The sequence below is a fragment of the Streptomyces lycii genome, from assembly GCF_009735685.1.
Taxonomy (GTDB): Bacteria; Actinomycetota; Actinomycetes; order Streptomycetales; family Streptomycetaceae; genus Streptomyces; species Streptomyces lycii.
On record NZ_WHPN01000271.1, the window covers coordinates 53,538 to 98,231 of the forward strand.

The 44,694-nt window shown below is 70.7% G+C and carries 43 protein-coding genes and 8 pseudogenes; 23 read left to right on the forward strand and 28 right to left on the reverse strand.

Annotation, left to right across the window (positions count from 1 at the left end; genetic code table 11):
- Nucleotides 1-190 precede the first annotated feature (190 nt).
- Complete coding sequence (locus GCU69_RS13675) at nt 191-1,039, reverse strand: alpha/beta fold hydrolase (protein WP_098753188.1); 849 nt, start codon at nt 1,037-1,039, stop codon at nt 191-193.
- A 66-nt stretch (nt 1,040-1,105) separates the two neighbouring features.
- Between GCU69_RS13675 and GCU69_RS13680 the strand changes: the two genes are divergently transcribed.
- Complete coding sequence (locus GCU69_RS13680) at nt 1,106-1,726, forward strand: CGNR zinc finger domain-containing protein (RefSeq protein ID WP_098753189.1); 621 nt, start codon at nt 1,106-1,108, stop codon at nt 1,724-1,726.
- Between the two features lie 604 nt (nt 1,727-2,330).
- Here the strand turns inward: GCU69_RS13680 and GCU69_RS13685 are convergent.
- Nucleotides 2,331-2,939, reverse strand: coding sequence for a TetR/AcrR family transcriptional regulator (locus tag GCU69_RS13685; RefSeq protein WP_098753190.1), 609 nt, complete (start codon nt 2,937-2,939; stop codon nt 2,331-2,333).
- A gap of 91 nt (nt 2,940-3,030) precedes the next feature.
- Here GCU69_RS13685 and GCU69_RS13690 point away from each other — a divergent pair, with 91 nt between their 5' ends.
- The gene (locus tag GCU69_RS13690) at nt 3,031-3,777 is read left to right on the forward strand and encodes an SDR family NAD(P)-dependent oxidoreductase (RefSeq protein ID WP_098753191.1); all 747 of its coding nucleotides are present in this window, start codon (nt 3,031-3,033) and stop codon (nt 3,775-3,777) included.
- Between the two features lie 570 nt (nt 3,778-4,347).
- On the forward strand, nt 4,348-5,265 hold the full coding sequence (locus tag GCU69_RS13695; RefSeq protein ID WP_156206207.1) for a PhzF family phenazine biosynthesis protein: 918 nt from the start codon (nt 4,348-4,350) through the stop codon (nt 5,263-5,265).
- A 376-nt stretch (nt 5,266-5,641) separates the two neighbouring features.
- Here GCU69_RS13695 and GCU69_RS13700 read toward each other — a convergent pair whose 3' ends face one another.
- Together GCU69_RS13700 and GCU69_RS13705 are read right to left on the reverse strand one after the other, a co-directional pair.
- Nucleotides 5,642-6,373 (reverse strand): dienelactone hydrolase family protein, encoded by a 732-nt coding sequence (locus tag GCU69_RS13700; RefSeq protein ID WP_156206208.1) that lies wholly within the window; start codon nt 6,371-6,373, stop codon nt 5,642-5,644.
- Nucleotides 6,374-6,705: 332 nt separating this feature from the next.
- On the reverse strand, nt 6,706-7,578 hold the full coding sequence (locus GCU69_RS13705) for a helix-turn-helix domain-containing protein (RefSeq protein WP_098753208.1): 873 nt from the start codon (nt 7,576-7,578) through the stop codon (nt 6,706-6,708).
- A 274-nt stretch (nt 7,579-7,852) separates the two neighbouring features.
- On the opposite strand from GCU69_RS13705, the gene GCU69_RS13710 reads away from it, so the two are divergent.
- A complete protein-coding gene (locus GCU69_RS13710) occupies nt 7,853-8,629 on the forward strand; it encodes an SDR family NAD(P)-dependent oxidoreductase (protein ID WP_156206209.1) in 777 nt (258 codons plus the stop codon).
- Nucleotides 8,630-8,702: 73 nt separating this feature from the next.
- Here GCU69_RS13710 and GCU69_RS13715 read toward each other — a convergent pair whose 3' ends face one another.
- Complete coding sequence (locus GCU69_RS13715) at nt 8,703-11,528, reverse strand: helix-turn-helix transcriptional regulator (RefSeq protein WP_156206210.1); 2,826 nt, start codon at nt 11,526-11,528, stop codon at nt 8,703-8,705.
- Between the two features lie 176 nt (nt 11,529-11,704).
- Here GCU69_RS13715 and GCU69_RS13720 point away from each other — a divergent pair, with 176 nt between their 5' ends.
- Entirely contained in the window at nt 11,705-12,619 is a 915-nt protein-coding gene (locus GCU69_RS13720) for an MBL fold metallo-hydrolase (protein ID WP_156206211.1), read from the forward strand.
- 21 nt (nt 12,620-12,640) lie between these two features.
- Nucleotides 12,641-14,131, forward strand: a complete 1,491-nt coding sequence (locus GCU69_RS13725) for a carboxylesterase/lipase family protein (protein WP_156206212.1) — start codon at nt 12,641-12,643, stop codon at nt 14,129-14,131.
- A 75-nt stretch (nt 14,132-14,206) separates the two neighbouring features.
- Here the strand turns inward: GCU69_RS13725 and GCU69_RS13730 are convergent, their stop codons facing one another.
- A complete protein-coding gene (locus GCU69_RS13730; RefSeq protein ID WP_156206213.1) occupies nt 14,207-14,527 on the reverse strand; it encodes a hypothetical protein in 321 nt (106 codons plus the stop codon).
- 104 nt (nt 14,528-14,631) lie between these two features.
- Nucleotides 14,632-15,804, reverse strand: coding sequence for an epoxide hydrolase family protein (locus GCU69_RS13735; RefSeq protein WP_156206214.1), 1,173 nt, complete (start codon nt 15,802-15,804; stop codon nt 14,632-14,634).
- Between the two features lie 103 nt (nt 15,805-15,907).
- Here GCU69_RS13735 and GCU69_RS13740 point away from each other — a divergent pair, with 103 nt between their 5' ends.
- A complete protein-coding gene (locus tag GCU69_RS13740) occupies nt 15,908-16,474 on the forward strand; it encodes a CGNR zinc finger domain-containing protein (RefSeq protein WP_156206215.1) in 567 nt (188 codons plus the stop codon).
- A 327-nt stretch (nt 16,475-16,801) separates the two neighbouring features.
- Here GCU69_RS13740 and GCU69_RS13745 read toward each other — a convergent pair whose 3' ends face one another.
- From GCU69_RS13745 to GCU69_RS13755, 3 genes and pseudogenes are all read right to left on the reverse strand, one after another.
- Nucleotides 16,802-17,446, reverse strand: a complete 645-nt coding sequence (locus GCU69_RS13745) for a dihydrofolate reductase family protein (protein ID WP_156206216.1) — start codon at nt 17,444-17,446, stop codon at nt 16,802-16,804.
- Nucleotides 17,447-17,806: 360 nt separating this feature from the next.
- Nucleotides 17,807-17,935: pseudogene (locus tag GCU69_RS33660) on the reverse strand (dihydrofolate reductase family protein); the annotation flags it as partial.
- Nucleotides 17,936-18,376: 441 nt separating this feature from the next.
- On the reverse strand, nt 18,377-19,171 hold the full coding sequence (locus GCU69_RS13755; protein WP_156206217.1) for an MBL fold metallo-hydrolase: 795 nt from the start codon (nt 19,169-19,171) through the stop codon (nt 18,377-18,379).
- A 90-nt stretch (nt 19,172-19,261) separates the two neighbouring features.
- Here GCU69_RS13755 and GCU69_RS13760 point away from each other — a divergent pair, with 90 nt between their 5' ends.
- Entirely contained in the window at nt 19,262-19,858 is a 597-nt protein-coding gene (locus GCU69_RS13760) for an ABATE domain-containing protein (RefSeq protein ID WP_156206218.1), read from the forward strand.
- 532 nt (nt 19,859-20,390) lie between these two features.
- Here the strand turns inward: GCU69_RS13760 and GCU69_RS13765 are convergent.
- Together GCU69_RS13765 and GCU69_RS13770 are read right to left on the reverse strand one after the other, a co-directional pair.
- A complete protein-coding gene (locus GCU69_RS13765) occupies nt 20,391-21,413 on the reverse strand; it encodes a hemolysin family protein (protein ID WP_156206219.1) in 1,023 nt (340 codons plus the stop codon).
- Nucleotides 21,410-22,735 carry a hemolysin family protein gene (locus GCU69_RS13770; RefSeq protein ID WP_156206220.1) on the reverse strand — a complete coding sequence of 442 codons (1,326 nt, stop codon included), beginning with the start codon at nt 22,733-22,735 and terminating at the stop codon, nt 21,410-21,412. The genes GCU69_RS13765 and GCU69_RS13770 overlap by 4 nt, the downstream gene beginning before the upstream one ends.
- 451 nt (nt 22,736-23,186) lie before the next feature.
- Here GCU69_RS13770 and GCU69_RS13775 point away from each other — a divergent pair, with 451 nt between their 5' ends.
- The gene (locus GCU69_RS13775) at nt 23,187-24,170 is read left to right on the forward strand and encodes a sporulation protein (protein WP_156206221.1); all 984 of its coding nucleotides are present in this window, start codon (nt 23,187-23,189) and stop codon (nt 24,168-24,170) included.
- A 113-nt stretch (nt 24,171-24,283) separates the two neighbouring features.
- A complete protein-coding gene (locus GCU69_RS13780) occupies nt 24,284-24,739 on the forward strand; it encodes a tellurite resistance TerB family protein (RefSeq protein WP_156206222.1) in 456 nt (151 codons plus the stop codon).
- Between the two features lie 112 nt (nt 24,740-24,851).
- Here the strand turns inward: GCU69_RS13780 and GCU69_RS13785 are convergent, their stop codons facing one another.
- Complete coding sequence (locus tag GCU69_RS13785; RefSeq protein WP_156206223.1) at nt 24,852-25,790, reverse strand: M56 family metallopeptidase; 939 nt, start codon at nt 25,788-25,790, stop codon at nt 24,852-24,854.
- A gap of 4 nt (nt 25,791-25,794) precedes the next feature.
- The gene (locus GCU69_RS13790; protein WP_098754980.1) at nt 25,795-26,169 is read right to left on the reverse strand and encodes a BlaI/MecI/CopY family transcriptional regulator; all 375 of its coding nucleotides are present in this window, start codon (nt 26,167-26,169) and stop codon (nt 25,795-25,797) included.
- Nucleotides 26,170-26,373: 204 nt separating this feature from the next.
- Between GCU69_RS13790 and tatA the strand changes: the two genes are divergently transcribed.
- Together tatA and GCU69_RS13800 are read left to right on the forward strand one after the other, a co-directional pair.
- Nucleotides 26,374-26,634, forward strand: a complete 261-nt coding sequence (tatA, locus tag GCU69_RS13795; RefSeq protein WP_156206224.1) for a twin-arginine translocase TatA/TatE family subunit — start codon at nt 26,374-26,376, stop codon at nt 26,632-26,634.
- Between the two features lie 89 nt (nt 26,635-26,723).
- A pseudogene (locus GCU69_RS13800) lies at nt 26,724-27,014 on the forward strand (GTP-binding protein); the annotation flags it as partial.
- 329 nt (nt 27,015-27,343) lie between these two features.
- On the opposite strand, the gene GCU69_RS13805 reads toward GCU69_RS13800, so the two are convergent.
- Both GCU69_RS13805 and GCU69_RS13810 read right to left on the reverse strand, forming a co-directional pair.
- Nucleotides 27,344-28,072 (reverse strand): phosphotransferase family protein, encoded by a 729-nt coding sequence (locus GCU69_RS13805; protein ID WP_156206226.1) that lies wholly within the window; start codon nt 28,070-28,072, stop codon nt 27,344-27,346.
- Nucleotides 28,073-28,345: 273 nt separating this feature from the next.
- Entirely contained in the window at nt 28,346-28,783 is a 438-nt protein-coding gene (locus GCU69_RS13810) for a VOC family protein (protein ID WP_098754978.1), read from the reverse strand.
- A 759-nt stretch (nt 28,784-29,542) separates the two neighbouring features.
- On the opposite strand from GCU69_RS13810, the gene GCU69_RS13815 reads away from it, so the two are divergent.
- Complete coding sequence (locus GCU69_RS13815) at nt 29,543-29,887, forward strand: hypothetical protein (protein ID WP_143671254.1); 345 nt, start codon at nt 29,543-29,545, stop codon at nt 29,885-29,887.
- A 229-nt stretch (nt 29,888-30,116) separates the two neighbouring features.
- On the opposite strand, the pseudogene GCU69_RS13820 reads toward GCU69_RS13815, so the two are convergent.
- The 5 genes and pseudogenes from GCU69_RS13820 to GCU69_RS13830 all read right to left on the reverse strand — a co-directional run.
- Nucleotides 30,117-30,512: pseudogene (locus GCU69_RS13820) on the reverse strand (transposase); the annotation flags it as partial.
- Between the two features lie 191 nt (nt 30,513-30,703).
- Nucleotides 30,704-31,288, reverse strand: a complete 585-nt coding sequence (locus GCU69_RS13825) for a DinB family protein (protein WP_156206227.1) — start codon at nt 31,286-31,288, stop codon at nt 30,704-30,706.
- Between the two features lie 151 nt (nt 31,289-31,439).
- Nucleotides 31,440-31,589, reverse strand: a pseudogene (locus GCU69_RS34730) (IS5/IS1182 family transposase); the annotation flags it as partial.
- 33 nt (nt 31,590-31,622) lie between these two features.
- Nucleotides 31,623-31,728: pseudogene (locus GCU69_RS34940) on the reverse strand (IS5/IS1182 family transposase); the annotation flags it as partial.
- 172 nt (nt 31,729-31,900) lie between these two features.
- Complete coding sequence (locus GCU69_RS13830; protein WP_235978455.1) at nt 31,901-32,374, reverse strand: type II toxin-antitoxin system PemK/MazF family toxin; 474 nt, start codon at nt 32,372-32,374, stop codon at nt 31,901-31,903.
- Nucleotides 32,375-32,388: 14 nt separating this feature from the next.
- Between GCU69_RS13830 and GCU69_RS34945 the strand changes: the two are divergent.
- Nucleotides 32,389-32,698: pseudogene (locus GCU69_RS34945) on the forward strand (hypothetical protein); the annotation flags it as partial.
- A gap of 730 nt (nt 32,699-33,428) precedes the next feature.
- Here the strand turns inward: GCU69_RS34945 and GCU69_RS13840 are convergent.
- Nucleotides 33,429-33,767 carry a hypothetical protein gene (locus tag GCU69_RS13840; RefSeq protein ID WP_143671253.1) on the reverse strand — a complete coding sequence of 113 codons (339 nt, stop codon included), beginning with the start codon at nt 33,765-33,767 and terminating at the stop codon, nt 33,429-33,431.
- Nucleotides 33,768-34,170: 403 nt separating this feature from the next.
- Here GCU69_RS13840 and GCU69_RS13845 point away from each other — a divergent pair, with 403 nt between their 5' ends.
- On the forward strand, nt 34,171-34,548 hold the full coding sequence (locus tag GCU69_RS13845; RefSeq protein ID WP_156206228.1) for a DUF6185 family protein: 378 nt from the start codon (nt 34,171-34,173) through the stop codon (nt 34,546-34,548).
- A 102-nt stretch (nt 34,549-34,650) separates the two neighbouring features.
- Here GCU69_RS13845 and GCU69_RS13850 read toward each other — a convergent pair whose 3' ends face one another.
- From GCU69_RS13850 to GCU69_RS33675, 3 genes are all read right to left on the reverse strand, one after another.
- Nucleotides 34,651-35,025, reverse strand: a complete 375-nt coding sequence (locus GCU69_RS13850) for a hypothetical protein (RefSeq protein ID WP_098754963.1) — start codon at nt 35,023-35,025, stop codon at nt 34,651-34,653.
- Between the two features lie 136 nt (nt 35,026-35,161).
- Nucleotides 35,162-36,106, reverse strand: coding sequence for an NAD-dependent epimerase/dehydratase family protein (locus GCU69_RS13855; protein WP_156206229.1), 945 nt, complete (start codon nt 36,104-36,106; stop codon nt 35,162-35,164).
- 777 nt (nt 36,107-36,883) lie between these two features.
- Nucleotides 36,884-37,141, reverse strand: a complete 258-nt coding sequence (locus GCU69_RS33675) for a helix-turn-helix domain-containing protein (protein ID WP_235978456.1) — start codon at nt 37,139-37,141, stop codon at nt 36,884-36,886.
- 604 nt (nt 37,142-37,745) lie between these two features.
- Between GCU69_RS33675 and GCU69_RS13865 the strand changes: the two genes are divergently transcribed.
- Nucleotides 37,746-38,225, forward strand: a complete 480-nt coding sequence (locus tag GCU69_RS13865; RefSeq protein ID WP_156206239.1) for a phospholipase — start codon at nt 37,746-37,748, stop codon at nt 38,223-38,225.
- 76 nt (nt 38,226-38,301) lie between these two features.
- Here the strand turns inward: GCU69_RS13865 and GCU69_RS13870 are convergent.
- A pseudogene (locus GCU69_RS13870) lies at nt 38,302-39,476 on the reverse strand (IS1380 family transposase); the annotation flags it as partial.
- Nucleotides 39,477-39,845: 369 nt separating this feature from the next.
- Nucleotides 39,846-40,967, reverse strand: a complete 1,122-nt coding sequence (locus GCU69_RS13875; protein WP_156206230.1) for a hypothetical protein — start codon at nt 40,965-40,967, stop codon at nt 39,846-39,848.
- 480 nt (nt 40,968-41,447) lie between these two features.
- Between GCU69_RS13875 and GCU69_RS13880 the strand changes: the two genes are divergently transcribed.
- From GCU69_RS13880 to GCU69_RS13890, 3 genes are all read left to right on the forward strand, one after another.
- On the forward strand, nt 41,448-41,615 hold the full coding sequence (locus GCU69_RS13880; RefSeq protein ID WP_156206231.1) for a hypothetical protein: 168 nt from the start codon (nt 41,448-41,450) through the stop codon (nt 41,613-41,615).
- Between the two features lie 371 nt (nt 41,616-41,986).
- On the forward strand, nt 41,987-42,193 hold the full coding sequence (locus GCU69_RS13885) for a hypothetical protein (protein ID WP_156206232.1): 207 nt from the start codon (nt 41,987-41,989) through the stop codon (nt 42,191-42,193).
- 5 nt (nt 42,194-42,198) lie between these two features.
- Nucleotides 42,199-42,489 (forward strand): hypothetical protein, encoded by a 291-nt coding sequence (locus GCU69_RS13890; protein ID WP_156206233.1) that lies wholly within the window; start codon nt 42,199-42,201, stop codon nt 42,487-42,489.
- Nucleotides 42,490-42,546: 57 nt separating this feature from the next.
- Here GCU69_RS13890 and GCU69_RS33680 read toward each other — a convergent pair whose 3' ends face one another.
- Nucleotides 42,547-42,843, reverse strand: a complete 297-nt coding sequence (locus tag GCU69_RS33680) for a hypothetical protein (RefSeq protein ID WP_235978457.1) — start codon at nt 42,841-42,843, stop codon at nt 42,547-42,549.
- Here GCU69_RS33680 and GCU69_RS33685 point away from each other — a divergent pair.
- The 4 genes and pseudogenes from GCU69_RS33685 to GCU69_RS33220 all read left to right on the forward strand — a co-directional run.
- A complete protein-coding gene (locus GCU69_RS33685) occupies nt 42,836-42,991 on the forward strand; it encodes a hypothetical protein (protein WP_235978458.1) in 156 nt (51 codons plus the stop codon). The two genes, GCU69_RS33680 and GCU69_RS33685, sit on opposite strands and share 8 nt — an antisense overlap.
- A 226-nt stretch (nt 42,992-43,217) precedes the next feature.
- Nucleotides 43,218-43,289: pseudogene (locus GCU69_RS33690) on the forward strand (hypothetical protein); the annotation flags it as partial.
- Between the two features lie 356 nt (nt 43,290-43,645).
- Entirely contained in the window at nt 43,646-44,434 is a 789-nt protein-coding gene (locus GCU69_RS33695; RefSeq protein ID WP_235978461.1) for a hypothetical protein, read from the forward strand.
- Nucleotides 44,435-44,443: 9 nt separating this feature from the next.
- On the forward strand, nt 44,444-44,694 hold a 251-nt coding region (locus GCU69_RS33220; protein ID WP_218037921.1), incomplete at its 3' end, for an NUDIX domain-containing protein.

A 44,694-nucleotide genomic window follows, 5' to 3' on the forward strand; every position in this document is an offset into this window, starting at 1 on the left:
GCGCGGCGGATGGGCGGACGGCCCCGGGAGGAGACGAAGCCTGACGCCCTCCGGCCGCGCGTGCCGGGCCCCTGTGGCGTCACGCCGGGGCGGGTGCCGGGTGGCCGATGCCCGTCTTCCGCCTGCACGCCCGGCCATTTCACCGTCCCGGAGCCCTGCACATGGCCGGTGCTCCAGGCGCTGTCCGGCGTTACGGGCGGTGCCGGCCGAAGAACTCGGCGAGGGCGTGGGCGGTGTGCTGAGGCTGGTCCTCGGCGATGAAGTGGCCGGCTTCGGGGATGGTGGCCCGCTGGGCGCCGGGGATGGCCGCGGCGAGCCGGTCGCCGGTGCCGGGGTGGAGCCACTGGTCTTCCGCGCCCCACAGCACCAGGGTGGGTGCGGTGACGCGGTCCAGGCGGGCGACGGCGTCCCGGGTGTCCTCGAAGGTGACGGCGCAGACCTGGTCCAGCCAGCGCTGCCGGCCGTCGGCTCCGGCCCAGGGGGCGAGGTAGGCGGCGGTGTCCGCGTCGGACATCGGCAGGTGCGTCGCGGTGCGCAGGCGTGCGGTGATGATGTCGTCGAAGACGTGCGGCGGCATGGTCCGGTACGCCTCGGCGTAGCGCTGCTGGTGTTCGGTGAACGGTGTGTTCCACGGGCCGAGCACGGCGGCGTCCAGCAGGGCGATGTTGCTCGCCGGCAGCTGCTCGGTCAGGTGGGCACGCATCACGATCCCCCCGCCGATGTCGTGCCCGGCCAGGCTGGGGGCTTCCAGGCCCCAGTGTTCGGTCAGCTCGACGAGCGTGCGTGCCTGCAAGGCGATGGAGGGCGCCGCGCCCGGCGCGATGCGCGAATCGCCGAACCCGAGCAGGTCCCAGGTGTAGACGGTGTGGTGACGGGCGAGCGCGGGCACCACGTTCCGCCAGAGGTAGGAGGAAGCGGGGGTTCCGTGGACCAGGACGACGGGTGGGCCTTCGCCGAAGACGCCCGTGGCGACCTCGCCGGCGGCGACCCGGGTGCGCCGGCGCAGCTTCCACGGTGTGTGCCCGTTGTGCGTCCTCATCTCCGAGCCTCCATGCTGTAATGGGTATAATGACTCTTATCCGGTTACGCTAGCATGAGGTAAGGCGTGAAGTTTCCTTTTTCCGATTACGCGACGGGTGCGGGTGTGGCGACCGATCTGGTCAACACCTCCGCCCGGGTCCGCAGGAGTACGGGCGAGGTGCTCGTGGACGCGAACGCACTCGGCCGCTTCCTGGCCGACCGCGGTCTCCTCCCGGATGCTCCGGCGCAGGACCTCCGGCCGACCGCGCAGGACCTGGAGGAGGTGCTCGCGCTGCGCCGGGAAGTGCGCGCTCTTCTGGAGGCCACCGGCGAAGAACAGGTCGCCGACGGCGCCAACGCACTGGTCGGGCGGGCAGGCGTGGGGCCCGTACTGCACAGGGACGCGGACGGCCGCTGGCAGTGGTACGTCGAGACCTCCCCGCGGGCCTCGCTCGCCGAAGAGCTGGCCGCCCTCATCGGCACCGGGCTGCTCGGCGTCCTGCACACACTCCAGCACGACCGCATCCGGCACTGCTCCTCGCCGGTGTGCGACGGCATGTTCGTGGACACCAGCAAGGCGGGGCGCCGCCGCTACTGCATGCCCGGCCTGTGCGGCAACCGCCTCAACGTCGCCAACCACCGCGCCCGCCGGCTCGCGGACGAGGCCCGCTCCCCGGACTCCGCCGGGAAGAACCCCCGGGCTTGAGGGGCCTGGTGGTCCCGAGGCCGCTCGACGGCAGCAACGAAGGTCCCGGCGGCGAGTGCGGCCGGCCGGCCATGGGGCCGGAACCGTCCGCGTACTCCTTCGGCCGGCCGGAGCGGCCCGGGACCTTCCCGTACGGGCGCCCGGCCCGGGAGGTGATGGCCGGTTACCGGACGAACGCCGGGTCCGGCTCCGACGGCCCGCACGACCTTTGGGTCCGCCCGGGTCCGGCGCAGCACGGAGTCCGCGGAGCGGCCCAGCCTCCGGCCCGTCGACTCGCAGACGGTCGACTCCCGGGCTGTGCTCCTGTGCCACCGGCCTGCCTCGGCGCCGGTTGCGCGTCCGGGATCCGAGTGGCTTCGGGGCCCGGTCCTGCCGGGTCGTCACCGGCATGCGCGACCGCCGGCCCGGCGGCGATGAGCCATCGCCGGACGCGCCCAATCCCCGCTGGTCCGGGCCGGGGCGGACGGCTGCGGGTGTTGCTCGGTCGCGGCCGAACTCCGGGCCCACGGGAGCGTGGTCATGCGCTGGAGAAGTTCACCGGGATCCGCCGGTGCCGTCGGGCGGATCCGTGACCAGTCCCGTGAAGGGGCCCGCCCGGGGGCGGTCAGACGGGCGGCCAGTTTCGCAGCGCCGCGTCGGCCACCTGCTGGAGTTCGCAGCGGGTGGCGCCGCCGGCGGCCTGGACGGCGATGCCGTTCGACACGGTCATGATGTATCGGGCGAGCAGTTCCGGGTCCGCGCCGGGGGGCAGGTCGCCCTCGTCGACGGCCCGCTGGAACCGGTGGCGGAGGCGGGCACGGCCGTCGTCGCGCCAGGCGGTCAGGGCATCCTGGGCCGCCCGGCCGGAGTCGCCCGCGGCCAGCGAGCCCTGCACGCCCAGGCATCCGGCGGGGCAGCCGGGGCGGGTGGTCGTGCTGACCGAGCCGGCGAGGAACGCCGTGGCCACCTCGCGGGCGGTCGGCTTCTCCAGCGCGCGGTCCGCATAGGCGGCGGGGCCTTCGGTGTAGCGCTCCAGGGCCTTGCGGAACAGCTCCTCCTTGTTGCCGAAGGCCGCGTACATGCTCTTGCGGGTGATGCCCATGGCCCGGGTCAGGTCGGTCAGGCTGGCGCCTTCATAGCCCTGCTCCCAGAAGACCCTCATCGCCCGCTCCAGGGCCTCGTCGGCGTCAAAGCCTCTCGGCCGGCCGACCGGCGCTTTCCGGGTGATCTCCACGGTCCCATCCTACCTCTCGATACCGATCGGTGCAGAAGTGCTACGGTTCCATTACGCACCGATCGGTATCTAAGTTTCGGGAGTTCAAGCTATGGGACAGCTGGAAGGCAAGACCGCCGTCGTGACCGGCGGCAGCACCGGGATCGGCCTGGCCACCGCAGCACGGCTGGCATCCGAGGGCGCCCATGTGTTCATCACCGGCCGGCGCAGGGACGCGCTCGACGGGGCCGTCGAGTCGATCGGTACCGCGGTCACCGCGGTGCCGGGCGACATATCGGAGCCCGCCGACCTGGACCGGCTCTACGCAGCGGTCCGTGACCGCGGCCGAGGCCTGGACGTGCTCTTCGCCAACGCGGGCACGGCCACGCTCGCACCGTTGGCGCAGGCCACGGAGGAACAGTACGACCGGATGTTCGGCATCAACGTCCGGGGCACCCTGCTCACCGTGCGGAAGGCGCTGCCGCTGCTCAACGACGGGGCCTCGGTGATCCTGAACGACTCCATCCGCGCCGACGACGGCCGGGAGACCTTCGGCCTGTACGCGGCGTCGAAGGCCGCGGTCCGGTCCCTCGCGCGGACCTGGGCCAACGAACTGAAGGGCAGGGGCATCCGGGTCAACTCGGTGGCGCCGGGCGCGATCGACACCCCCGGAGCCGACATCGCCATCGGCGAGGAGAACGCGGCCGCCGTCAAGGCGGAACTCGCTGCGGGAGTCCCGGTCGGCCGCAGGGGACGCCCGGAGGAGGTCGCCGCCGCCGTGGCCTTCCTCGCCTCCGCGGACAGCAGCTTCCTGCTCGGCACCACCCTGCACGTCAACGGCGGCGAGAACCAGTTCTGACCCGCCGGGCAAAGCCCCGGCCGGCCGCCCGCGCGCAGACCGCCCGGTCCCGGCCGGCTCTGCGCGCACCACCCGCCTCCGGCGGAACTGAGAACGGGGGAGGGCTCTTCGACCTCCCCGGGTCGCAGCCCTTCCCCGTCAGGGGGCCATCCGCTCACCCGTCGACTCGGGTCCCTGCGCGCTCACTCCCGCCGGCCGTCGCGGCGCTCAGGCGGCCGCGCACGCCGGCTTCGGCCACACGGCCGGCGACGCCGTGATCGCTGACTTGCCCGGCCGTGATCGCTCGCCGTCACCGAGTTGGTCACGAACGCGCACCGAGTCGCTCTGGAGTGACCGTGCGCAGGAGGCATGGCGCCGGGGTCGCCGCCGTGGCCGGTGCGTAGACGGCGAACGCTGTCCGCGGCCCGGCAAGCCAGCGATCAGTGCCGCGGCGCGGGCGATGCCGGTCTGCTGCTTGAACGGCTCGCCCGTCATGATCGCAGCGTATGACATCGATATCTCCGTCCACGACGAAGTATCCGGCTTCGATCATCGACTTCGGAGAAGTTCCGCGAGAGAGGACCACTGACCATGTCGGATTCGGGCAGGACCACCGCGACCGCACCGTCCGGGCACGGGGCCACCGAGGTGCTGCACTACACCGCCTTCTCCACCAGCCCGGCCGGCGGCAACGGCGCCGGCGTGATCCTCGACGCCTCCGCCCTCGGCGACGACGAGATGGTGGCCATCGCCGCCGGACTCGGCTATTCGGAATCCGCCTTCGTCACCCCCGGGCCCGATGCGGACGACGAACGGTCTTTCACCCTGCGGTTCTTCAGCCCCAGGGCGGAGGTCGGCTTCTGCGGTCATGCCACCGTCGCCACCGCGGTGGCGCTGGGCGAGCACCGCGGCACGGGCGACTTCGGCTTCCACACCTCCGCGGGCCACGTTCCCGTCACCGTCCGGGAGGACGACGGCGTACTGAAGGCCACGCTCACCAGCGTCGAGCCCCGGGTGCACGATGCCGCACCCGCCGATGTGGCGGAAGCACTGGCGGCGCTCGGCTGGCAGGCGAGCGAACTCGATGACGCGCTGCCGCCGAGGATCGCCTTCGCGGGCGTGCGCCACCTGGTGCTCGCGGCCGCCACCCGCGAGCGACTGGCCGCCCTGGACTACGACTTCGACCGGCTGCTGCGGCTGATGGAGCGGCTCGACCTGACGACCGTCCAGCTCGTGTGGCGCCAGGCGCCGACCATCTTCCACGTCCGCGACCCGTTCCCGGTCGGCGGCGTGGTGGAGGACGCCGCGACGGGCGCGGCGGCAGCGGCGTTCGGCGCCTACGCCCGCGACTTGGCGCTCGTCCCGGAGGACGCAACGCTCACGCTCCACCAGGGCTACGACATGGGACGTCCGTCCTTGCTGGAAGTCGGCCTGCGCCCCGGTGACCGGCGAGTGCGCGTCACCGGAGCCGCGGTCGCCATCCGGCCGGGGGCGGCGTCCGGGACGTAGCGGAACACGGAGCCGGCACGCGGGCTGTGCCGGCTCCGGCGCACCCGAGGGATCAGGGCGCGTCCGCACAGTCATGGGGGGCGGCCAAGCACCGGGCGAGCCGGCCGCCGTACCGCTCGCCGAGGGACCACCCGGGCAGTTGGGGAACGGGCGCCGGGGGAGACCCGGGTGACATCCCGGACCAGCTGGCGTTCCGGCGGTGGAGGCGATTCCGTACGGTGCGCACGGGCACCGGCCCCACCACGCCGGTGCCCGGGACCGGGCACCGGCGGTGGCGACGTGGGGAGCGGGCCGAGGAGCGGATGATCCTCGCCCGGTGCCCTGGGTTCTGGCACCTCAGGAGCCGACGGCCTCGGCCCTGTCCCGGACTGGAGCCTCAGCCGGACAGGGTGCGGCCGAGGAGGGGCAGCAGACGGTCCCAGTGATGCTGCAGCGCGGCGGGGTTGAAGGCGTCGGTGTCGGACATGGTGAAGCCGTGAACGGTCCCGGGGTAGATCTCGGAGGTGTAGTCGGCACCCGCCGCGTCCAGCGCCTTGTTGAGCCGGCCGAGGGCCCCCGGCGTCAAGTCGCTCTCGGCGTGCCCGAAGTGGACCTCGGCGGTGAGTTCGGAGAGGCTGCCGGGCCCGTCGGCCCCCACCGGGGCGTGGAATGCGGCGAGTGCGGCCACCCGGCCGGGGTGGGCCGCGGCGGTGCGCGTCGCCATCAGGCCGCCGATGCAGTAGCCGGTCACCGCGACCGGTCCGGCGCCGGCCTCGGGCTGAGCGGTGAGGAACCCCAGATAGGCGTCGGCGTCGCTCAGGGCACGTTCTGTGGTGTGCGCCTCGATCATGGGCATCAGCCGGGCGAATATCGCGGGCCGGACCTCCTCCCCGATGTGCTCGGGAAGTTCGGTCACCGGGGCCGGGCCGTGCCGGTAGAAGAGGTTGGGGACGAGTACGCAGTACCCGTGCCCGGCGAGTTCGCGGGCCATGTCCCGCAGCACGGGGCGGATGCCGAAGCCGTCCGGGTACATCAGCACCCCCGGGTGCTGTCCGCCACCGTCGGGGAAGGCGGCGAACGCGTCGGCCCGTCCGTCGGCGGTGGGGATCCGCAGCATCTTGGTGGGCATGGGTTCTCCTGTCGTGATTGACGTGTTTGAGCCTGTGGTCAACACGACGGAGGCGGAGCCCGTGCACCAACGCGAGATCCCCGAACGGACAGCGGGCCGGCACCGGACAGACCGGCACCGGTCCGTACGGCGCTCAGAAGGGCACCGGGTCACCAATCCGTGTGTGGCGCGATGCCGTCCCGGTAGTCATGGCGGACAGCGTAGCCCACCGGGCAAAGCCGAGGCCGGCCCGTCAGGTCGTCGCGCTGGTCGCGAGAACGATCTCCGTGGCACGCCGTGATCCTGGTGCGGCCCGCGTTCCCGTCGGGCCGGGCGGGGGGTGGGCGGCGTTCTCAGTGCGGTGAGCCGTGAGCCCGGCGGCCGAGGGCCGGGTTGTCGCGGGGGCTCCGCAGTGCCGAGCCGAGGAGGGCCAGTTTGCCGGCGTCGTCGGTATCGGGGTCGGGGTGGTAGACGACGAGCATGATGCCGTCCGTGTCGGTGACGAGCAGCTTCTCTCTGTGCAGACGCAGCTCGCCGACCTCCGGGTGGTTGAACGAGACAACGGCCGTGCCGCCTCGCAGCCGCACGTCGTGGCGTGCCCACAACCGCCTGAACAGCGGGCTGACCAGGGAGAGTTCACCGACGAGTTCGATGCAGCGCGGATCGTCGGTGTCGGTGCCGACCGCGTCCCGGAAGCCGGCGACCAGCCCGGCGGCGACGTCTTCCGAGTGGGGCGAGAACAGGTCCTGTTCGCCGGTGTCCAGGAACACGTCCCGCAGTCGGTTGGCCCCCACGACCAGGCGCGGGGAGAGCGCGGTGGCCAGAGGGTTGGCGGCGAGGATGTCGAGGTAGCGGCCCTCGGCGAACGCCGGCAGCGGGAGCATGGACACGAGCCGGGCCGTACTGGGCGGGAGCGTCTCCTTGCGCGGGCGCCGCCGACGGCGGGGCTTGTCCGCGGCGAGGTCGAGCAGGTACGCCCTGGAGACGTCGTCGAGGCGCAGAACGCGGGCGAGGGATTCGAGGACCTGCACCGACGGCCTGCGGTCGCGGCCGCGTTCCAGACGCAGGTAGTAGTCGGCGCTGATGCCGGCCAGCATCGCGACCTCTTCACGGCGCAGGCCCGGTGCCCGCCGCACGCCCGTCACCGGGACGCCCGCCTCTTCGGGGGTGACGAGGTCGCGGCGGGCCCGGAGGAACGCTCCCAGCCTGTTCGGCTCATCGGTCATGGGCCACACGATAGATCGCGCGGAGTGCCCGGGAGGGGGCCCTGTCACTCCTCTGGACAGCAAGGGCCCTGGCCGGCCCGGGGCCGCGGGCCGGATGGTGGGCGACAGCGCCGGAGAGCGGCCGGGGCACCACCGGACCGTCGCGGCAGTGAGGCGTGAACCCGGAGCCGGGGGCATCTTTCCCCGGCTTCTCCGGCGGATCGGAACCGCCGGCACCCGACCGTGCACGCCGTGCGCCGCATGAACAAGTCACACTCACATGAGGAGTAGAACCATGTCTTCACTCGCCCTCGTCACCGGTGCCTCCTCAGGAATCGGCGCGGCGTTCGCCCGGCGTCTGGCCGCGGACGGATACGACCTGCTCCTCGTCGCGCGGCGGCGGGAACGGCTCGAAGCACTCGCGGCGTCGCTGCCGGGCACCGAGTCGCACGTCGTCACCGCCGACCTGGCCACCGATGAGGGCATCGACACCGTGGCCGCGGTGTGCGCGAGCCGGCCGCTGGCCATGCTCGTCAACAACGCCGGCGTCGCGCACTACATGCCGATGGACCAACTGCCTGCGGCCAGGGCGCGGGAGCTGCTGAGCGTCAAGGTCACCGCGCCGGTGATACTGACCCGCGCGGCCCTGCCCGGCATGCTCGCGCGCGGTGCCGGAACGGTCGTGAACGTCGCCGGGATGCTCGCCTTCTCGGGACCCTCGGCGCAGAAGGCCGGCCGCGCCGTCTACACGGGAACGCTGGCCCACGCCGTCGCCATGTCGCAGACCCTGCACACCGAACTGGCGGGAACCGGCGTGCGGGTGCACGTCGTCTGTCCCGGCATCGTGGCCACCGAGTTCCACACGGTGCAGGGCCTGGACCTGTCGGCCGTCCCCCGCATGGCCCCGGAGGACGTCGTCACCGCCGCCCTCGCGGGCATCGAGCTGGGCGAGACCGTCAGCGCTCCCGGCGTCGAGGACTACGGTCTCCTCCGGGCGGTGTTCGCAGCGGACCTCGACGCGTTCGGTGCCCAGAGCCCCCGCCTCGCCTCCCGCTACCGCAGGGCGACCTGACGGGTTGCCGCTTCTCGCCTTGCGGCGGGCCCGGTCGGATGCACGTCGGGCGGTACGCGGTCAGGCGACTGCTTCAACGGCCGGGATGCCCTACCCCTGGCGGGCCGCCCGCCGTGAGGGTGCCCTCGACGAGGTCGCGCAGCTGCGACCGGGCGGTGACGCCCAGCTTGGGGAAGCTGCGGTAGAGGTGCGAGCTGACCGTGCGGGGGGAGAGGAAGAGCTTCTCGCCGATCTCGCGGTTGGTCAGCCCCCGGGCGGCGAGCCCGATGATCTGCCGCTGCTGCGGGGAGAGTCCGGTGAGCGCGTCGGGGGCCGCGTCCGCGACGTCGAGACCGGCGGCCCGCGCCTCGGCCCGGGCACGTTCGGTCCACGGGCGTGCGCCCAGGCGCCGGAAGGTCTCCAGGGCCTCGGTGAGCGGCCCACGGGCCTCTGCGATGCGCCGACGGCGCCGCAGCCACTCGGCGAGGTCGAGGAGGGTCTGGGCACGTTCGAAGGGCCAGTGCTCGAGGACCGGGTCGGCCAGGGCCGCCCGGAAGTGCGGCTCGGCGTCCCCGGGGTCTGCCAGCAGGGCGCGGGCCCGGCTGATCAGCGCGCGCAGACGCGGTGAGGCGTTGTCCCCGAGCGTGCGCGCGGAACGCTCGACGACCGGGACGGCGTCCTCGCGGCGGCCGCAGCGCACGGCGGCGGCGGCCAGCTCCGCGAGGGCCGGGTAGGAGGCGTGGTAATGCACGGGCGCGCCGTCTGCCGTGAAGACCGTGCGGAGTTGGCCGTAGGCCGCCTCGTACGCGCCATCGGCCGTTGCCGCGGCGCCGAGCGCACGCCGGGCATGGACGGAGACCGAGCGGCTTTCCAGCGGATCGGTCAGGGCGAGCGCCTCATCGGCCCGGGCGCGGGCCGCGGTGGTGTCACCCTGGTAGGCCAGCACGGTGGCGTCCACCGTGGCCGCACAGGCCACGGCGTGGTCGAGGCCGGACATCCGGCCGACCGCCGTGGTGCGGGCGCAGGCCTCACGCGCCTGTTCCCACCGGCCTCGTTCCACAAGGGCCCAGGCGACCGCGCCGCCCAGCCCCTCCGGCAGCGATCCGCGCAGCTCCCAGTGGTCGAAGGCCTCGTCGAAGGCGCGGACGGCCCGCGGGGTCTCGTCCAGGAGCCATGCCATGATCCCGGCGGTGGTGAGCTGCTCCGGCCGGGCTTCCGCCTCGGTGAGCAACCGCGGAAGCACCGAAACGAGTTGAGCCCGGCCCTCGAAGGGGTCCGACACGGCCGTCACCCAGGTGCGCGGGCCCGCGGGGGCGGCGTCCTCGGGAATGCGCCGCAGGACGTCCCGGATGCGGCGGCGCTGGGAGTCCTCCCCGGAGTAGAAGCGGACGACGGCGGCGCAGGCCAGGAGGTCCAGCGCGGCGGCGGGCTGGGAGACCGCCAATTCCCCGGCGGCGCCGATCAGCCGGGAGAAGACGGTGGTGTGGCGCACGGTCAGGATCGCCAGCCGTCCGGCCCGTACCGTGGCGGAAGCCAGCAGCGACGCGTCGTCCGTGCGCGTGCGCGCCGCGGCGGTCAGTTCCTCGACCCACGCGAGGTCACCGGTGAACACGGCTGCTGAAGCGGCTTCGACCAGCAGCCGGGCGCTGTCCGCACGCCGCGGCGCGAGTTCCGCGGCACGCTGCAGGGCCATGGCCGCCGCCGCGTGGCCGCCGCGCCGGCGGGCCCGGGCGGCGGTCCGCTCCAGTTCCTCCGAAACGGCCGCGTCCGGGCCCGGGCAGGCGGCGGCCAGATGCCAGGCACGCCGGTCCGGTTCCTCCCGCAGCATTTCCGCGAGCGCGAGATGGGCCGCGCGCCGGGCGCCCGGGGACGCGGCGTGATACACGGCCGACCGGACCAGCGGGTGACGGAACCGGACGCCCCGGCCGGTCCGCTTGACCAGTACGGCCTGCTCGGCGGGCAGCCACACCGCGTCCTCGGCGCTCGGCAGCCCGGCCGGGGCAAGGACCGCGGTGTCGGCGCTGTCCATGGCGGCCAGGAGCAGCAGGGCCCGCGTCGTGGCGGCGGGGAAGCGGTTCAGGCGGGCGGCGAAGACCCGCTCCAGGTGATCGGTGAGCGGGAGTGGCCCTGCGGACGGCGCGCCCGCGGCCGGGTCGTGTTCGGTGGCTGCCCTCGCCAGTTCCACCAGTGCCAGCGGGTTCCCGCCGGCCTGGTCGAGGATCCGGGTCCTGGTGCGGCCGACGGGGCTGTCCGGCTGCAGGTCGAGGAGCCGGTTGGCCGCGGCGCTGTCGAGCGGTCCCAGGGTGAGCACCGGCACGTGACGGCCGAATCCCGGGAGGTGACCGCCGCCGCGGACCGCGATCAGCATCGTGACCGGTTCCCCTTCGAGCCGCCGGGCGACGAAGGACAGCGCGTCCAGGGAAGCCCGGTCGAACCACTGCGCGTCGTCCAGCACCACGAGCACGGGACGCCGGTCGCCCAGGGCTGACAGCAGGCTCAGGACGGCGACCCCGGTCAGCATGAGACCGGGAGCGCCCGGACGCCCGGGCGCGGACGGCCCCGCACCGAAGGCGTCCTGGATCGCGACGCGCTGCCTCTCCGGCAGCCGGCCCACCGCATCCGGCACCGGCCGCAGCAGCTGATGCAGCGCGGAGAACGCCAGGCCGGACTCCGACTCGCTGCCCTCGGCCCGCAGTACGCGAGCACCGCCGGCTTCGGCCCGGCGCACCGCACGGTCCAGCAGCGCGCTCTTCCCCGTGCCCGGGTCACCGGCCAGCATCACGACCGGGCCGGCCGATGCCGGGTCCACCGCACGGTACAGACGTGCCAGCTCCTCGTCCCGGCCGACGATCGGCTCCTCCGGACCCGGACCCGGACCAGAACCCATGACCGCACCACGGCCGCCTGCGTGCTCGTCCACGGATTCTCCAGGAACTGTGGCTCTCGAAGGGGAGCCGCCTTGCCTTGCTCCGTCCAGGCTACAAGCGGCCGAACCCGGCGGACGCGGCAGGCGCAGGTGCAGTCACGTTACGGATACCGGATGCCCCGGGGCCGCTCGTACGGTTTCAGGAAATCCCGAACTGCCAAGGACGGCTCATGGATCAGATCAAGCTCGGCGACGTCACCGTCACACGGGTGTGGGAATACTTCGGCCCCGTCGAGATGGCACCCGAAACCTTCTTTCCGGAAAGTCCGAAGGAAGTGTGGGACGAGGGCGCGTCATGGCTGACGCCGCATTTCCTGGATTCCGAGACCCATATCGTGAATACCGCGATCCAGACCTGGCTGCTGCGCAGCGAGGGCAAGACCATTCTTGTCGACACCGGCGTGGGCAACCACAAGGACCGCCCGTACGCGCCGGTCTGGAACCGCCTCGAAACAGACTTCCTCGCCAATCTCGCGCGCGCCGGCGTCGAGCCCGAGGACGTGGACATCGTGGTCAACACCCATCTCCACATCGATCACGTCGGCTGGAACACCTGCCTGGACGGCCGCCGCTGGGTGCCGACCTTCCCCAATGCCACCTATCTGATGCCGAAGGACGACTTCGACTTCTGGAACCCGGAGAACGGCCACAAGCCGCTGCTCGGCCGCGGCAACCAGAACGTCTTCGAGGACAGCGTGGCCCCGGTGCATCGGGCCGGCCGGACGCTGCTGTGGGAGAACAGCCACCGGATCGACGCCGGCCTGCGCCTGGACGCGGCTCCCGGGCACACGCCCGGCTCGTCCGTACTGACGCTCGCCTCCGGGACGGACCGCGCGGTGTTCGTCGGCGACATGCTGCACAGCCCGGTACAGATCCTCGAGCCCGACTCCAACAGCTGCTTCTGCGAGGACCCCGCGGGCGCCCGCGCCACCCGTCGCAAGGTGCTGGGCTGGGCGGCCGACAACAACGCACTCGTGATCCCGGCGCACCTGGGCGGCCACGGCGCCGCCGAAGTCGCCCGCGCGGGCAGCACGTTCGCCATCAAGGGCTGGGCGCCCTTCGCCCCGTACACCGAGCAGGGCTGAGCCCCGCGGAAAGGCACCACTGTGAACCACCACCCCGAACCCGTCGTCACCACGGCGCAGGGGGCCGTCCGCGGCCTGCGCCGGGGCGGCACCGAGGCGTTCCGCAACATCCCCTACGCCGCTCCGCCCCGCGGCGCCCGCAGATTCGCCCCGCCGCAGCCGCACGAGCCGTGGGACGGCATACGGGACGCCACGGCACCGGGGCCCACCGCGCCGCAGTCCGAGCGCAAGCTCGGCAGCATCGACATGTCCGCCTACTTCGGCACCGGCTGGGTCCGCGGCGAGGACTATCTCACCGTCAACGTCTTCGCGCCCGCAGCCGCGGGCGGCGACCGGCCCGTCATGGTGTTCGTCCACGGCGGCGGCTTCGTCGCCGGATCGACGCGGTCCGCGCTCCACGACGGGTCCGCCTTCGCCCGCGACGGGGTCGTCCTCGTCACGCTCAACTACCGTCTCGGCATCCCCGGGTTCCTCGACATCCCCGGGGCGCCCGCCAACCGCGGCCTCCTCGACGTCGTCGCCGCGCTGCGCTGGGTGCAGGAGAACATCGCGGCCTTCGGCGGTGACCCGCACAACGTCACCCTCTTCGGCCAGTCGGCCGGGGCGACCATCGTCGGCGGTGTCCTGGCCGCCCCCGAGGCCACGGGGCTCTTCCGCCGGGCGATCGTCCAAAGCGGCAGCGGCCTGGGCGCGTTCACCACCGGACAGGCCGCCCGCGTCACCGAGGCAGCCGCCGAGTACCTGGGTGCCGAGCCCCACGCCGACGCCTTCACGAAGATCTCCGACGAGCGCCTGGTCGAGGCCGCATCCCGGCTCGCGGGCATCGACCTGCACACCGGGACGCACCACGACCCGCTGATCGGACTCAGCCCCTTCAGCCTGGTCCTCGACACGCAGCCCGCCGTCTCCGTCGCCGCCGGCCTCAGCGCCGGCGTCGACCTGCTCATCGGGACCAACGCCGAGGAGGGCAACCTCTACCTGGTTCCCGTGGACCGGTACGCCGGCTCGACCGCCGGGGACGTCCACGACGCGGCGGCGCGCGCGCACCCGAGGCCGGCGCAGCTCGTCGAGACGTACCGGAAGTCCCGCCCCGGGGCGTCCTTCGGCGAGCTGCGGTCCGCCATCATGGGCGACGCGCTGTTCGGCGCGGGCAGCTGGGCCCTGGCCGGCGCACACGCGGCCCACCCGGAGTCCGCCACCTTCGGCTACGAGTTCGCATGGCGCTCCCGTGCCCTCGGCGGACAGCTCGGCGCCGCCCACGCCGTGGAGCTGCCCTTCGTCTTCGACCTCGCGCACCTGCCGCAGCTGCACGGCCCCGCCGCCCTGCTCGGCCCCGACGCGCCCCCCGCGGAGCTGGCCGCCCGCATGCACGAGGCCTGGATCCGGTTCGCCGGGACCGGGGACCCCGGCTGGGACGCCTACGACACCGGGCGCCGGGCCACCATGCGCATCGACACCGAGTGGACGCAGGCCGACGACCCCCGCAGCCGGGAACGACGGGCCTGGAGCTGACCGCTCGTACGTCCCTTTGCGTACCCAGCCCCGTCAGGGAGCCGCGACTGCCGGGGCCGGCGCGGGCACCGGCCGTCAGCTCCAGTAGTCCCGGTGGTCCTGGCTGCGCCAGCGCTCGTAGTCGCTGTACGGCGTGGGCAGCCCCAGCTTCAGCCAGGTGAGGCGGCCGGCTCCATAGGCGATCGGGAGTGCCGCGCCGGCGAACAGACACTGCTGTTCGGACAGGCCGAAGACCAGGCGGGCCGCGAAGTAGCCGACAGTGAAGAGGATTCCGGCACCGACGAGGTACAGCAGGAAGCTGACCACACCACCTGGCTGGCCCATCACGGCACCCAGCAACACGAGGAAGACGAACGTGCCCAGGACGGCGACGGCGAGTACCCCCAGCAGCACCATGGTGCCCCAGGCTACTCACGGGCCGTGGCCCGGGCCACGGCCCGGGGGGAGCCAGGCTGAAGAGCCCGGCTCCCTCCCCGGCCTCGGCCGTCGGAGCGGTGTGATCACCCCTTGGCGGCCAGCACTGCCGCGAGCCCCTCCCGCACGTCTTCGACGAAAAACCCGGGAACCTCCAGCGACGGGAAATGCCCCCCGGCCTCGGGCGTCGTCCACCGGACGATCTGCCGGTACCGCTCCTGTGCCCAGGGGCGCGGGCACTTCTCGACGTCGCGCGGATACATGGTGAGTGCCGACGGGACGTCGACCCGGAGTCCGGGATCGAGTGAGTTGTGGCTTTCGTAGTAGATGCGGGCCGACGACGCGCCGGTCCGCGTCAGCCAGTACAGGGTGACGTTGTCAAGAATCCTGTCCCGGGAAATCGTCTCGAACGGGCTGTCCTCGGTGTCCGTCCACTCGGCGAACTTGTCCAGGATCCAGGCGAGAAGCCCGACCGGCGAGTCGACGAGCGAGTAGCCGATGGTCTGCGGCCGGGTCGCCTGCTGCTTCGCGTATGCCGCGCGGTGGCGCCAGAAATCACGGGTTTCCTCGGTCCACTGGCGCTCGGCCGCCGTCAGCCCGTCCGTTGTCATGCCGGGCGGGGCCTCCGCGAACGTTGTGTGGATGCCGAGAACGTGCGCCGGAAACCTCCCGCCGAGGACCGTGGTGATATTGCCTCCCCAATCACCGCCGTGGGCCAGGAACTCGCCGTAGCCGAGCCTGCCCATCAGTTCCACCCAGGCGGCCGCGATCCTTTCGGTTCCCCAGCCGGTGGTGGCCGGCTTGTCGCTGTATCCGAATCCCGGTAGCGACGGCACCACGACATGGAACGCCGGCGCGTCCGCATCTTCCGGATCGGCCAGCTCGTCCACTGCGTCGACGAACCGGGCGACGCTGTCCGGCCAGCCGTGCGTCAGGAGCAGAGGAGTGGCATCCGCCCGCGCGGACCGGCGGTGCAGAAAGTGGATTCCCAGACCGTCGACGGTTGTGCGGAACTGGCCGATCCGGTTGAGGCGCTCCTCGAACGGCCGCCAGTCGTACCCGTCGCGCCAGTAGTTCACGACGTCGACGAGGTCGGCGAGCGGAACGCCCTGTTCCCATCGGCGGGGACCGGGCGCGGAGCCATGCACCGTCTCAGCCTCCGGCAGCCGCGCCGCGGCCAGTCGCGCGCGCAGATCGTCGAGGTCGGCGTCAGCCGCGTGGGCTTCGAATGCTTGCACGTCGCCGTTCGGGCGGGGCATGAGACCTCCTGGCCGTCGTGGACCCGGCAGCGATCCATCGCGAACCGGCTAAGACGGTTCTAGCAGTTCTCCGGGCAGTGCCGCAACCTGCTAAGGTGGTTCCATGTCTGCCGGGTTCCCTGACTTCCGCCTCGGCAACGTGCTGGCGACCAGCTTCACGGGGACTCTGTCGGAGCGTCACGGCACCGCGGTGGAGCGCATCCCCACGCCGCAGCGACTCGTCGACTGGCTCGCGGTGAACGGCCTCGCCGTGGACTCCTGCACCACTGCCCAGCTCGGCCTCGCCCGGGAACTGCGGGAGTCGATTCACGCCGCCGCGACAGCGGCCGCGCTCCAAGAGGACCTTCCTGCGTCTGCCGTCCACGTCGTCAACGAGCGCAGCGTCCAGGGCCGGGCCGCAGCCGTCCTGACGCCCGAGGGGGAGCGGCGATGGCAGCTCAGCCCGGCTTCCTGCGTGGAAGATGCCCTCAGCGTGATCGCCGCCGACGCGGTCAGCGTCATCTCGGGCGAACGAGACGGAAGACTGGCCCTGTGCGCATCGCCCACCTGCCGGGCCGCCTTCTTCGACACCAGTCAAAGCCGCACCCGTAAATGGTGCGACATGAACACGTGTGGAAATCGTCAGAAGAAGGCGCGCTTCCAGGCCAACCACCGCAAAGCCCGGGATTAGCGAAGTCGTTGCCTCGCGGCATCGAGGCGGGCCCCACCCCCGCGGCACAGCTGCCGCGCTGATGCGCACGCGCGTCCGGCAACATCGGCCGGACCGTCGACTGGTGCACCAAGGCCAAGTCCTGGCTCCGGCGACGCGGCTGCGGACATCGGCGGGCGATGAACGCAGGCAGCGGCACCCGCTCCCTTCGCGCCCCGCCCCGCAGGAGGAGATCCGGCGGGGCGGGGTCAGCAGCGGCGTCCGGGTGCCACGGAGGGCGCTCGAGCAGGCTCCCGGGGCGGCCCCGGGAGGCAGAACTGCCCGGCCGGGGTCACCCCTGAGCGGCTGTCACTTGCGCCAGAACAGGTGGTGCGTCACACCACTCGGACTGGGCACGACGTCCAGGTGGAACCGGTCCAGCAGCTCATCGGGTGACTCCCAGAGCCGTACCCCGGATCCGAGCTTCACCGGTGCCACCGCCACATGCAGGGTGTCCACGAGGCCGGCGTCGAGGAACTGCCGGATGGTGGTGGCCCCGCCGCCGAGCCGGACGTCCTCGCCCCGCGCCGCCTCCCGAGCCTGTTCGAGGACCGTGGCCGGGGTTCCGTCGACGAAGTGGAAGGTCGTGTCGGAGAGGGTGAACGAAGGGCGCGGGTGGTGGGTCATGACGAACACCGGGGTGTGGAAGGGAGGTTCGTCGCCCCACCAGCCCTGCCACGTGTGGTCCTGCCAGGGCCCGCGCTGGGGCCCGAACTTGTTGCGGCCCATGATTTCGGCGCCGATGCCGCGCGCGTAGTCCCGCGTGAAGTAGTCGTCGAGGCCGCGGCTGCCGCCGGGGTCGGTGCGCCCGGGCCAGCTCGCCGTGGCCCCGGCCCAGGCGATCAGCCTCCCGGGATTGGCGTGGCCGAAAGGACGCTCGAGGCTCTGGCCATCACCGGCGCCGAAGCCGTCAGCCGAGACGGTGAAGTTCTGGACTCTCAGCAACTGGGTCACGGGATTCCTCCTGAGGTTGTCGATCACGGTGATGAGACTCTCCGGGAGGCGCGGACTCATCGCTGCGACGGCGGCCAATTGCTGCGTCGGCGGCCAACCCGGAACCGGGCCGCCCGGTGCGCGACGATGCGGCGGCCCTCGGCCCGGGCGCGGCGGTCCGCCGGCACCCGCCCGGCCCGGTGCCCTCGCCCGCTCCCCGACTCGGTGCATCCGGCGGCCGTGCCCTGCGGGCCGGTCACAGCGTCGGCCGCGACCCGGGCCTGTCCGTCCCGCATGACGGATCCGAGCCCGGTCGGCCGGGTGGGACCCCACGGATCCGCCGGGCCGCGCGCGCCAGGCCGCCGCTGCTGTGGCGGGGTGTCAGCGCACGACGTCGAAGACATTCTTCTGCATGCGGTTGGCGTACGCCTCGTGCTCCACGAGTTCGAGCCGCTGGGTGTCCTTGTCGGTGGTGCTGAACAGGCGCTTGCCCGCATCCAGCAGCACGGGCAGCTGCGCGAGGACGCCGAGCCGGACCTCGTCATCGAGCTTCTGTACGGGCCCGTCTGCCACCGCTGGCTGCTGACCGGGCGCGTCCCCGACGAGCGCCGGATCGCCGTCGCCGCGCTCGGTGTCCGGCTGGGGCTCCGCCGGGCGCCGTTGGCCGTGATCGTTGCCGTGGCCGCTGATGCGGCGGCTGCGCTGCCGACGATCGTGAAAGCCTGGCGCGATCCCGGTCCCGAGAACCTTCTCCTCTACGTCCTCGTCGGCGCCGGTGCCACGATCACACGGGGGCGGGTGCCACGGATCGGACGGGTCGTGGTCGTGTCCCGCGGTGGTGCCGGTGGTGCCGGAGGCGAGGCAGGGGCCGGGTGCCGCCTGGCAGAGACGCGCCGCAGCCGTTCGTCGGCGCCCGGCCGTGCCCGGTCCAGGTGCCCAGCGTGTGCGGGGTCAGCCGCGGACCCCGAAGTCGACGCGGTCGGTGAGACCGGCGGCGGCGAAGGCGGCGACGAGTTCGTCGCGGCCCTCGGTGAAGTGGGCCCAGCTGTCGTAGTGGACGGGGACGACCCGGCCGGCGTCGAGGATCTTCGCTGCCTGAGCGGCCTGGGCGCTGTCCAGGACGAGCACCTCGCCGTCGAAGACTTCGGTGAAGCGGGGTGCTCCGGCGAAGAGGAGGGCCGTGTCGACCGGGGCGAAGCGTTCGGCGATCTCCTTGACCGCGTCGAGCGAGGCGTTGTCGCCGCTGACGTAGACGGTGGGCAGACCCTCTCCGGCCAGCACGAACCCGACGACCTGGCCGGTGATCGGCTCGACCTCCTCGCGCGGGCCGGGGCCGTGGATGGCGGGCACGCCGGTCACGGTGACCGTGCCGCGCCCGCCGTCCCGGCGCTCGAACTCGACCGACTGCCAGTCGGCGAGGCCGGTGGCCGCCTCCCCGAGACGCTCTCCACCGGCGGGGGTGGTGAGCGTCAGCGGGACGTCGGCGAGCAGGGCCCGGCCGGAGGTGTCGAGATTGTCGGCGTGCTCGTCGTGGGAGAGCAGGACCACGTCGACGCGGCCGAGATCGGCCGGGCTGCCGTCGGCCGCCGCCGTCTTGGTCAGCACGGCGGCCGGTGCCCGGTGCTCGCCGGGGCCGTCGAAGGTCGGGTCGGTGAGAAAGCGCAGGCCGCCGTACTCGAAGAGGGCAGTCGGGCCGCCGAAGACCCGGACGGGGAACGGGGCGGTGTGCAGGATCGGGGAAGACACGAAAAAGCTCCTCACGGATAGATCGCATGTTAACCGTGAGTCGACTGTAGGCGTATCTCACGGATGGATGCAATCCGTACCATGAGAGGCATGGAAGAGTTCGTGACGGACGAAGCCGCCCTGCCCTCGGCGCCGGGCGAGGACGAGCACCCCGCCCTGGCCCTGGCCAACAGTGCCGTCGCACTGCCCGGCGGGCACAGGGCCGACCTCCTGGGCACCCCGGCGCAGGCCGAGCAGTGGCTGGCGCGGCGCGACCTCGCCCCGGCCGACGCCGGCCTGGCGGAGGTGTGCGCGACACAGCTGCGCTCATTGCGCGAACAGGTCAGGTCGCTCCTGGCCTCCCGCGTCGCCGGCCAGCCCGCCCTGCCCGCCGCCGTCACGGCGGTCAACGACGCGATGACCCGCGTCCCCACCGCATCCCTCCTGCTGTGGGACGAGAAGACCGGTCCTTACCGCGCCACACCCCACCCCACCACCGCGATAGTCGAGCACGCCCTGGCCGTCATCGCCGCCGACGCCGCCGACCTGCTCACCGCCCCCGCCGCCGCCGCCCGCCTGACCGCCTGCGCCTCCCCGCCCTGCAACCGCTTCCTGCTCAAGCACGGCCGCCGCCAGTGGTGCTCCACCCGCTGCGGGGACCGCGCCCGCGCCGCCCGCGCCTACGCCCGCCGCACCGCGACGGACTGACGGCGTCACGTCGTCGGCCCAGCAGGTCACCAGGCACACCGGCTGCCAGCTCCGCTGCCATCACGGCCTGCTGGGGCGCCGCAGCCGACGCCTCCGACGACGACCCCGAGCACCGACCGGCCGCGGAGCGCACCCGCATCGCCCGGGTCACCCCTCTGACCGCCCGGCCCGACCACGCCGGAGACCGTGCTCGACGTGGGCTGCGGTACCGGCTCCCCGTCCAAGCTCATCGCCGAAGCCTGGCCACCGGGTCACCGGCGTCGGCCTCGCGCCGAAGACGGTGGAACAGGCGCAGGCGAAATTGCGATCCGCCGGCCTGGAGGGACGCTTCCTCGTGGGCGACGCCACCAGCCGAAGACCTCAGCGGCGATCCCGCCCTGTGGCGGTCGACGGCCTCCTGCTCGTGGTTCTGCTGCGTAGGCACTGTGTCGCCGTCCTCGCCCGCTGATCACCGCCCGGGCGCCGGGATACCCGTTCTCGTCCCGGCCCACGGACCGGACACCTGCGATGAGCGGACCGTGGCGTTGCCGGCCTACGCCGTGGTCTCCAACCCCATGAGGCGGGCGATCAGGTCGTCCAGGCTGATCAGTCCGGTGAGCCGGCCCTCGTCGTCGCGGATCACCGCCAGAGAGGACCGTCGGCGGCGCAGCTGCTCGACCGCGTGCGAGATGCTGTCGCTCTCGTACAGCTCGGGCACCGGACGAGCCAGGTCACGGGCGGTGACGGCCCGGCCGCGAGCCCGGGCGACCAGGGCGTCGCGGCTGTGCACGGACCCGAGGACCGTCCTGCCGTCCAGGACGAGCAGCCGTGTCCGGTCCGCGGCAGCGGCGCGGGCCACGATCGCGTCCAGGCCGGCACCGGCCGGAACGGTGGTGATGTCCTCCGCCGGTGTCCGGAGCTGCGCGACCGGGGTCTGCGGTTCGGTCAGGGAGCGGGTGATCAGTTCGGAGTCGACCTTGTTGATCAGCCCGAGGCGCTCGGATTCCGTCACGAGGTGGGTGAGCTGCTCGCGGTTGTGCACGGTCGCCAGCTCGTCGCGCGGCTGGACCCGGCACATGCGCACCAGGGCGTTGCTGACCTTGTTGAGCAGCCAGATCAGGGGGCGTACGGCCTTGGCCACGGCGCGAAAGGGCGGGGCCAGGAGCATGGCCGAGCGCTCGGGATGGGCGATGGCCCATGATTTGGGTGCCATTTCGCCGACCACCATGTGCAGGAACACCACGAGGGTCATGGCGAAGGCGAAGGCGAGGCCGTAGCTGAGTCCGCTCGGCAGGCCGATGTCGTGCAGCAGCGGGTCGACCTGGTGTGAGATGGCGGGCTTGGAGATCGAGCCCAGGCCCAGGGTGCAGATGGTGATCCCGAGCTGTGCTCCGGCCAGCATCAGGGACAGCTCCCGCATGCCGGAGAGAGCTGCCCTGGCGCCTCGCTTCCCGTCGGCGGCGGCCTTCTCCATGCGGTGGCGTTTGGCGGCGACCAGGGCGAATTCGGCCGCGACGAAGAAGCCGCTGCCGGCCAGCAGCAGGACCGTGACGAAGAGGGCCGTCGGAAAGTTCATGACTGCGCCTCCTCGGCGGCGTTCTCGGCGTGGACCCGGCGTTCGATGCGGACGCGTTCGGGGACGTGCCGGTCCAGGGTCAGGACGTGGAGGTCGACACCGTCCACAGTGAGCCGGTCCCCGACAGCGGGGAAGCGGCCGAGCCGGTCGATGATCAGACCAGCAGTCGTGTCGTAATCCTCCTCCTCGGGGAGCACGATTCCGGTGGCCGCCTCGATCTCGTCGAGGCGGCGTCCGGCGTCGATGAGCCAGCCGCCGCCGTCGGCGACCGCGAGCTCGACCACCACGTCGTTCTCGTCGGCGATGTCGCCGACGAGTTCCTCGGCGACATCCTCGTAGGTGACGATGCCCGAGACGCCGCCGTGCTCGTCGAGAACGATCGCGAACTCGTCGTCGCCTGCGCGCATCTGTGCCACCGCGTCCGGCAGCGGAAGCGTGTCGGGCAGCAGCAACGGCGGGCGCGCGGCCGCTCCGGCCGTGGTGCCTTCGAGGAGGCCGGCGGGAAGCCGCATCAGATCACGTACGCCGATGGCACCGGCCACGTCGTCGGGGTGGTCGCCGAAGACCGGGTAGTTGGAGTGGCCGTGCTCGGCGATCAGTTCCACCACGGCGGCGGCGGTGGAGTTCTTGTGTACGAAGACGGCGTCCGCACGCGGCACCATGACTTCACCCAGCGTGCGGTCGGAGAACTCCACCGCGTGGTCGACCAGCTCGGCCGTGTCGGCCGGGAGGTGCCCCTGTTCGTGTGACTCACCGATCAGGTGGCTGAGTTCTTCGAGAGTGGCTCCGTGATGCAGTTCCTCGACCGGCTCGATGCCGATCCTGCGCAGCAGTCTGTTCGCCGCGCCGTCGAAGACACGCACGACCGGGCCGATGATCTTCAGGTAGGCGAGCGTGGAGGCGGCCAGCGATTTGGCCAGCCGCTCCGGTACGGCCAGCGCCAGGTTCTTGGGAGCCAGCTCCCCCAGCACCATCTGCACGACGGTTGCCAGGACGAAGGCGAGCACCACGGAGATCGCGGAGACCGCGCCGCCGGGCAGGCCGGCTCCTTCGAGCACCGGGCGGAGCAGCGCGGACACGGACGGTTCGGCGAGGAAGCCGACGACCAGGCCGGTCACGGTGATCCCGAGCTGGGCGCCCGAGAGCATGAAGGAGAGCCGCTCCAGCACTCGCAGGGCCCGGACGGCTCGTCTGTCGCCTGCTTCCGCCTCGCGGGCGAGTGCGAAACGGTCGGCGGCGACGTACGCGAACTCCTGGGCGACGAAGTATCCCGTGCCGGCGGTCAGCACCAGGACGGCCAGCAGGCCGAGGGCGGCCGTCACCGAGCACCACCGTGCCGGGAGGCACCCCGGCCGTGGTCCGTTGGTCGGTGACTCGGCCCCGAGGGATCCGTCGGTCTGGCGGGCAAAGAACGCTCCTTCGAGGGAACCGTCAATTTCTACACCCACTGTAAAGGCACGGCGAAGGCGTGGCAGGGAGCTGTATGCCCCAGGGGCGTCCTCCGGGCGTAGCCCGTCCGAGTGCCGGGCGGATTCGGTGCTCCACCCGGGAAGGTCCGAGGTTCCCCCTTTGCGGAGCCGTCGCCATCCGTATGCTTCTACAGGCGTGTAGATTACGTCTCTTCGTCGCGGGGCGTGCCATGCCCACGATCGCTGTGAGCAAGGGCACTGGCCGGCCTGACGAGGACGGTGGAGTCGGCACGCCACCACGGTTCCGGCCAGGGCGCCGGCGTCGCGCAAGAATCACAAGCATCACGAAGGAGTGGACGCCACGATGGTGTTCAAACGCCTGCTCGGCTCGCTCGGCGTCGGCGGACCCGCCGCCGACACGGTTCTGACCCCGGGTGCGGTGCTGCCCGGCGGAGTCCTCACCGGCGAAGTGCGCCTCCAGGGAGGCAGCACGGACTTCGGCATCGAGCACATCACGCTGGAACTGGTCGCCCGCGTGGAGGCGGAGACCGAGGAAGGGGAGCACAGAGGCGTCGTCGTTTTCGAGCGGTTCACCGTCGGAGGCGGCTTCCGTCTCGCCCAGGACGAGCAGCACAGTGTGCCGTTCACGGTGACGCTGCCGTGGGAGACGCCGATCAGCGAACTGCACGGCCAGCCCCTCGGCATCGTCCTCGGCCTGCGCACCGAACTCGGGGTGGCCGGTGCCAAGGACACGGGGGACCTCGACCCCATCGCGGTCCGGCCCCTGCCGGTCCAGGAGGCGATCCTGGAAGCCTTCGGCCGGAACGGCTTCGGCTTCAGGTCCGCCGACCTCGAATACGGCCGCATCGGCGGCACGGGCCAGCAGCTGCCCTTCTACCAGGAGATCGAGCTGGTGCCCTCTCCTCGGTACGCGCATGCCGTGAACGAGATCGAGGTGACGTTCCTCGCCACCCCGGGCGGCATGGAGGTCGTCCTGGAGGCCGACAAGCGCGGCGGACCGCTCGAAGGCGGTCATGACGCGCTGACCCGCTTCACCGTCAGCCGGCACGGTGTCGAGGACACCGACTGGAGCGCCGAGGTCGACAGCTGGGTCCGCCGGCTCGTCGAACGGCGTTCCCACTACGGAACTCACTCCCCGTACGGGCACGGTGAGGACCACCACGACGCGGGCCACGGTCACCGGTCCGGCCCTGGCCTCGGCACCGCTGTCGCCGCCGGTGCGGCCGGCCTCGCCGTCGGTGTGGCCGGCGGCATGGTCGCCGCCGAAGTCGCCGACGAAGCCGGTGACTTCTTCGAAGGCGGCGAAGAGGAGCCCGGCGAGGACTGAGACGCCGACCGACCTCACCGACCACTGTCCGCACGTACCGGCAAACCGGCTGTCCGGGGCCGGGAGTTCCCCCTGGCACCGCCCGGACGACCCCCGACACTTACGGAGTTCTCATGGCCCTGTGGGACCGCGTCAAGGAATCCGCCTCGATGATGCAGACACAGCTCACGGCGAAGAAGAACGACCTGAAGAGCGGCGCCTTCCGCGACGCCTCCATGGCGATGTGCGCGCTGGTCGCCGCTGCCGACGGCACCATCGACCCGTCCGAGCGGCAGCGCGTGGCGCAGCTGATCGCCTCCAACGAGGTGCTGCAGAACTTCCCCGCCGACGATCTCCAGCGTCGCTTCGACGACAGCCTGACCAAACTGACCACCGACTTCGCCCTCGGCAAGGTCAGCGTCATGCAGGAGGTCGCCAAGGCGAAGAAGAAGCCCGCCGAGGCACGTGCCGTGATCCAGATCGGCATCGTCATCGGCGGCGCAGACGGTGACTTCGACAAGACCGAGCAGGCCGTCGTCCGCGAAGCCTGCTACATCCTCGAACTGCCGCCGCGGGAGTTCGACCTCTGACCGCCCGGACTCCGGCGTCGTCGCCGCGCCTCGCGTGACGACGACGCCGCGGGCCACCAAGGCACGGCCGTACGGCCCGGGAACAGGGACCACGCAGGTCGGCTGCCCGGAATCACAGAGGGGTGGCCGCCCGGAGAATGAAGAAGAGCGTCACGGCGGAGTTGGCCGAGGAGAGGGCGGACACCGTCGTGCCCGCGGCGGCGCCCCAGGCGGCCAGACCCACCGTGGTGGACACCGGTGGCCAGACACACACGGCAGGCGCCGGTTCCAGCAGCGCGGCCACCCGGCGCGGCACCGGCCCCGCGGCCGCGAATCCGGCGAGGGTCGGGATGGGTGCCCCGCGCGTGACCAGTCCCGCCTTGCCGATGGCCCTGGCCACGACGCGCCGACTGCCGACCGCCGTGGCCGCCTCCTCGTCCGCCCACCGCTCCGCGGTGTAGGTCACCGCGGTACGCAGCGGACGCAGAAAAGGATTGGCCAGCGCGGCCAGCCGCACCACAAGAAGAAAGCGGTGGTGACGGCCCACGAGGTGCGCCCGTTCGTGCGCGAACAGTGCCCGGCGCTCCGACGCGCTCAATCCCGCCAGCATCCCGGTCGTGACCACGACCCGGCCGGTGCCCCGGAGCCCACCGGGCAAGGCATACGCGTACGGGGTCCGGTCGGGCAGTACCGCCACCGACCTCGACGGCAGCGCGGAGAGTGCCTCGCCCGCCCGGCGGCGCATCCGGTCGTGACGCCAGGAAAGCCGGGCGCACGAGACGAGCACGGCGGTCAACGCGGGGATGGCGGCCGTGCCCGCGACGTCGTCGTAGGGAACCGCCTCCCGCACCTCGGGATCGGACCAGCCGTCGGGAAGGGGATTGCCGGGCAACTGCGCGGTACCGACCACGACGAGCAGCGCCAGGCACAGTGTGCTGCACACGGCGAGCACGCCCGCGACCACCGACAGCAGCCAGGTGGCCGCCCGCGGATGCAGACGCTGCTCGGCCAGCCGCGCCACCGGCCACGCGCTCAAGGGCAGGACCAGCGGCAGGAAGACGAAGACTCCCATGCGGTCAGCCTTCCCCCTCGTCTTCCACCTGAGCCAGCAGACGGCGCAGGAGCTGTTCGTCCCCTGGTGGCAGAGCGGTCACGAAACTGGCGAGCACCGCCTTCCGGTCCGATTCCGCGTCCAGCATCTTCCGCATGCGCAGAGCGGCAAGACCCGCCTCGTCGGCGGTCGGCGTCCACTCGAAGGAGCGCCCGGTCCGCTCCCGGGACACCGCTCCTTTGGCGTGCAGTCGGGTCAGGATGGTGATGACCGTGGTGTAGGCGAGATCACCGCCCAGTCGTTCCTGCACCCACGCGGCGTTCACCGGCCCCGGCGCCTCACGCAGCGCTGCCAGCACTTGGCCCTCCAGCTCTCCCTGACCCCGTCGGCGAGGTGTCATCCCGGCTTCCTCCCTTCTCTGCTGCCGGCGCTCCCGGCGCTGAAGCAGCTCATCGTACTGAGCACGGACGCCGCCTTCGGCCGGCGTACCGCCGGTTTCGGGCCGCTCCGGGCCCACTCCACCATTCTTCTACAGTGATGTAGTTTTGACTCGGCTCCCACCGGGCCGACGGCCTTGCGGCTCTCCGAAAGGAAACGGAAACAGGTGTTCGGACTCAGCGAGCTCGCGATACTTCTGATCGTCGTCATCGTCGTGTTCGGTGCGAAGAAGCTTCCAGAACTGGCACGCAGCGCGGGCAAGGCGGCGCGCATCCTCAAGAGCGAAGCCAAAGCGATGAAGACCCAGGACTCGGCGGACGGCCCACAGGGACCGGAGCCCCGGATCATCCCGGGGAAAGCGGCCGGCAGCAACGGCGCGAAACCGGGCGACGACAGCGGAGCGGCCGGCCACACCCAGCACCCCTGAACCGCCTCGGCGAACTCGGTCCGAACACACCGGACCACCTCGGCGGCCCGGCAGTGGATGCTTTCCGGCCTGTCGGGACGGATACCGGGCTGGCCGGCAGGCCGCGGGTGACGGGACTGTGGTCGCAGGCGGGTGCTGTCACGCGCTTCGAGCCTTCCGGGGGCCGCGATGTCGGCAGCACGCAAGGGCAGGAGCTGGTCTTCATCGGCACCGGGTTGCGGGCCGAGAAGCCGCAAGCGGCCCTGTCGGGCTGCCTGCCGGCCGACGGCGAACCGGCACCCGACGACGACGCCTTCCCGCCCTGGGGGACGTACGGCATCGACGATGCGTGTGAGCACGAACGACTCGGACTCGTATCCGCTGGAGACGTTCGCGCCTGATACTGCGGGCCGGGCGGTGGTCGCAGCCACGGCACCGCCCGGCCCGGCACAGCACCGGCAGCCGCCCGGCTTCCGGATCCGGGGGAGGGCGGGGCGGTGCAGCTCGAAGTGCCGTGCCCGCTCCGGGCGCGCCTACGTCAAGGGTGAAGTGACCGAACGGCGGGTGCACTTGGGTGGTGTCCAGGAAACGCTGCTGATCCCGCTGTACGGGCGGGCGGTGGAGACCCGCAAGGACCGGGCCGTCCTGCGGGATGCGAAAGCAGAACAGATGGTCGCCTCCATCGACTACGACTTCGCACGTTTCGACAGCCTGCCGGGATGGCGCGGTCTCACGTCTGGGATCTCAGCACGGCGATTTCGGGCGACGGGTCGAAGCCGTGCCGGGTCAGCCAGGGGATTGCTCGCAGGCTTCGCAGTGACCACCATGCGCGGATCACGTCGAGGTCGACGTCGGTGCCGTAGCCGGCGAGGACGTCTTCGAGGTGTTCCTCGTGTCCGAGCGTCAAGGTGGCGAGGTCGAACAAGGCATCGCCCGGGCCCGCCTCGGACCAGTCGATCACGCCGGTGATCGCGTCACCGTCGACGAAGATGTGGGTGACCTGCAGGTCGCCGTGGGCGAACACCGGTGTCCACGGCCGGAGCGCCGCCTCGGCGGTCCGGCGGTTGCGCGTGACCACGTCGGTGGGCAGGACGCCGTTGCTGACGAGCCACTCGCATGCGCCGTCGAGGTGCGACGCGATCTCGCCGGCGTTCTGGCCGGGCCATGGCGGCAGCGGCGCGTCGTGCAGTGTCCGTGCGGCCGCACCCGCCGCGGCCCACGCCGCCGATGGCGCGGTCGACGGCTCGCCGAGGCGGCCGAGTGCCGTCCCGGGGAGGGCGGCGAGCGCGAGCACGGGTGGCTTCCGCCACAGGACCTCCGGGGTCGGGACCGGAGCCAGCGCCATCGCCGAGACCTCGGTGTCCGTGCGCGTCCGGTCGGCGTCGATCTTCAGGAACACATCACCGACGCGCAGGGTGGCGCGCTCCTGATGGGCGACGACGACCTCGACCTGTTCCACGCCGACCATTATCGCGAAACGGCCGCCGGCGTCACCGGAGTTGTCGGGCGTGACCGCGCGACCTCCACGCCTCACCACCGGCGCCCACGGGGGCCGCGTATGGATCTGTACGGAGCGCCGCAGCTCCCCGGGACCGGAGCGCGGCGGGGTCGTCCGTCATCCGCTGCGCCCGCTCGCCCGCCGTGTCCGGAACTGCGGATGACTGGCCCACGACCCGGCGCAGTCGGACGGCCCGCCGCCTGGAGGGGCGGGGCGCAGCGACCCGGTCAGGCGTCAGTTCTTCTGCAGTTCCTCGGCGAGCATCACCAGGATGCCGCTGGGGCCGCGGACGTACGTGAGCTTGTAGACGTCCTCATAGGTCGCCACACCGCGCAGTGGACGGCATCCGTGCTTTGCGGCTGCCTCAAGGGCTTTGTCGATGTCGTCGACTGCGAAGGCGACGCGATGCATGCCGATCTCGTTGGGGCGAGTGTCCTCCGACTCGATCGCTTCGGGATGGATGTATTCGAAGAGCTCGAGACGGCCCTGACCGTCCGGTGTCTGGAGCATCGCGATTTTGGCGTGGTTGCCGTCGAGGCCGACGGCGGTTTCGGTCCACTCTCCGCTGACCGTGTCGCGGCCGACGACCGTGAGACCGAGGTCGGTGAAAAAGGAGATCGTTGCTTCGAGGTCGCGAACGGCAATGCCGACGTTCTCAAGTCTGATGGCCATGCGCCGCATGCTACCGAGCCGGGCCGGCCGGGGCCTTCCGGCGAGACGCAGCCGAGTACCGGGTCACCGTCGATGTCGGCAGTTGCTTGTCAGCCGGACTGCGGAGTGTGTTTGCCCGCCGGAGGCAGACGCGGTTACGCACCCGGGCCCGTGTGGGGCGGGTCGTAGGCGGCGCCATCCATACCCGTGGTGGGGTACGGCCCGGGTCGCGGGGCCGACCACCGGTTCCGCCCCGGCGCCCGGCCCGACGGGTGGGCCACGTGACGGAGCGAGGCCCAGAGCGAGAACATGCCCACCCGGGGCCGGCCCGGGTGGGCGTATGTCTTCAGCGACTGCCTGCAATGCCTCGGCGAGCCGGCCGCGCCTTCTGTCATGACCCACGGGCAATGTGAACTGCGGATTGCCTTCCGGCATCGGGAGGAATTCCGAGTTGTACGCGCAGTTCGCCGGGCTGCTCGCAGGGTTTGGTTTCGTCTGCTGTGCCACCACCGCTCCGGGTGCTGATCGCTGTCGCAGCGGCACTCTTGTCATGGCCGGGAAGCTGACAGGCTGAGCTACTCTCGCTTCGGAGGGGGCCCCGGAGCCGGACCTTTCCACGACATGAGCTTGGGCGGGTCACCGGTGGGCGTCTTTGGCAGCCCTGGGGCAGCGGCGAGGTGGGTGGCGATGATGTTGCTCGGGGAGATCGGGCTGCGGTTGGGGACGGCTGTGGCCGGTGTGGGTTCGGCGATTCTGGCTGTGAACCTCGACGATCTTGTTATGCGCTTGGTGGCTGTCGTGATCGCCGTGATGTTCATCGGCCCGCTCGTCGTACTGCTGGTCATGGACGTCCGGGAGTGGCTGAGCCGTCCACCACCGCAGTTCGACCCAACTGGACGGCCCGGAGCCGTCGAATGGGGTTTCGTCGTGTTCTTCGACGGCGTTATGGCTTTATTCGTCTACGCGGGAATCCTCGATGTGCGGCGGGGCGGTTCAGGCGAGTTGCTGGTCACCGGCGTGATGGTCGGGGTGGTGATGCTGCTTCTCACCAGCGGTGTCGTGGCTCGTTGGCTCCGGCATCGCCGCGCCCGGAGGTTCAGCCGATTGACTGGCGGCCCGGAGTAGCCGTCGGTTGGCCGATCTGGATGCGACGCACTTCGGTCACTTCAGGCAGTCCAGAATTGCTGCATCGTTGTCCACGAGCTGGGCCAGGACTTCAATCGGCCTCCCCCCCGCCGGTCTGATTTCTGGGCCTCACGGATGGCCGCAATGGCGAGTTCCTGCTTGTTGCGGAGCACGCGAGGAGGACGCGGACCGTGACCGCACCGGGATGCACCGAGCCTCAGAGGATGTCTCACGTGGTGAGTTCTGCGAGTCTCTTGCAGCGTGAGGGCTGCAGCGAGGCCGAGGAAGGCGAGGAAGTGACGCCTTTTCGTTCGTACCGGACAGTGAGGCGGCGGTAGCCCAAAAGCCAGGCGATCGACCGCTCGATCTTCCAGCGATGCCGGCCAAGGCGCTCACCGGACTCGATGCCGGGCCGGGCGACCCGAGGAACGAGGCGGCGATCGCGGAGCCAACGCAGGTGCTCCGCGGAGTAATACGCCTTATCCGCGCGGACCTTCACCGGTCGTCCGCGGCGGGGTCCGCGCCGGAAGCGGACGGCCGGTAACCCAAGGATGAGCGGCTTGAACGCCTGGCTGTCGTGCAGGTTCGCACCCGACACCGCCACGCACACCCACTCGTGAGTATGTACGTTACAGCCGTGAACACCGCCCGCTCATCACGCGGAGCGGTCCCGCCCCACCTTTGCGGTCGAGCCGCGAACGACGGCAGTAGCGGGGCCACCAGCTCTCAAAGCTCATCAGGGACCAGACGCTTCGACAGATCAGCCCTTACGGCGCCATCATGCCGCTCGAACATCAAATCACGTGGCACAGCTCTCTATGCCTTGGCCGATGCGGCCGATCTGGCGGTCTGCTCGATCTTCGCGTAGTAGGCGTCGCGGGCTTCCTGATCAATCTGCATCTCATGTTCGGGGCGCATCCCGGTTCGGCCGTCGACGCCTTCGCGCAGGATGTCGGCGTGCCCGGCATGCCGGTTGGTCTCGCCGAGGACGTGGACCAGGATGGCGAACAGGTTCGTGTCGGCATAAGGCTCCGGCCACCACGGCACGTGGCCGGGGGCATCGAGGGCAAGCTCGTCGATCGTCGCGTCCGAATGTTCCCAGGTGCGCCGGTAGGACTCGATGATCTGATCGCGCGCCTCGTCCTCAGCCGCCCACAGATCGCTGCCGTCGTGCTCTTGCCACCGAGGCAGCGGTTCCGGGGACGGCCGGTCGAAGACCTCGCCGAAGTACCTGGCCTCGACGCTGGCCACGTGTTTGACCAGGCCGAGGAGGTTGGTCCCGGTCACTGTCAAAGGTCGGCGGGCGTCGTACTCGGACAGGCCGTCGAGTTTCCAGAGCAGCACCTTGCGGTCCCGCCGCAGTCTCCCGTGCAGGCTGTTCTTCGCGAATTCATCGATCACGCGCATGAGCCTGCCATGGGCTACTCGTGACCTCAAGATCCCGTACGTGGACCGCAACGACCGGCAGAGCCGAAGCCTGGCCATGGCCACCGCCCTGAGCTACTCAAGAAGCTCGCGGAAATTGCCACGTGAGACGACCTCTTATTCCGACTCACGTTGAGGCCTGGTGAAAGGCGAAAACAAACTTCACGCTATCGGTGATCCGGTTGGTGCTGCAGCGCAGTACCCGTAAAAGGCGCGAAATCCTGAGGTCGGCCATGGTCTGCCGACCGAGACAGCATATCTCGGCGTGACTGCTGTTGTGACGGTGCTACCACCACTTGAGGCGACGGGTGTCGGCTGCGATGCGGTCGCTGGACAGCAGGGTGCCGTCGAGGACGACGACCGACCGCTTTCGCACGCATCGTGGCCATCGCCTCGCCGAGGGGCGGGGCGATGGCCGGACAGGACCCCGACAGCCCTCGCGTGTGGAGCGGAACACGGTCGTAACCCGATGCCTCATACTCCAGCCGTAGATCGTGACTGAGTGGGGGGCGCCGCTGACATGGCGCGGCCACCTCGACCATCTCGACGAGACCGGCCGCGCCATCGGCGGCGTCCGTCCCTCTCTGCCTACTTGAGTCCACCGAGACGAAGGGCGTCCTCGATCTCGCTGAGCTTCGCGGACGGCAGGACGCCCGCCTGCCCGATCAGGTCTTCCCTGGCCAGGGTGACCAGCCAAGTGCAAGGAACGAGGCCGGGACGTGGAAGTGCGACTCTCAGGACGCCATCGAGAGGCAGTCCTTCGGGGGCACCAACTGCCACCTCAACGGCCACGCCGCTGAGATCGGTGCCCGCGGGAGCGACGACCTGCATCGCCAAGAAACCGGACGCCTCTTCTCCCGACAGCAGTACGACTGCCCGCTGCTCGTTGAAATCTGCCCACCAGACTTCGCCACGTCGCATGTGTCCTCCTGATACGGGGCTGCGCGCCTGCATCGCCCCTTCGACCGCCGCCCACTCCAGGCACAGATCGCAATGTTGGCTGGTCAGGGCCTGTGAGAAGACGGCTGCGGCCGCCGATGACATCGTGAGCCGTGTGGACAAACGAAGATCATGCGGTGGCCGCAGCTCACAGCGTAGGCCCTGCCCGGTGGCAGGAGGCGTTCGAGGGGCTGACGGGCCGGACGGCGGCGAGGTTCGCGCGGGTCGAACCACGCCTTCGGACGCGGGACTTCGTGCGCGGGCTGCTGGCGGACCTGCCGCGGAAGAACTGCTGGAGCATCGCCGAGTGGGCCGGGGAGGAGAGTCCTGGTGGCATGCAGGCCGGGAAGTGCCGAGCGGATGCCCTGGTCGCCGAGGTGCCCAGGCGGGCCTGGCAGAAGCTGTTGGCGGGCCGGCGCCAAGGGGCACCGCTTCTACGACTGGGCATGGTCAGGGTGACCCAGCGGGACCAGGAGGTGAAGCGGTGAACCTGGTGCTCGTCCAGTCCGGCCAACCAGCCCTGACCCGGCCGAGAGTTGGGCGTATATGTCACCGCACCGCAGACAGGCGAGGACGACAAGGGCCTGACGGCCGGCTGGCAGGCGTCACCACCGCGTCGCAATCTCCCGCCGCCGTACTGCCAGATGCCCGGTCAGAATCTCCCGCCGCCGTACTGCCAGATGCCCGGTCAGAAACCGCAAAGCACGGCTGGACAGAAAGCACGAAAGCGAAACTGGAGCTACGGATACAGGGTTTTCACTGAGCAGTCACTGCAGCCCTTGTGCTGGCTGGCCTGAATGTTCGAGTGATTGATCCTCGCAATGTAGGGGTCGAGCCTCCAGGAGCTCCATGTTCCGTTGAGCTTGACTCTGACATAAGAGTAGCCCGCGCATGAACCGTCACCACCCTTCAGAGTCTTCGCGTGTACCCCGTCGACGGTCGCGTAGTACGTAGTTCCGCAGCTGCGCTGCCAATTCATAGTGGTTGCGGACGCGGGTGAAGCGGCGAATATCACCGCGGCCACGCCCATTGCGCCGACTGCTGCCGTACTCTTCATTCTGCTGCGCACGAAGCTCATACCACCTTGGTCGGGAGTTGTGGAAAGTCTTGACCCGAGGGCCGGTCGCCTGACGAGAATTGCTTCACAGTTTCCTGAGCGGATGAAACTGGGTGGCGCTCACCAGTGAAGAGTGTGCACTTCGCAGCCACTGCAGCCCTTGTGCATGCTTTCCGTGATCTTAATTCCGCCGGTACCCTGGTAAATTCGTGCGACCTTTGGATCGCTCTTCCAGTTGTACCATGTGTCGCCCCTCTTGACTTTCACATAGGCGTAGCCCGCACAGGACCCGTTGGGCCCCTTGCTGGTCTCCGCGGCGGTGGAATTGAGGACGGCGTAGTAGGTGGTGTTGCAGCTCCGTGTCCAGCTGAAGGACGCAGCGGAGGAGGGCGCGGCGGCGAACAGCACAGTGGCCAGGCCCATCGTGACTACTGTCACCGTCTTGGCTGGAATGCGCACGTCTGTACCCCTCGAGTGGATGTGTTGCCGGTTAACGAGCGGACGCCGCCAGGGTATTGAACCTGACATTCGAAGTGCCCCTATGACTTTCCAGGGTGCAACGAGGGCAACGGGTCAGCCCGACAGCCCTGTCCGGCCGGGGGCGGCTCGGCGGGCGGGCCCCGGTGTGCCTGCTTCGGTTCCTTGCCATGCGCGCCGGGCTGCCGCTGCGGGGAGCAGTGGTTTCCTGCAGTCCGTTTCGAGGGCGTGCTGGTCATGGCCGTGGCAGCCCGCATCGTCGAGGGAACTCCCTGGGCCGTGGGCCGAACGGCGGACGCGCCTGCCGCGCGTCACCCCGGGGAAGAAGGGGCATCGGCGTCGAGGTTCACCTGCAACTGGGCCATCACCCGGGTTGCTGCTCGCTATGGGCTCCCTGCACGTGGCGGTCGCGCCGGGCCGGCTCAGGGCGGTGCTGGAGCAGCCCCTCGAACGCTCCGGGGGCCTCCTCGGTGCGGCGCTCCACGAGGGCGACCGCGTCAAACTTCCCGACCGGGCCTGGCGTTATCGGGAGGTCCACGCCCTGCTGCGCCGCCTGGAGCGGGGGCAGTCGGATGACGATGCGCACACCCGGCGGGCGTTCTCGCTCCAGACGGCGTCGGTGCTGGGGCAGTTCATCGCGCTCGTCACGATCTGGCAGTTCTTCGTCGACCGGGGCGGCGGGCCACCGCAGGAGATCGGCATCGAGCACGGCGAGGGCCCGGCGGGCCAGAGCGCGGGGGACCAGGGGGCGGCCGGGCCGTGACCGGGCGGACGGGCGCCGGGGACACTCACCACGGCGCGCGCGGCGCCCGAACGCCCGTCGCGGGCCAGGGTCTCCACCCAGCCGGCCCGCCGGGATGCCCTGTCAGTCGGTGCTCCTCCAGTAACGCCGCATGTCGGCATGCTTTCCCGCCTGTGCCTGACGGGCTTCCCATTCCAGTCGGCGTTCTTCGGCGTCTCGCTTGATGCTCTTCGACGCAAGGACGGCGAACACCAGAACGGCGGTCAGCAAGACACCGCCACCGCTCAACCCCGCGATCGGCCGGCTGGCGTCCAGTCCCAGGGCGCAGAAGTATCCGCCGGCGAAGCAGAGCGCGGCGGAGAAGCTGAGTATCAGGGTTGGTTTCGGTGCGACGATGAGCACGACGCAGTACGCCAGAGCCGCCAAGACGATCACAGTGATCAGCAACGCGTCCAGAGCGCTGTCCGGTGCCGCGAGGGTTGCCATGTCCGGCTGCATACCCGCATTTTAGGGCTGCCGTGGAAGTCCGGTCCCAAGTGCACGGAGGACCGGGCCTCCGGCAGCAGCGGCCGCCCGCGGGGCACAGCGGCACACGGGACGTACCGTGCTCAGGTCGGCGGGTTCGTGCTTGGGCTCAGCGCTCGTGGCCCGCGCCGAGCCAGGATATGTAGTCGGCGGCGGCGCGTTCGGTGTCGTAGGCGGGCCGGTAGCCCGTGTCCTGCCGGAGGCGTGTGATGTCGAGGTGGCTCTGCGGGGTGCTCCCGCCCGCGGGCAGGTCGATCCGGGCGCCGGGAATGACTTTCCGGATCGCGGCGATGACCTCGGCGTTGGTCGTCGCACGGCCGGAAGCGACGTTGTAGGTGCTGTGGTTGAGTCGGTCCGTGAGCTGGAGGAGGGCGATGGCCCGGGCCGCGTCCTTGACGTAGCAGAGATCGATGGAGTCCTCGGCGTACGCGGGGGCGGGCAGCGAAGAGAGGTCCGGCTCGGTTCCGCGTACGGCCGCGTGGACGAGTTCGGGGGCGGCGAAGAACAGCGCGCCATGGGGTTCGAGCGGTCCCCAGATGCCGGAGATGCGGTGGTTGACGATCTCGATGCCGGTGGCATCGGCCAGGTGCCCGTTGAGCAGTTCACCGATCTTCTTGAAGGCCGGGATGAGGTGCCCGGAGTCCATGGGCAGGGGCATGTCCTCGGTGAGTGGTCCTCCGGTCCCGGCGCCGTAGACGCCGATCGTGCTCGCGACCCCCACGCGCCTCACGCCCCAGTCCTGCGCAGCCTGCAGGACGTTGAGCAGGCCGCCGATGGCCTTGCGGGCCGCTTCCACGGGCTGGTCGGGGCTCGGCGGCCAGGGCATGGATCCCGCGAGGTGCACGATGCCGGTGATGCTGTGGCGCTTGCCGACGTCGAGCAGCGCCCCCGGTTCGGTGATGTCGACCTGCTCCACCGCGACCGGCCTGTCGAAACGCCCGGCCGGAGGCTCGACGGCGCGGCGCTGGACCAGAACGCATTCCTCGCCCGCGTCCAGGAGGGCCTGGACGGTGTGGGACCCGATGAAGCCGAGTCCTCCGGTGACCAGAATCATCTGAGAATCTCCTCATGTCGTGACGGGTGAGCTGCCGCTGGCCTCGATGGGCCGCGGGCAGAAGGGGAGGCCACCGGGTCTGGAGACACCCGGATCGGAACCCTGTTCCGTTTACGTTACGGAACGTTGTTCCGTTTGGCAATCCCAACCGGGGAAAGGGCCTGGCGCTCGTACACCACCCGTCGGGCCGCGACCTTCGGGTCCGGTTTTCGGGCATGACCTTCCGGCCGGGTGGTGGGGCGGCCTCCGGGCGGCCTTCCGGCTCCTGCTCGGAGTGGGCGCGCGGCGGTGTTCCCCTGCTCCACCGTGGCCTCAGCCGGCACCGGGGCGCGGCCCGCGACCGGGCCATGGGATGGCGGACCACCGTCACCACAACGGGTGGATGCCTTTGTCCGCTTGCCGCCGGGGCTTGGGCAATCTCTCCTGGCACGCGCCCTTTGCCGTACACCTCATTGCTCTTCCACCGAGCGCGGCCAGGCTGCTGGCCCTTCCTGTCTCTCCGGGACGGGATTCCGGTACGGAAGCCGACGAGGGGAGTGGTCGGCGGGAGGGGCGAGGGCTCCTGCGGCTGCTCCGCCGGCATCCCAGGCTGACGGCTCGGTGCGGTCTGTGGGCGGGCCATCACCGTGCTCATGATGGTCCTGGCCCGGTTCCTGCCCCGCCGTCTGGACGAACGCGGCAGCCACAACACGCTCCTGGTCGCCGTGTACGGCACGGTCCTGGCCTCCGGCGGTGTGGGTCTTCCGCCCACGACAGGGGATTCGACGCCGGACTCCGCTATCGGGGTTGGCTGAAGGTGCGTCGGCAGACGCCGGGTGTGGTGCCGAGCTGTGCCCGGAAGCGGCGGCGGAAGTCGACTGCCGAGGTGCGTCCGACGCGGGTGGCGATGGCTTCGACCGGCAGGTCAGTCTGTTCCAGCAAGACGCGTGCCGCGTTGATGTGTTGGCGGAGCAGCCACTGTCCCGGGCCGGTGCCGAGGTGTTCGGTGAACTGCCGGGGGAGGGGTCCGCCTGAAAAGCCCTGCGCGTTCGGCAAGCCGGTCGGGAGTCAGTCGGGTGCCGAGCCGGGAGGTGGCCCGCTCCAGCAGGGGTGCCAATGACTCCTCCGCTTTGGCCGGTGTGGGCGGGCTGTGCGGCGTATTGGAGTCGGGTGTCCTCCGGTGGGGCCGGCAGGAGCATGTTCTGGTCGATGTGCACCCGAGGGAAGGCGGAGAGTCGGGCGGTGTCGCGCCAGTGCGTGGTGGCGCGGCGGCCGTCGAGGAGTCTGCTTTGCGTGAGGACGAAGGCTTCCGTACGGATGGCCACGATCCGCGCCGGTGGGCAGTCCGCAGCGCCAGGTGACGGCAGGTGGTGCGGGGGCGCCGGGCGGTGCGATGCGCAACACGCTGCCGCCGGTCGGGACGCCGGGCGAGGCGCCTGGGCGCGGGAGCTGGCCGGATGTGCCAGACGAGGCACGGAACAGTGGTGTGCCATGTCTGGCTTGTTCCGGCCCAACTCCCTTTTGTCCGAAGTGGTTTGGCATGTACACGAACGGCGTATAGCTCGGGTGTGCGTTCGTGCAGACCTCGTACGGACGCCGTGTGTCCCATGTGAGCGAGACCCGCCAGGACAGCCATGTTTCCCACACGGAGGAGACCCCTATGCGCCGCCGCGCCACCGCGCCTCTGGCCACTGCCGCGTTCGCCCTCGCCGCCGCACTGCTCCCGGCCGCCAGCGCCTCCGCCGCGCCGGCCGACAAGGCACAGATCCTCAGCAACTGGACACAGACGAGCGCCTCCAGCTACAACGCGTTCTTCGCCGCGAGAGCCGACCAGGGCAGCTGGAGCGCGTACGGCTTCGACTGGTCGACCGACGTCTGCTCCACCTCCCCCGACAACCCCTTCGGTTTCCCCTTCGCCAACTCGTGCATCAGGCACGACTTCGGGTACCGGAACTACAAGGCCGCCGGCACCTTCGAGGCGAACAAGGCCCGTCTTGACAGCGCGATGTACGCCGACATGAAACGGGTGTGCGCCAGGTACACAGGCGCCACCAAGGCCTCCTGTGACGCGACGGCGTGGACCTACTACCAGGCGGTCGACAAGCTGGGTCGCGTCGTGGAGAGGGGCGCGGTCTCGTAGGGCGGTGTGCTCGCCCGACGGCTGGTGGAAGTCGACGCCCTCCGCGCCCGTCGCGCCCCCGCCGCGCCGGATGCGGTAGGTCCAGGGCGAGCTGGACGATCTCCAGCCAGATCTGGTTCTGCGCGGCGTCGTGCAGGGGGCAGGTTACGCAGTCCGGTGGCGCGGGCGGCACGGATACGGTCCCCGGCGCGGGCACGGCGGCGGTGCCGCACCTCCAGCTCGGCGATCTCCGGGCCGGGGTGTTGGTGACGAAGCAGGTCAGCCGCAGTCCGTCAGCGTCCGTGAAACGCAGCTGGGCGCCGGGATGCGGCCGTTCCTTACGGGCGATCAGCCGCATGCCCGTCGGCCAGCCCTTCAGGACGTCCCCGTCGAGTTCGGAGACCCAGGTGCCGTCACGGATCTCGCCATCCGCCTCGACGGCCGGCGTCCAGGCCGAGGCCGGGACCTTCAAGACGGCCTGGCGGACGGCGTCGGTGAGGGGTATGCCGAGCGAGTACGACAGCCAGCGTCCACGCTGGGCGAGCCAGGCCACGAACTCATGGGTGCCGCCACCGAAGTCGGTCCGGGTCAGGGTCCGGCGCCCCCGTCGGTATTTCTTCGGCAGCTTGGGCCAGGGCCAGTTGGGCCGCCGTGATCTGATCACTCGCGGTGTTGCTGCCCGCGTTGCCGGGCCGCAGCAGGCCCGCGACGGGTTCTCCACCGCCTGCCGGGCTGTGGTCGGCGAACGCCATCAGCGGATGGTGCCCGAACGTCCGCTTCCAGGCCGCCGCGGCGTCCTGCTTCTCGGAATGGGCCAGCACCAGCCACCCCGTCGATGTCGACGACCACCGACCCATCGGCGTCCGGGGCCGCTGGGCCGGCCGCTTTCCAGACGTGTTCGCGGACCTGGGCTCGTGCGGTGCGGATCGCGGCCAGAGCCCTCGGCCCCGCCGCGGCGAGGGTGTCGACGAGCCGGGAGACCGTCGGATCGGAGGCCACCGGGCCGAACACGGCCGGCTCGGCCCGCAGCGTCCCCACGTCGCCCAGGCAGTCCCTGCCGAGCGCGACCGCGAGCGCCACATCCAGCAAGACCTTCCCCGGATCGTGCACCGCCCGGGGCCGGCGCCAGGGCGTCAGAGCCGCCGATATCGTCTGGTCCAGGCCGGTCTTGCGAACCGTCTCCACCAGCAAGACGCCACCGGCCTGCGAGACGACCGTCCGGCCGCGGCCCTCGACGCGAACACGCGGATAGGACCCGATACGCTTCTTCACCCTGGGAAGTGCCTGCGACGGTGGCAGGAACAAGGACCTCGACAATCCTCTTTCTTGCTGGTCAGAGGCACTTTCCGCTTGTCTGACCGCCTGTCGGACACCCGGCCTCATGAAAGCCCGAGGCTAACGGGTCGCGTGTGCGATCACCCATCGGCCGCCCCAGCCAGTGAAAGCCCGGGGCCAGGGACGTCACGCATGCGTGGAGGCCGCCTGGTCAGCAGGTCGGAGCGACGTTGACTCTCCTGGAAGCCACCGGGCACGCCGCGCCTCACGTGGCAGAGCCAAGGTCCGCGGACGGGCCGGGCAGCCGTGCCGTTGCCGTGGTGGGCGACCCTCTGCCTTGCGATGCATCGCATCACACCCGGGAGGTCAACGCCAGTCGATGAAGACGGGTGTGCTCTCCAGTGCGGCGAAGTCGCCGCCCGGCTCGACCTTCTCGGGGGTGGAGCCGGGCGTGGTGTCGGTGATCCAGTGCTCGTAGAGGTCGCCGTCTTCGGTGATGAAGCTGATCTGCTCGCCGCCGGGAGATGCCGCCGTTGTGAAGAGTCTGTCGGAGTTTTCGGGCAGGATGGGCTCTCCGGGCTGGGCGTTGGGTCCCAGATCGACCCTGCTGTAGTTGGACAACTCGGTGCACAGCACCGTGTCGTCGTCGACCCAGCCCACCGTTGTGCAGTCGGTGCCGATGACGTTGTCCTCCTCAGTCACCGTGCTCGCGAGGAACACGCGCTCCTGGGGCACCTTCACCACGCCTCTGCCGGTGGCCAGGTGCTGTCCATCCGGAGAGAGCGTGATGTGATCGCCCAACACGGCCTTGGTCGGCGTCCCCACCGTAGTGATCAAGTCACCGTACGGCACCCTCCCGTGGTCCACCAGTTCGTGGCCGCCGTCGACCGGCCGGCTCGCAACGACGGTCTCCTCGCCGTCGTTGTAGGTCAGCCAGACCGCGTCGCCCTCCGGCGAGAAGGCCGCGGCCTTCTCTTCAGGATCCTCTCCGAAGTCTGCTTCCGCTTCTCCCGTGAGGTCGGTGAACTTTCCTTGCCGGTCCACGTATCCGACGTGCGGATCTCCGGTCTGCTGGTCCACGGTCACCACCGCGATTTTCGTGAAATCCCGGTCGAACAGCGACCTCATGCTGGAGATGTCGCCCTTCTCCGCCGGATGGCACAGCGCGGCGATCGCGGTGTCGTCCGTCATGCCCACAAGGGCTGTATCGGGCAGCCGGAACTCCGTGTGCGCCACGTGCTTGAAGCTGCCGGGCTCCCAGCCGTCGACGGAGATCACCCCGCCGTACCAGTCGTCCGCCGTTTTCGTGCCGGGCGTGCAGCTGGCGCTGATGATCACGTCCTTCTCCGGGAACTCGTCCCCGATACCTTCCGGCTTATCCGCATCGTTGCCGTCCCCGCCCGCACGGGCACCGGAACCCTCAGCACCGGAAGGCTCCTCTTGCGAGCACGCCCCCACACCGCCAAGACACGCCAACGTCAGCAGCACACCACATGCCCTGGTAAAAGCACTCACCGGTTCCCCAACCCTCGCAAGTTTCGAACGGCACATGCACTGGAGCGCGCCGCCGCGAACGTCACCAGGACCCGCGGCGGCGCGTGACAGGTTAGAGCAAGAACGCTGGGGGAGGGCCGGAGTTGGCCGGATACCGGGCCGCGGCGGGGCCGTCCGGCCAGTCGGCAGGCGTCGGGCGCGAACCACCGCATGCCGTGACCGGCGCCGAACGGAAGGCGTCAGCGGGGGCCGAGGTCCACGAGCACCGCGCGGTGGTCGGAGCCGTCGAGGTCATGGAAGGAACTCGCCGTCGGCGCCAGTGCGTCGCTGAGCAGGACATGACCAGGTCGGGGTGCGAGAAGCGCCGAGGGCCATGGTGCTGTCGCGCAGGCCGGTGTCGAGGATGTCGCGGAACGCTTCGTGAGCGGGCGGGTGCTGAGGATCGCGGAGCCCTCGGCCGGGTCGCCCCCGGCAATGACGCGGTACGGGTACGCCTCGCGCGGCGAGAACGCGTCCAGGGCCGTGGTGCACCGGACGTTTGCACTCCTGCAGCAGGGCGATGTCCGGCCGCTCTTCGCGCAGCAGGGCGAGTCCCGCGCCGGTCGCGTCGCCGAAGTGGACCCGATACGCTTCTTCACCTGAGGAGTGCTTCTTTCCACGCGACGATCCGGACTCTGGACAAGCCCTATCGTTGCAGGTCAGCAGCGCTCTTCGCGTGTGCGATCACCCCTCGGACGACCCATCCCGTGAAAGCCCGAGGTTATCAGCGACGCGCGTGAAGACTTCACCCTCCGCGTTACCTTCGGTGATCACGACTGGCGCGGCCGGCAGGAAGCCACGCTGTCCCTGCTGACCGGGCCCGACGCCTGCAATCGCGACGCTGACGGCATCGTCGTGGCCCGCACGAAGACGGGCAAGGAGACCACCGGTGCGGGCGGCATCCGTTTCTGGGCCGGGACCGCGGGGGACCCTTCTACATCGAGCCCACCGTCGTCAGTGCGGTCCGCACGTCCGTGGTGAAGGGCAAGGCCCTGGACCTGAGCGGCTACGACCCGGACAAGGCCAAGAACGCATTCTCCGACAAGAACGTCCAGACCATCGCGGTCGAGATCCCGGACGACTTCTTCCATGGCATCGCCACTGGGTACTGGGAGCCATCGCAGTACCCACCGACGCCGGCGAAGCCTGGCGCCAGACCGACCGCGCTGCCATCCCCCTGATCTCCATGCTGTTCGGCTTCAACGAGGCTGACGACTACGGAGCCACCCAGCCCGCCGCCGACTACAGCACCTGGGGCAACCAGATCCAGAACAAGGTCGTCAAGGCTGTCGAGGCCAACGGGTGCCAGGGCGATGCCAAGCAGTACGCGGCCGAGGTTCGCGACCTCCTGACGCCGGACATCCTCCGCTACCGCATCGGCACGCGGGACAGTTCACCGGTGGCCGCCGCAACGGACGCAACCTCGTCGAGGACGTCGCCGAAGAGATGTTCCAGATGGCTCTGCGCAAGACGGTAGACGGCGGGCTGGACGCGGACTGCGCGACCGGCAGGCTGCGCCAGGAGTTCCCCTACCTCAACAAGCCGGTGTCAGGGGCGGCCCTCGCAGGTGACGGTCGCCCGTACGGCCCGGTACCGGGAACGCCTCCGGTGCCGGGCCGGCCTCGTGTTGGGGGAAGGGGATCTGGTGGATGAATTTCAGAGGGCGTGGCTGCTGGCCCAGCTCGGGCCGGATGCCGACCCGGCCGGCCTGGAGCGCCGGTTCTTCCGGCTGCGGTCGGTGCGCGCGGTGGCGCTGGAGGTGCTGGGAGAGCGGCGAGCGAAGCTGCTGGGCGATCCGCTGAAGGTCACCGTCGACGGGGGCGGTGACCATGGATCTCCAGGAGAACTTGCGCGGTATCGAGCGGCAGATCGAGCAGGTGCGCCAGGCGCCCGCCCCTGATGAGCCCGGAGACGGGGACGAGCCGACGGAACTGGTGATGGCGGTGACGTGGCTGGCGCCTGCACACCTCTACCGGTAGAGGCTGGCACCCTGACACCGCGGCTGTGAGGGCTTCACACTGGCTTTGCGACCGCCGCCCCCGGGTAAGCGGAAGATGGGTGCCAGCCTCTGCGAAGCGTGTCACCATGCCGACGGGCACGGCGCGGCCGGCGGGCCGCGGAGAGGCCGGGAGTAGATCTGAGCGACACAACGCCATTCGAGCTGACGCCCGGCGGCGTATCCGGTGCCACCGCGAGCGACGCGGCATGACGCGGGCGGTCCTTGCCGGACTGGTCGGACGCTCCGAGGTGTGGCTGAAGAAGGTCGAGCGTGGAGAGCGGGAAGTCCGCTCGTTGTCCATGGTGGCGCGCATCGCTCAGACTCTTCACCTGGACGACCTGTCTGCGCTGACGGGTGGCGACGCGTCGATCCCCGTGCCGGAAATCCGTAAGTTCACTCGCCCCGCCGTTCCCTGGCTGCGCGACGCCGTGCACGCAGGCATGTTCCATCGCCCGGCGAGCCCGCCGGAGAGTCTCGACGTGCTGGCCGGCCGCGTGCGGCAGTCGTGGACGGTGTGGCACGCCTCCCGTCACCAGCGCACAGAGGTGGGCACCACGCTGCCAGCTCTGCTGGCCGCCGTGCACGCCGCATCCCGGGGGACGAAGAGCGAGACCGGCGGCGGGCCTACGGGGTCATGGCGGAGGCGTACGCCCTCGCCCAGCAGTTTTCGGCGCACGTCGCAGAGCCCGAGCTGTACTGGATCGTCGTGGATCGTGCGCGCATGGCCTGCGAGGAGTCCGACGACCCCGTTCTGCTCGCCTTTGCTGCCTGGATCACGGGCAACGGCCTGCGTAACTCCGGCCACACGGAAGAGGCCCTTCGCCTGGCGGCGGAGGCCGCCGAGAGCTTGCGCCCGCGCCTGGAGGGCGGCTCTCAGCATCTTCGGAGCACCTTCGGGGCTCTGTGCTTGCATGCGGCCGTGACAGCTGCTCAGGAGGGCAGCGACGGTACCGCTTGGCGCTGGCACGACGAGGCAGACCGCACCGCGAGGCAACTGCCGACCGGGTACGCGCACCCCTGGACCGCCTTCGGTGCCGGGAACGTCGCGGTGCACGCTGTGACCATCGGGGTGGACCTGCGAACGCCAGGGGCAGCCCTGCGCAGGGCTGCTGACGCAATCCCGGACTCCATTACGTCCGTCGAGCGACGCTCGCGCCTCTTGGTCGACGCCGCCCGCTCTCAGTACGCACGACGTGAACACGCAGGGTCGCTCCACTACCTCCAGCGGGGTTTCAAAGCGTCCCCGGAAGCGGTGCGTTACGTGCCGTCGGCTCGATGGCTCGCCGCAGATCTCGTGCTGCACTCGCCAGTCTCGATCCGGGACGGCGCTCGCGAGCTTGCGGACTCCGTAGGGGCCGCTGCACAGGGGTACACGAACGCAGGGGTACAAGCTGTATCCCTTGGTGACCGTTTCCTCTCATAGCGTCATCGCATGGCTACGGAAACGGGCACGATGCCGAGCCCTGAGATTGGGGAGTTCGTACGCGACACCGCACGACAGGTGTTCGGCGTTATGGGACACCAGCCCACCGACCACACCAACCCTCCGCCCCGACGCCTGGGGGCCGTCGTCCTCGTCCGGGACAGCGGGAGCCGCATCCTCCTGGTCCACCCGACTTACAAGGACGGATGGATTCTCCCCGGCGGATCGGCCGACGCAGGCGGGTCCATCGCTGAAGCCGC

What these genes read in the sequence shown, in the direction of transcription:
- GCU69_RS13675 (WP_098753188.1), bottom strand. Translation starts at nt 1,039, where the DNA reads ATGAGGACGCACAACGGGCACACACCGTGGAAGCTGCGCCGGCGCACC.
- GCU69_RS13690 (WP_098753191.1), top strand. Translation starts at nt 3,031, where the DNA reads ATGGGACAGCTGGAAGGCAAGACCGCCGTCGTGACCGGCGGCAGCACC.
- GCU69_RS13695 (WP_156206207.1), top strand. Translation starts at nt 4,348, where the DNA reads ATGTCGGATTCGGGCAGGACCACCGCGACCGCACCGTCCGGGCACGGG.
- GCU69_RS13700 (WP_156206208.1), bottom strand. Translation starts at nt 6,373, where the DNA reads ATGCCCACCAAGATGCTGCGGATCCCCACCGCCGACGGACGGGCCGAC.
- GCU69_RS13705 (WP_098753208.1), bottom strand. Translation starts at nt 7,578, where the DNA reads ATGACCGATGAGCCGAACAGGCTGGGAGCGTTCCTCCGGGCCCGCCGC.
- GCU69_RS13710 (WP_156206209.1), top strand. Translation starts at nt 7,853, where the DNA reads ATGTCTTCACTCGCCCTCGTCACCGGTGCCTCCTCAGGAATCGGCGCG.
- GCU69_RS13720 (WP_156206211.1), top strand. Translation starts at nt 11,705, where the DNA reads ATGGATCAGATCAAGCTCGGCGACGTCACCGTCACACGGGTGTGGGAA.
- GCU69_RS13730 (WP_156206213.1), bottom strand. Translation starts at nt 14,527, where the DNA reads ATGGTGCTGCTGGGGGTACTCGCCGTCGCCGTCCTGGGCACGTTCGTC.
- GCU69_RS13735 (WP_156206214.1), bottom strand. Translation starts at nt 15,804, where the DNA reads ATGCCCCGCCCGAACGGCGACGTGCAAGCATTCGAAGCCCACGCGGCT.
- GCU69_RS13740 (WP_156206215.1), top strand. Translation starts at nt 15,908, where the DNA reads ATGTCTGCCGGGTTCCCTGACTTCCGCCTCGGCAACGTGCTGGCGACC.
- GCU69_RS13760 (WP_156206218.1), top strand. Translation starts at nt 19,262, where the DNA reads ATGGAAGAGTTCGTGACGGACGAAGCCGCCCTGCCCTCGGCGCCGGGC.
- GCU69_RS13765 (WP_156206219.1), bottom strand. Translation starts at nt 21,413, where the DNA reads ATGAACTTTCCGACGGCCCTCTTCGTCACGGTCCTGCTGCTGGCCGGC.
- GCU69_RS13775 (WP_156206221.1), top strand. Translation starts at nt 23,187, where the DNA reads ATGGTGTTCAAACGCCTGCTCGGCTCGCTCGGCGTCGGCGGACCCGCC.
- GCU69_RS13780 (WP_156206222.1), top strand. Translation starts at nt 24,284, where the DNA reads ATGGCCCTGTGGGACCGCGTCAAGGAATCCGCCTCGATGATGCAGACA.
- GCU69_RS13785 (WP_156206223.1), bottom strand. Translation starts at nt 25,790, where the DNA reads ATGGGAGTCTTCGTCTTCCTGCCGCTGGTCCTGCCCTTGAGCGCGTGG.
- GCU69_RS13790 (WP_098754980.1), bottom strand. Translation starts at nt 26,169, where the DNA reads ATGACACCTCGCCGACGGGGTCAGGGAGAGCTGGAGGGCCAAGTGCTG.
- GCU69_RS13810 (WP_098754978.1), bottom strand. Translation starts at nt 28,783, where the DNA reads ATGGCCATCAGACTTGAGAACGTCGGCATTGCCGTTCGCGACCTCGAA.
- GCU69_RS13815 (WP_143671254.1), top strand. Translation starts at nt 29,543, where the DNA reads ATGCGCTTGGTGGCTGTCGTGATCGCCGTGATGTTCATCGGCCCGCTC.
- GCU69_RS13845 (WP_156206228.1), top strand. Translation starts at nt 34,171, where the DNA reads ATGGGCTCCCTGCACGTGGCGGTCGCGCCGGGCCGGCTCAGGGCGGTG.
- GCU69_RS13850 (WP_098754963.1), bottom strand. Translation starts at nt 35,025, where the DNA reads ATGCAGCCGGACATGGCAACCCTCGCGGCACCGGACAGCGCTCTGGAC.
- GCU69_RS13855 (WP_156206229.1), bottom strand. Translation starts at nt 36,106, where the DNA reads ATGATTCTGGTCACCGGAGGACTCGGCTTCATCGGGTCCCACACCGTC.
- GCU69_RS13865 (WP_156206239.1), top strand. Translation starts at nt 37,746, where the DNA reads ATGCGCCGCCGCGCCACCGCGCCTCTGGCCACTGCCGCGTTCGCCCTC.
- GCU69_RS13880 (WP_156206231.1), top strand. Translation starts at nt 41,448, where the DNA reads ATGACGCGGTACGGGTACGCCTCGCGCGGCGAGAACGCGTCCAGGGCC.
- GCU69_RS13890 (WP_156206233.1), top strand. Translation starts at nt 42,199, where the DNA reads ATGCTGTTCGGCTTCAACGAGGCTGACGACTACGGAGCCACCCAGCCC.
- GCU69_RS33680 (WP_235978457.1), bottom strand. Translation starts at nt 42,843, where the DNA reads ATGGTCACCGCCCCCGTCGACGGTGACCTTCAGCGGATCGCCCAGCAG.
- GCU69_RS33695 (WP_235978461.1), top strand. Translation starts at nt 43,646, where the DNA reads ATGGCGGAGGCGTACGCCCTCGCCCAGCAGTTTTCGGCGCACGTCGCA.